The 57,671-nt window shown below is 62.7% G+C and carries 30 protein-coding genes (2 of these 30 only partly in view); 5 read left to right on the forward strand and 25 right to left on the reverse strand.

Annotated elements, in window-relative coordinates:
- The 3 genes in view from CR152_RS24560 to CR152_RS24570 are tightly spaced (at most 21 nt apart) and all read right to left on the reverse strand, a layout consistent with a single transcriptional unit that may run on beyond the window.
- Nucleotides 1-207 carry the 5' portion of a hypothetical protein gene (locus CR152_RS24560; protein WP_099879382.1) on the reverse strand. It extends 150 nt beyond the left edge of the window, so the window shows 207 of its 357 coding nt (coding positions 1-207); the start codon lies at nt 205-207; its stop codon lies off the left edge, out of view.
- Between the two features lie 21 nt (nt 208-228).
- On the reverse strand, nt 229-882 hold the full coding sequence (locus tag CR152_RS24565; RefSeq protein WP_099879384.1) for a 3'-5' exonuclease: 654 nt from the start codon (nt 880-882) through the stop codon (nt 229-231).
- 8 nt (nt 883-890) lie between these two features.
- Nucleotides 891-2,141, reverse strand: a complete 1,251-nt coding sequence (locus tag CR152_RS24570) for an Hsp70 family protein (protein WP_099879386.1) — start codon at nt 2,139-2,141, stop codon at nt 891-893.
- A 196-nt stretch (nt 2,142-2,337) separates the two neighbouring features.
- On the opposite strand from CR152_RS24570, the gene CR152_RS24575 reads away from it, so the two are divergent.
- From CR152_RS24575 to CR152_RS24585, 3 genes are all read left to right on the forward strand, one after another.
- Nucleotides 2,338-3,411, forward strand: a complete 1,074-nt coding sequence (locus CR152_RS24575; protein ID WP_099879388.1) for a LacI family DNA-binding transcriptional regulator — start codon at nt 2,338-2,340, stop codon at nt 3,409-3,411.
- Between the two features lie 126 nt (nt 3,412-3,537).
- Nucleotides 3,538-5,145: a cytochrome c oxidase subunit I gene (ctaD, locus tag CR152_RS24580; RefSeq protein WP_099879390.1), complete on the forward strand. Its 1,608-nt coding sequence runs from the start codon at nt 3,538-3,540 to the stop codon at nt 5,143-5,145.
- Between the two features lie 5 nt (nt 5,146-5,150).
- Nucleotides 5,151-5,600, forward strand: coding sequence for a DUF2244 domain-containing protein (locus CR152_RS24585; protein WP_157778716.1), 450 nt, complete (start codon nt 5,151-5,153; stop codon nt 5,598-5,600).
- A gap of 126 nt (nt 5,601-5,726) precedes the next feature.
- Here CR152_RS24585 and CR152_RS24590 read toward each other — a convergent pair whose 3' ends face one another.
- The 5 genes from CR152_RS24590 to CR152_RS24610 all read right to left on the reverse strand — a co-directional run bounded on the left by CR152_RS24590 (nt 5,727) and on the right by CR152_RS24610 (nt 11,080).
- Complete coding sequence (locus CR152_RS24590) at nt 5,727-7,826, reverse strand: methyl-accepting chemotaxis protein (protein ID WP_099879394.1); 2,100 nt, start codon at nt 7,824-7,826, stop codon at nt 5,727-5,729.
- A complete protein-coding gene (locus CR152_RS24595) occupies nt 7,826-8,638 on the reverse strand; it encodes a TorF family putative porin (protein ID WP_099879396.1) in 813 nt (270 codons plus the stop codon). Before CR152_RS24595 ends, CR152_RS24590 begins: the two co-directional genes overlap by 1 nt.
- A gap of 440 nt (nt 8,639-9,078) precedes the next feature.
- Nucleotides 9,079-9,897: an alpha/beta hydrolase gene (locus tag CR152_RS24600; protein ID WP_167399947.1), complete on the reverse strand. Its 819-nt coding sequence runs from the start codon at nt 9,895-9,897 to the stop codon at nt 9,079-9,081.
- 254 nt (nt 9,898-10,151) lie between these two features.
- The gene (locus CR152_RS24605) at nt 10,152-10,736 is read right to left on the reverse strand and encodes a TetR/AcrR family transcriptional regulator (protein WP_099879398.1); all 585 of its coding nucleotides are present in this window, start codon (nt 10,734-10,736) and stop codon (nt 10,152-10,154) included.
- A gap of 2 nt (nt 10,737-10,738) precedes the next feature.
- Nucleotides 10,739-11,080 carry a DMT family transporter gene (locus tag CR152_RS24610; RefSeq protein WP_099879400.1) on the reverse strand — a complete coding sequence of 114 codons (342 nt, stop codon included), beginning with the start codon at nt 11,078-11,080 and terminating at the stop codon, nt 10,739-10,741.
- Between the two features lie 157 nt (nt 11,081-11,237).
- On the opposite strand from CR152_RS24610, the gene CR152_RS24615 reads away from it, so the two are divergent.
- Entirely contained in the window at nt 11,238-12,728 is a 1,491-nt protein-coding gene (locus CR152_RS24615) for a serine hydrolase (protein WP_167399948.1), read from the forward strand.
- 13 nt (nt 12,729-12,741) lie between these two features.
- Here the strand turns inward: CR152_RS24615 and CR152_RS24620 are convergent, their stop codons facing one another.
- The 13 genes from CR152_RS24620 to CR152_RS24765 form a co-directional block, all read right to left on the reverse strand.
- Nucleotides 12,742-12,939 carry a hypothetical protein gene (locus CR152_RS24620; protein ID WP_099879404.1) on the reverse strand — a complete coding sequence of 66 codons (198 nt, stop codon included), beginning with the start codon at nt 12,937-12,939 and terminating at the stop codon, nt 12,742-12,744.
- A gap of 163 nt (nt 12,940-13,102) precedes the next feature.
- Nucleotides 13,103-13,297 carry a hypothetical protein gene (locus CR152_RS24625; protein ID WP_157778717.1) on the reverse strand — a complete coding sequence of 65 codons (195 nt, stop codon included), beginning with the start codon at nt 13,295-13,297 and terminating at the stop codon, nt 13,103-13,105.
- A gap of 11 nt (nt 13,298-13,308) precedes the next feature.
- Nucleotides 13,309-13,551, reverse strand: a complete 243-nt coding sequence (locus CR152_RS24630; protein ID WP_099879408.1) for a hypothetical protein — start codon at nt 13,549-13,551, stop codon at nt 13,309-13,311.
- A 20-nt stretch (nt 13,552-13,571) separates the two neighbouring features.
- Nucleotides 13,572-14,945, reverse strand: coding sequence for an ethanolamine permease (gene eat / locus CR152_RS24635; RefSeq protein WP_099879410.1), 1,374 nt, complete (start codon nt 14,943-14,945; stop codon nt 13,572-13,574).
- Between the two features lie 162 nt (nt 14,946-15,107).
- Nucleotides 15,108-15,695: a hypothetical protein gene (locus tag CR152_RS24640; RefSeq protein ID WP_099879412.1), complete on the reverse strand. Its 588-nt coding sequence runs from the start codon at nt 15,693-15,695 to the stop codon at nt 15,108-15,110.
- A 180-nt stretch (nt 15,696-15,875) separates the two neighbouring features.
- Entirely contained in the window at nt 15,876-17,471 is a 1,596-nt protein-coding gene (locus tag CR152_RS24645; RefSeq protein WP_157778718.1) for a hypothetical protein, read from the reverse strand.
- Between the two features lie 111 nt (nt 17,472-17,582).
- Nucleotides 17,583-19,127, reverse strand: coding sequence for an IS66 family transposase (tnpC, locus tag CR152_RS24650; protein WP_099879416.1), 1,545 nt, complete (start codon nt 19,125-19,127; stop codon nt 17,583-17,585).
- Nucleotides 19,128-19,156: 29 nt separating this feature from the next.
- On the reverse strand, nt 19,157-19,504 hold the full coding sequence (gene tnpB / locus CR152_RS24655; protein WP_099878438.1) for an IS66 family insertion sequence element accessory protein TnpB: 348 nt from the start codon (nt 19,502-19,504) through the stop codon (nt 19,157-19,159).
- Nucleotides 19,501-19,881 (reverse strand): IS66-like element accessory protein TnpA, encoded by a 381-nt coding sequence (gene tnpA, locus CR152_RS24660; protein WP_099879418.1) that lies wholly within the window; start codon nt 19,879-19,881, stop codon nt 19,501-19,503. The genes tnpB and tnpA overlap by 4 nt, the downstream gene beginning before the upstream one ends.
- Before the next feature lie 616 nt (nt 19,882-20,497).
- Nucleotides 20,498-21,031, reverse strand: coding sequence for an SEL1-like repeat protein (locus CR152_RS24665; RefSeq protein WP_099879420.1), 534 nt, complete (start codon nt 21,029-21,031; stop codon nt 20,498-20,500).
- On the reverse strand, nt 21,028-44,457 hold the full coding sequence (locus CR152_RS33250; protein ID WP_157778719.1) for a calcium-binding protein: 23,430 nt from the start codon (nt 44,455-44,457) through the stop codon (nt 21,028-21,030). The genes CR152_RS24665 and CR152_RS33250 overlap by 4 nt, the downstream gene beginning before the upstream one ends.
- A gap of 443 nt (nt 44,458-44,900) precedes the next feature.
- Nucleotides 44,901-45,599 (reverse strand): DUF4386 family protein, encoded by a 699-nt coding sequence (locus tag CR152_RS24755; RefSeq protein ID WP_099879422.1) that lies wholly within the window; start codon nt 45,597-45,599, stop codon nt 44,901-44,903.
- A gap of 1,072 nt (nt 45,600-46,671) precedes the next feature.
- A complete protein-coding gene (locus CR152_RS24765) occupies nt 46,672-47,982 on the reverse strand; it encodes an IS1380 family transposase (protein WP_099875410.1) in 1,311 nt (436 codons plus the stop codon).
- Here CR152_RS24765 and CR152_RS24770 point away from each other — a divergent pair.
- Nucleotides 47,976-48,581, forward strand: coding sequence for a diguanylate cyclase (locus tag CR152_RS24770; protein WP_099882739.1), 606 nt, complete (start codon nt 47,976-47,978; stop codon nt 48,579-48,581). The two genes, CR152_RS24765 and CR152_RS24770, sit on opposite strands and share 7 nt — an antisense overlap.
- Nucleotides 48,582-48,686: 105 nt before the next feature.
- Here CR152_RS24770 and CR152_RS24775 read toward each other — a convergent pair whose 3' ends face one another.
- From CR152_RS24775 to CR152_RS24790, 4 genes are all read right to left on the reverse strand, one after another.
- Complete coding sequence (locus CR152_RS24775) at nt 48,687-49,025, reverse strand: hypothetical protein (protein ID WP_099879425.1); 339 nt, start codon at nt 49,023-49,025, stop codon at nt 48,687-48,689.
- A gap of 290 nt (nt 49,026-49,315) precedes the next feature.
- Nucleotides 49,316-51,079 carry an ABC transporter ATP-binding protein gene (locus tag CR152_RS24780; protein ID WP_099879427.1) on the reverse strand — a complete coding sequence of 588 codons (1,764 nt, stop codon included), beginning with the start codon at nt 51,077-51,079 and terminating at the stop codon, nt 49,316-49,318.
- Nucleotides 51,076-52,668: an MBL fold metallo-hydrolase gene (locus tag CR152_RS24785; RefSeq protein WP_099879429.1), complete on the reverse strand. Its 1,593-nt coding sequence runs from the start codon at nt 52,666-52,668 to the stop codon at nt 51,076-51,078. The genes CR152_RS24780 and CR152_RS24785 overlap by 4 nt, the downstream gene beginning before the upstream one ends.
- Nucleotides 52,665-57,671, reverse strand: partial view of a non-ribosomal peptide synthetase gene (locus CR152_RS24790; RefSeq protein WP_099879431.1) — the 3' end only. The gene runs 16,023 nt beyond the window's last position; the window shows 5,007 of its 21,030 coding nt (coding positions 16,024-21,030); its start codon lies off the right edge, out of view; it ends in the stop codon at nt 52,665-52,667. Before CR152_RS24790 ends, CR152_RS24785 begins: the two co-directional genes overlap by 4 nt.

A 57,671-nucleotide genomic window follows, 5' to 3' on the forward strand; every position in this document is an offset into this window, starting at 1 on the left:
GGCCAGACACTGGTCGCAGCTCTGGTCGCGGGCGATGGCGCGCGAGAGCGCACTGCCCTCCCCGTCAGGCTGCGGCTGCGCCTCGGCCTGGGCCTGGCCGCCGGCGGAGGCCGTGCTCCAATGCGACATCACGTGCATGGTCGCCATCTGCTGCGACATCAGCAGCAGAAGCGACAACAGGATGCGAATGGAGAACTGGCGGGTCATGGTGCCAATATTGTAAAGCGATCAGGCGCTTTGCGGCACTTTTTTTGCCAGCAGTGCGGCGTCGGCCATCTGGCGCAGGTAATCGGGCACCTTGGCCGCGCTCAGTTTGTTCATCGACACAAGCAACTGGGGCGCGAGCGAACCGAATCCATAAGTGTCGCCCAGATGGCGCGCGATGTGGATCAGCACCTCGGCCGCCACCTCGGCATCGGACTCGGCGCGGTGGGCGGCGCTGCGAAAGCGGATGCCCAATTGGCCAGACAACAGGCCCAGCTTGTAACTCGACAAGCCCGGAAACACCCGGCGCGACAGCTTGAGCGAACACACCAGCCCCTCGTGCGCCGTCGCCAGTCCCAGCCGCTCCGCCTCGGCCTTGAGGAATTTTTCGTCGAAGCTGGCGTTATGGGCCGACAGGGCGTCGCAGCCGATAAAGTCGAGCAGTTGCGGCAGCACGTGCTCGACCGGCGGCGCCGAATCGACCATGGCCTGCGAAATGCCGGTCAGCTGGGAAATAAAGTAGGGAATGCGCGCGCCGCAATTGACCAGCGACACATAGCGCTCGGTCACGCGGCCGTCGACGATGCGCAGCGCGGCCACTTCGGTGATGCGGTCGCCGCTGGCCGGCGACAAACCCGTGGTCTCGAAATCGAGCATGACGATCGGTTTCTCGAACACGGCGCGTCCTAACCGAACTTGCGCACGGCGTCGAGCGCGAGGCCGGCGCCGATGCTGCCGAACAGGTCGCCTTCGACCTTGAGCGCGTTCGGCACCAGCGCGCCTATGCGCTCGCGCAACATGCGCACGCCGCTCGAGCCGCCGGTGAAGAACACGGTGTCGACCGCATCCGGGGACACGCCGGCATCGGCCAGCAGTTTCAGAACGGTCTGGTCGATGCTGCCGACCAGGTGGCTGATGGCTTCGTCGAACTCGCTGCGCTGCAGCAGCAGGTCGACCGGCGGCGACAGGCGGTCCAGCGCGAGCGTGGCGCTGGCCGCGTCGGACAGGGCGATCTTGCCCTCTTCCACCTGCATCGCCAGCCAGTGGCCGGAGCGCTCCTCGATCAGGCGCTGCAGACGGCCCAGCTTGTCCGGCTCGCGGGCGTCGCGCGCCACGTCGGCCAGCTGCGCCGCGGCCTTCTTGGTGTAGGCCAGGTTGATGGTGTGCCAGGTCGCCAGGTTGAAGAAATAGCTCGACGGGATCGCGCTATTGTTATTGAGCAGGGTCTGGTAACCGAGCAGCGGCATCACCGACGCCAGGCTCAGGTATTTATCGAAGTCGGTGCCGCCGATGTGCACCCCGCCAGTGGCGAGGATATCGTCGCGCCGCTCGGCCTTGAGCGCCCGTTCGGGCGACAGGCGCACCAGCGAAAAGTCGGAGGTACCGCCGCCGATGTCGGCGATCAGCACCAGTTCCTCGCGCCGGATCTGCGACTCGTAGTCGAAGGCGGCCGCGATCGGCTCGTACTGGAAGGCCACGTGCTCGAAGCCGACCGAACGCGCCACCTCGGCCAGGGTATCCTCGGCCAGGCGGTCGGCGGCCGTGCTGTCGTCGATGAAGAACACGGGACGGCCGAACACGGCCGAGTTGAAGCTGCGCCCCGCTTCGCGTTCGGCACGGCGCTTGACCTCGCCGATGAAGTGCGAGAGCAGCATGCGGAACGGCAAGGCGCGCCCGCCGACCTCGGTCTGGCCGTCGATCAGGCTCGTGCCGAGCAAGCTCTTGAGCGAGCGCATGAGGCGCCCCTCGTAGCCGGCAAGATAGCCTGCCAGGGCCGCGCGGCCATAGCTGACCTCCTCGTCCTCGGCGTTAAAAAACACCACCGAGGGCAAGGTAGCCTTGCCATCCTCGAGGGCGAGCAGAGCCGACTGACCGGGGCGGACCCAGCCTACTGTTGAGTTTGACGTTCCGAAATCGACGCCGCAAGCATTCGCCATGGTACCCTTTAGATTAAGGGGCGATATTATACCAGAGTACGGCTGAAGCGGGCATCCCCTTGGATTGTCGCCGTGGAGCAACTGAAAAGCACCGATTCCCGCCTTGCCAAATTTCTCTACAGTAAAAGTATTGCCACATAGAAAGCCAGGGTCTACACTGGGCAGTCCAGCAAGGATTGTTATCCAGAAGAAATTAATGACCCACACCCCCGCGCCGCTGCATCCGAGCATTGCCGACCTCAAGGAGCTGATCCATAGCGAAGCGCGCCGGGTCACCTCGTATGACGTGGCCAGCGCGGCGGGCGTGTCGCAGTCGGCCGTGTCGCGCTGCTTCAAGCCGGGCGCGAGCGTGTCGAAAGCGACCTTCGCGCGGGTCATGCAGGCCGCGGCCGAGCTCGACTATACGCCGAACGCGGCCGCGCGCAGCCTGATCACGCGCCGCTCCAACCTGATCGCGGTGGTGCTGTCGGACATCGTGACCCTGCACTATCCCCAGATCCTGTCCGAGCTGAGCCGGCAATTCGGCCAGCACGGCATGCGCGTGCTGCTGTTTTCGCTGGCGCGCGAAGGCGATATCGGCGCCACCCTGGCCGATGTCTGGCAGCACCAGGTCGACGGCGCGGTGCTGGCCGCCACCCTGACCCACGAACAGGCCGCCGAATTCGAGCGGCGCCGCATTCCCTTCGTGCTGTTCAACCGCACCCTGCGCGACCGTACCGTCAACGCCGTCGTGTGCGACCAGGTGGAAGGAGCGCGCCTGCTGGTGTCGCGCCTGGCGGCGGGCGGGCACAAGCGTTTCGCCATGATCGACGGCCCGCACGATTCGGCCATCGCGCAGGACCGCAAGCGCGGCGTGGCCGGGCGCCTGGCCGAGCTGGGCCTGCCCGCGCCCCTGGTCGTCAGCGGCGACTACGACTACGCCAGCGGCGGGCGCGGCCTGCGCGAAATCATCGCCGGCCTGGGCCGGCTGCCGGACGCGGTCATGTGCGGCAACGACATCATGGCCATCGGCTGCCTGGACACGGCGCGCCACCACCTGGGGCTGGACGTGCCGGGCCAGTTGTCAGTGACTGGCTTCGACGGCATGGCGCCGGCGGGCTGGCTCAGCTACAACCTGACCACCCTGCGCCAACCGGTGCAGACCATGACCCTGGCCGCCAGCGCGATGCTGACCGGCCTCATCTGCACCAGCACGGGCTGCCCCGAGCGGCGCGTGTTTTCCGCCACCGTGGTCGAGGGCGCCACGGCGCGCCTGGGACCGGGCGCCTGAGACGAGGTCGTCACCCGCTTCAAAAAGTTCCCTCCAAAACGCACCCGCTTGACCCGCGCCAAAGCCCGCATGCCGGGGAATCGTGCGCCGGGGCGCGCTCGCTATAGTCATCCGTGACATCGATGCATGGAGAGCCTGATGAGCGTGACGATCCTACCCGGCCAGGGCGAGCTGGCCCATGACGAACAGCACACCCGCCCGCACGGCTGGCGGCGCTGGCTGTACGCAACCAATCACAAGGATATCGGCACGCTGTATCTGTGGTTTTCGCTCGGCATGTTCATGGCCGGCGGCGTGCTGGCCCTCTTCATCCGGCTCGAACTGTTCCAGCCCGGCCTGCAGTTTTTCTATCCGGAGCTGTACAACCAGTTCGTCACCGTGCACGGGCTGGTGATGGTGTTCGGGGCCATCATGCCGGCCTTCGTGGGCTTCGCCAACTGGATGATTCCCTTGCAGATCGGCGCGTCCGACATGGCGTTCGCGCGCATGAACAATTTTTCGTTCTGGCTGCTGCCGCCGGCCGCCGTGCTGCTGCTGGCGGCCTTCTCCACGGGCGGCGGCGCCAGCGCGTCGGGCTGGACCCTGTACCCGCCGCTGTCGCTGCAAATGGGCGCGGGGATGGACCTGACCATCTTTGCCATCCACCTGATGGGCGCCTCGTCGATCATGGGCGCCATCAACATCATCACCACCATCCTCAACATGCGCGCGCCCGGCATGGGCCTGATGAAGATGCCGATGTTCTGCTGGACCTGGCTGATCACCGCCTACCTCTTGATCGCCGTCATGCCGGTGCTGGCGTGCGCGGTGACCATGCTGCTCACCGACCGCCACTTCGGCACCACCTTCTTCAACGCGGCCGGCGGAGGCGATCCGATCATGTACCAGCACATTTTCTGGTTCTTCGGCCACCCGGAGGTGTACATCATGATCCTGCCCGGCTTCGGCATGATTTCGCACATCATTCCCGCCTTCGCGCGCAAGCCGCTGTTCGGCTACGCCTCGATGGTGTACGCCACGGCCGCCATCGCCATCGTGTCGTTCATCGTCTGGGCGCACCACATGTTCACCACCGGCATGCCGGTCACGGCCCAGCTGTTCTTCATGTACGCCACCATGCTGGTCGCCGTGCCGACCGGGGTCAAGGTATTCAACTGGATCGCGACCATGTGGAACGGTTCCCTGACCCTGGAAACGCCGATGCTGTTCGCCATCGGCTTCATCTGGGTGTTCACCATCGGCGGACTGTCCGGCCTGCTGCTGGCGGTCGTTCCCATCGATATCCAGGTGCACGACACCTACTATGTCGTGGCGCACTTTCACTACGTGCTGGTGGCCGGCTCGCTGTTCTGCCTGTTCGCCGGCTTTTACTACTGGGTGCCGAAATGGACCGGCCACATGTACAACGAATGGCGCGGCAAGTTCCATTTCTGGAACTCGCTCATCTGGGTGAATGTGACCTTCTTCCCGATGCACTTCCTGGGGCTGGCCGGCATGCCGCGCCGCTATGCCGACTATGCCACGCAGTTCACGGACTTCCACATGCTCACCTCGGTTGGCGCTTTTCTGTTCGGACTGACGCAGGCATACTGGCTGTTTGCCGTCGTGCTGCCCACCGTGCGCGGGGGCGAGAAGGCCGCGGCCAAGCCGTGGGATGGCGCGGAGGGACTCGAATGGACGGTCCCCAGTCCCGCCCCCTTCCACACCTTTGAAACGCCGCCGCTGGTCAAGTAATGCTCATGGAACGCGAATGGCTATTGAAGAAAAACTGTTCGATGTCGCCGCGCCAGGTGGGCGTGGCGTATGGCTTGCTGTGCCTGTTCCTGCTGGTGATCGGGCTGGGGTTTGCGCTGCATGGCGCGTGGTTCGTGCTGGTTTTTGCGCTGCTCGACATCGGCGTGCTGGCGGCGGCGCTGCTGTGCTATGCGCGCCACGCGGGCGACCGCGAACGCATCGCGCTCAATGACGGCTGCCTGCTCGTCGAGCGGGTCGAGGCGGGCCAGCTGAGGAGCATCAGGCTGGAGGCGTGCTGGACCCGCATCGCCATGCCGGACCGCCAGCGCAGCCTGATCGCGCTGGAGTCGCGCGGGGTGCGGGTCGAGATCGGCGGGTTTGTCGGGGAGGAATTGCGTGAACAGGTGGCGCAGGAATTGCGCAGCGAACTGCGCAAGACAGCGTTTTTGCGTTAAGAAAATGCGCGCGTGGGCGCGCTGGGTCGCGCTCGGCGACGGTCAGCCGTGGGTGGGTCGGGTCGCGGCTGACGCGGCAAGCACCAAGGCACGGCGCGCGCATTGCGCACGCGCCGTGAACCTGCGTCAGAACTCGTCCCACTCCTCGGCTGCCGGCGCTTTCGTCAGCGCCGGCTTGGCCTTCATGACCGCCAGGTGCGACGACGGGGTCGACCGCGCCACTGGCGCCGCACTGCGTGGGGCGGCGCCGTTATGCCGGTCGTCGAGCTTGAAGACATTCACCGCGCGCGCCAGTTGCGTCGCCTGGAACTGCAGGCTTTCCGCCGCCGCGGCCGCTTCTTCCACCAGCGCCGCATTTTGCTGGGTCACGCCATCCATTTCGGCAATCGCCTGGTTGACCTGGGAAATGCCCTGGCTTTGCTCGCCCGTGGCCACCGTGATCTCGGCGATGATCGCATTGACCCGGCTGACACTGGCCACCACCTGCTCCATGGTACTGCCGGCTTCGTCGACCTGGCGGCTGCCGATGGCCACCTTGCCCACCGAATCGTCGATCAGGGCCTTGATTTCCTTGGCCGCCGCCGCGCTGCGCTGGGCCAGGTTGCGCACTTCCGAGGCCACGACCGCAAAGCCACGTCCCTGTTCACCCGCGCGCGCCGCTTCCACCGCGGCGTTCAGGGCCAGGATATTGGTCTGGAAGGCAATCCCATCGATGACGCTGATAATGTCGACGATCTTGTTGGACGACTCGTTAATCGACGTCATCGTTGCAATCACCTGCGACACCGCCGCCCCGCTCTTGCGCGCCACGTCCGAGGCCGATGCCGCCAGCTGGTTGGCCTGCTTGGCGTTTTCGGCATTGTCCCTGACGGTCGCGGTCAGCTCTTCGATCGAGGCTGCCGTTTCCTCCAGCGAACTGGCCTGCTGCTCGGTGCGCGCCGACAGGTCGTTGTTGCCCTGCGCGATTTCGGAACTGGACTGGGCCACGTTGTCGGCGCTTTCGTGCACCTGCACCAGCACGGTATGGATCTTGGCCACGAAGGCATTGAAGCCGGCGCCGATGACGGCCAGTTCATCCTTGCCGTGCACGTCGAGCCGCACCCGCAGGTCGGCCTCGCCCGAGGACAGGTTGGTCATCGTCTTACCCAGGGTGCGCAGCGGACGGGTCAGGCGCGATACCACCAGCACCAGGATGCCGGCCGTGGCCAGCGCGCAGACCAGCGCGACGATCAGGGTGTACAGCAGCAACTCGCGCGCCGGCGCCGTTGCCACACTCTTCGGAAAACTCAGCTCCACGCTCCAGGGCGCAATCTCCGGGTGAATCGAGAGCGGCTGCAGCAGCCGGATGTTGCCGCGACCATCGTCAAATTCGTAGGCCTGGCCCTGGCGGATGCGTTCGAGCGCGGCCGGCGGCAGGTCGTCGGCCGGTTTGCCCAGGCGCGCCGGCACCGGATTGCTGGCATACAAGCCACCGTTGGAGATCAACGACAATTTGCCGCCCTCGATGACCTTCAGTTCGGCCAGGATGGTGGTCAGGCGCGGCAGCATGAAGTCGGCGCTGGCCGTGCCGATGAACTTGCCCTCGATCATGATCGGCGCCACCAGGGACGCCATCAACACATCCTTGCCCGCCACCGGATACACGTACGGCTCGGTGAAAAATACCTTGCCGCTGCGCTTGGGAATGTCGTACCAGTCATTGGCGCCGGCATCGGTGCCGAAGACGATCGGTTCGACATTCACTTCATTCTTGGCATTGCGGGTGAAATACGGCATGAAGCGGCCGCTGGCGTCGTAATGCGGCTTCTTGTCGGCGAATTCGGCATCCTTGGCGTCGAGTGCGTTCGCCTCGAAGGTCACCGCCGCGCCGATCAGGTCCTCGCTCCCCAGCAGGGTCGCCTTGGTCAGCTCATAGATCTGCTCGCGCTGCAAGGGCTGGCCCAAGGCCTTGGTCGAGCGCATCGCCGAGCCGAGGCTGATGATGCTGGCCAGATTGGTCGACAGCCGGCTCTGCAGCGCGCCAACGACCTCGCGCGAGGAAGTGCGCGCCAGTTCCATGGCGGCCGCTTCCGCACTGGCGCTGCTCTTGAAGCCGATCACGGCCGCCGTGACGCCCAGGCTCAACACCACCAGCGCGGTGGCGGCGATACAAATCTTGCTGTTCAGCGAAAGACCCGATCCGAATGCTGCCATGGTTTTCTTATCCTCTTCGGTATTATTGGTCATTAAAATGTCTTGGTCAGCGCCACCACAAAGGTTCCGACGGCTGGATTCGATACCGCCACCTTGCCGGACGAATCGGGAATGCCGAGCGTATAGGCGTCGTAGGCATTGGTGGCGCCGCGCGCCTTGGTGTACGCGCCCGACACGGTCCAGCCGCCGTCGAAAGCCTTGCTCACGCCCACCTTCACATCGCGCCAGTTCCAGATATCGTTGCCAGCGCCATCGACCCGGCCATCGCCCGCATGCAGGTTCAGGGTGTAGCCCGAGCCGAGGTCGACATTGGCGCCCACGTCCAGGTAACCGGTGCCGCGCGCATTGGTGATGCCGAAGAAGTCCTTGGTATAGGTGCTGTTGTACTTGGCGTAGAAAAACTTGTACGTCATGCCCAGCGACAGTTCGCCGTAGTCGTACGACACGCCGGTGGCGTGGTACTCGGCGCCGGGATATTTGTAGTAATACACGAGCGCGCTGTAGCCGATGGGACCGGCCGTGCCTGTGTAGCCGCCGTACATGTCGACTTCGAGCGTGCCGTCTTCGACGAAGCGGTTGCTGACGGTCGACATCCAGATCCCCGCCGAGAGCCCGCTGGGGTGGCCGATATCGAAGCCGCCCTGCAGCGCAGGCTTGCCCCAGGTCTGGCGGAAGCCCCGCGAAATGTACTGCGATGCGAGGGTGACGTTGGCGGTCATGGTGGTCGTGGGCGCCGCGGCGGCCGGTTTGGCATCGGCCGGGGTGCTCTGGGCAGATGCCTGGGAAGCGAGCGCGAGCAAGGTGACGATAGAAAGCGCGTAATGCTGTTTGACGATAGATGGCATCTTGAATTTTCCGTAAGGTTACTGGACACGCAAGGGCATGCGCACCAGGTACATCTTGAGCGAAGAGTCAGACGAGGGTCAGGTCAAACATGCGGCTGTATCTGCCGGCGGAGTTGGGGCCGGCAACGGCACCCGGTCATGCTGGGGCTCGGAACAAAGTGGACTTGCGCATGCGCAGGCCATGCGCCAAGGATAGGCGCGAGCGCGCGCCAATGTCAAACGTGTTGCACTCAGAGAAGGAAATCCGTTGTATAACGGAGAGTGGAGCGCCGCCAGACACCTCTGCTGGCCAACTGCGCGCGCTGCATTGCCCGGCACGCGGATGGTGAACGGCACCGTTTCACCTTGCCGCAGCGATATTCCGGCAACGCGGCTCGCACTGCGGCGATGCCGTTGCGACATCCCCTCAGGGGTTGGGCGTGGCCCGCGCGCTGTCCTGCTTACGGTGCCGCGCCCGGCGCCTTGCCCGTGCCGTACACCGTTTCCAGCGCCAGCGCTTCGCTCGCGCGGTAGATCGTGTCGTGGCGCTCTGTCGGCATCGGCTGATAGGTCCAGCTGACGCTGGCCGGCGCGTGCGCGCGCAGCGATGCCGCCAGGCGCGCCATGCCGAGCACGATGTTCTCCTCATCGGCCGAGGTCAGGAAAATCTTCGTCGGCTTGGCCGGCAGTGCCTTGATGCGCACATCCGCGGCGCGCACCAGCGCTTCATCATTCCACCAGACGCTCGGGCTGATCGCCACGTAGCGGTCGAACAGTTCCGGCTCGGCCAGCAAGGTCTCGACGATGAACAGACCCGCCAGCGACTCGCCCACGATGCCGCTGTCGGCCGTGGTGCGGTAGTGCGAGCGGATGTGCGGCATCAGCTCGGTGCGGATGAACTGGCGAAATGCCGCCGAGCCGCCCACACGGAGCGCGATTTTCTTGTCGTTCGCCACCGTAGTCGGCCCGGTGAGGTCGCGCCGCCGCTCCGTGTTTTCGATGCCCACCAACAGCACCGGCATCATGCGCCCGGCCGCCACCAGCGTCTGCACGGTCTCGGCCACGTGCGGGAAGTCTTCGGCCTTGCCGCCGTCCGGCATGTAGAGCACCGGCAAGGGGGCTCCCGTTTCTGCGCCGTGACCGCTCGGCACGAACACATTGATACGCCGTGTTTCCGACAACACCTTCGAATCGAGCGTGAACGTCTGCGACGCCACCGGCGCGGCAAACGACTGTACGGCGGCACAGCCAACCATCAAGGCAAGCAGAACATTTTTCATGGGAAGTCCAGAGTGGAAAGAGCAACATACTGCCACTGAAACATTGTCTATACAACACAGTTGCCACGTGAGCGGCGCCGGGATGCTCGGGCCCGTCATGCAGAGGCGCTGCATTCTCAGCTCGTTGCACGGATTTCCAGGGTACGGGCCATGGCGCTGCGCCCCTGCCCAGTTATAGTCCCAGGAACAGACCCTCTGAACAAAAGCGGGCAGCCATGCCGGAGGCACGTATTTTCAAGGGCGCCGGCGATGCTTCACGATGGCTTGTCCGGCGCCGCATGCGCGCCCGCCAGCAGAAGCAGCTGATCGCGCACGCGCGGAAAATACGCCGGCCGCTCGCCGCGCGCAAGCAGCCAGTCGAACCAGGCACCGTCGGCGGCCAGCCGCACCACTTCCAGTACCGGCGCGCCATCGGTGTCCGCATGCGCCGCCAGGCGGCGCGCCAGCCACGCATCCCAACGATGCTTGAGCGCGGGATCGGCGATCAGCGACACCGGCAGCGCAACGCTCCAGGCACTCGCAGGATCGGCCGGCACGTCGGCGAACACAATGCGCACGTAAGCGCGCGTAAAGCAGCCGTAGGAGCCTTCGTCACCGGCAAGGCACGCGTCCAGATCGGCGTCCAGGCGCGCGACCATGTCGTCGAACATGCTCTCGACCAGGGCCTGCTTGTTGGCGAAGTGGTGGAACAAGCCGCCCTTGCTTACCCCGGCCGCCTGCGCCACGGCCTGCACGGTGACCCCGGCCAGCCCTTCCTCGACTGCAATCTTCGCAGCGCAGCTGAGCAAGGCGCTCCTGACGCGCTCGGGCTGTTTCTTCCGCGTGGAACCGGTATCCATGGTCAATGCGCCGTCGAGGTCGAAAAGGCCTGGACCAGCACCACGCCCGTCACAATCAGGCCGATGCCGACGATGGCCACCGGATCGAGACGCTGCTTGAACACGATCACGCCGATCACCGCCGTCAGGACAATGCCCACGCCGCCCCAGATGGCATACGCCACGCCCAGCGGCACATGCTTCAATGCCAGCGACAGGAGATAGAACGAGCCCGCATAACACAGCGCCATCAGCCCGGTTGGCAGCATCTTGCTGAACTGCTCGGATTTGCCGAGGAACGTGGTGCCGATCACTTCGCACACGATGGCGCCTGCCAGTGCAAGATAGGAAAACCAGGCTGTCATGATCAACTCCGTCAATGTAATCAGCCCTGATTTTAACATACCGACCGCGCGGTATGTTTTGCAAAACATTGCAAGTTGTACTATTCCGCAGTCGACCTCTGCTGATAAACTGCAAGGCGCGCACCGCCTGTCCTGTGCACCTTACTCTCCGAAGACAATGACCCGACCATTTACCCTGCCCATCCTCGCAAGCTCCTGTCTTCTCGCCCTCGCCGCTACCAGCGCCAGCGCCCAATCCACCGTCCCGGTTCCCGCGACCGATGCCGAGATTCTCGCGATGATCAAGGCGCGCGTGGATATCGATAAAAAAGGCACGGGCATCGTGGTCGGCCTGATCGATCCGCGTGGCAGCCGGGTTATCTCGTACGGCTCGCTGAGCGTGGGTGGCGCACCGGTGGGCGCCGATTCGGTATTTGAAATCGGTTCGATCACCAAGGTATTTACCGCAACGCTGCTGAGCGACATGGTGCAGGGCGGCGACGTCAAGCTGGACGACCCGATCGGCGCTTACCTGCCCGCGGGCGTCAAAACACCGCTGTTCAAGGCCAAGCCGATTACCCTGCGCGAGCTGTCGGGGCACCTGTCGGGCTTACCGGGCATGCCGGCGAATCTGGCACCGGCCAATCCGGCCAACCCCTTTGCCGATTACACCGTGCCGCAAATGTACGCTGCCCTGAGCGCGTTCGAGCCCACGCGGGCCAGCGGCGAGATCTACGCCTATTCCAATTACGGCGTCGGCCTGCTTGGCCATATCCTCAGCCTGCGCGCCGGAAAGGATTTTGAAACCCTGGTACGCCAGCGCATCAACAAGCCGCTGGGCATGGACAGCACCGCCATTACCCTGAGCGCGGACATGAAAAAGCGTCTCGCGACCGGCTACGGAATGCCCGGCGTGCCGGCCCAGAATTGGGACATGCCAACACTGGCCGGCATGGGCGCGTTGCGCTCGACCACCGCCGACCTGCTCAAATTCGTCGGCGCCAATGCCGGCATTCTGCCCTCCCCGCTCTACCCTGCAATGCAGGCCGCGCACAAGCCGCAGCGCGCCATCGACAAGCGGCCGGGCGAATCGATCGCTCTGGGCTGGCATATTCTTGACGCCCACGGCTCGCGCATCGTCTGGCATACCGGCGGCACGGGCGGTTACCGTACCTATATCGGGTTCGACCAGGACACCCGGCGCGGCGTTGTCCTGATGTCGAACGCCCACAGCGGGTCCGAGGATATCGCGCGGCGCGCCCTCAACCGCGCCTTCCCCCTGACCGTGTACACCCCTCCTCCGGCAATGGTGGAGGCACTGGCAAAACGCGGTTACCAGCACATCGAAGCGATCTATCAGGAACTGCGCGCCGGCGACCCCCAGTTCAAACTTGGCGAACCGATGGTCAACCAGTGGGGCTACGAGATGCTCATGCAAGGCAAGCTGAAACAAAGCCTGGAGATCTTCAAGCTCAATGTCTCGCTTTACCCGGCCAGCAGCAATGTTTACGACAGCCTGGCCGAATCGTATGAAAAGAACGGACGCATGGAGGAAGCCATTGCCAGCTACCGGCGCGCGCTCGAGATCGATCCAGCGGCGAAGAACGCGCAGGACAACCTGAAAAGACTGGGCGTGCCGGCGCAAGGCGAACCGAAACAGTCCCAATAAGGGTACGGCGCGTTCAATCGCGCCGTCCGATCCAGCGCGCCAGCGTGTCGGTCAGGCTCGCGGAGGGCGGCGCGACACGCTGCTGGGCACTGGCGGTATTGGCGGGCGCCACACGCGCAAAGCCCGCGCGTTCAAGCTGCATGGCCAGTTCAGCGACAAGCTGCTCGAGCTCCACCCACAGCAGATCGCGCCCGCCGATATACACCTCCATCAGTTGTGACTCCCACAGCTGCAGCGCGCCGTTAGCGGCAAGCGCGCTGCGCCAGACCGAAAAACACTCCCCGGCGTCATAGCGTCCGTTTGACAGGCGCCTCCACGCCGGATGTCCTCCGATCGTTCGGTCCAGCAGCCAGTTGAAATGCTCAAGAGGTGTTTTATCGTGGCTGCAGTTCGGCCGCCACGCTTTTCTGCACCATGAACGGCGTGCCGAACCGGGGCCGGTACAACAAGGGCTGCGGCGGGGGCTCGAGCTTGATGCCGAAACTGACGTCCGTGTCGCGGATCTCGACCTCGTGTTCACCGATCCAACCGACGATGTCGGTATTGACCGTCGGGAAATCGTCGTCCATCGCGTACTCGATCATGCGCCAGAAGGCATTTTCGGAAAAACTGCGGAAACGAATGCCGTCATCGAGTTCGGTCCCGTCACCGCCGTGAGCCAGGCCGTGAGCGCGCCGGCATCCACGCCGTCCAGCCCGACCCAATCGTCGATCTGCTGGCTTGTGACGTAACTCCCCTTGAGCATGAATGGACCGTCCACCAGCGCGGCGCGCCTGAGAAAGGCTTCTTTCACCGCAATGCGCTGCGCGGTCGCTTCGGCCAAATCAGGCAGGTCGACAATGACTACGTGTGCGACGCCGCCAGCGTTGCGCGGCGCCCCGCCGTCGTCAGGAACACCACGTAGCCTGCCAGCAGCAAGCCGGCGAATACCATCGCCATCACAAAATTGTAGTAAACCATCGTTCCCAGGCACACCAGCGCTCCGAGCAGGGCGAACAGCGGAAAGAACGGGTACAGCGGCGCACTGAACGGCCGCACCATCTGCGGCTCGCTGCGGCGCAGCTTGAACAGCGCCAGCATGCTGACGATATACATCGTGATCGCCCCGAACACGGACATGGTGACAATATTGGCCGTCAAGGTCAGTCCGCCGATCTTGATCAGTTCATCGCTGTAGATCGCGGCGATGCCAACCACGCCGCCGGCCAGCACGGCGCGGTGCGGGGTCTGAAAGCGCGGATGAATCTTGGCAAAATAATGCGGCAGATAACCTTCGCGGGCGAGCGCGAAAATCTGGCGCGAATAGCCGAAGATAATGCCGTGGAAGGAGGCGACCAGGCCGAACAGGCCGAGCCAGACCAGCATGTGCAGCCAGCCGCTGCTGCCGCCGACGATCATTTTCATCGCCTGCGGCAGCGGATCGTTGATATTGGACAGCTTGGTCCAGTCGCCCGCCCCGCCGGCGAACAGCATCACGCCCAAGGCCAGCGCCACCAGGGTCAGGATGCCGCCGACGTAGGCGATGGGAATCGAGCGGCGCGGGTCTTTGGCCTCCTCCGCCGCCATTGCCACCCCTTCGATGGCCAGGAAAAACCAGATCGCAAACGGAATTGCCGCGAACATGCCTGGAATGGCCGCCATGCTGAAGCTGTCCTGGCCTGCCCATCCGCCCTTGGTGAAGTTGGCGAGCGAAAAGCCCGGAGCGACCACGCCCATGAATACCAGCAGCTCGAAAATTGCCACGATGGCCAGCAGCAGTTCCAGCGTGGCCGCCACCTGCACGCCGATGATGTTCATGGTCATGAAGATCAGGTAAGCGCCAAGCGCGACCAGCTTGGGATCGAGGGCGGGAAACTGCACGTTCATGTACGCGCCGATGGCCAGTGCGATGGCTGGCGGCGCGAACACGAACTCGATCAGCGTGGCGGCGCCGGCGATGTAGCCGCCGACCGGGCCGAAGGCGCGCTTGCTGTAGGCGAACGGGCCGCCCGCATGCGGGATCGAGGTGGTCAGTTCGGTAAAGCTGAAGATGAAGGTGGTGTACATGGCGGCGATGAAGAGCGCCGTCACGGCAAAGCCGAGGGTGCCGGCCGAGGCCCAGCCATAACTCCAGCCGAAATACTCGCCGGAAATGACCAGCCCGACGGCGATGCCCCACAATTGAAAGGTGCTTAGCGCCTGCTTGAGCGCGGGCGCGCCTGCGTTATTCGCGTTCATGAGTGACTCCAATCCGGGTAAGGTGGCGAAACTTGAGACGAAGATTGCTTGATGCGGTCAGCCCAATCGCAAGCGGGAAGGTGCTATCCGAAGAGGATAAACAGTGCCGACGAGTTAAGTATGCCGTTAAATCAACGGTTTTGGCGAAGAAAATTCAACACATCAGCGGTTAAAACCGACCCAGTAATACTCATCCTTGCCTTCACCCCTGAACAGGTAGCCGGTGCCCCAGAATGCGACGAAGTGCTGCTCGGTCATTCTGTTTGTCGGGTACCAGTCGGGCGCATGCTTTGCGGGATAAGCATGGCCCCAGACCGGCTTGAACCACAACGATGAGCCGGGATCCGGCACTGTTTTACCGGTTTTGAGGGTACCGTGATGAAATCCGGTAACGTCGTTGCGCCCGGCCAGCCACGCTTCGATGGCAGTGCTCAGTTGCGCCGAACGCATCTCGACATAGGAGATTCTGGAGGTGTCTTCCAGGGGACGTCTGCATTCGATCAGGAGGGAAGCGCGGGTGTACGCAATCTTCGCATGCGCGTTGCCTGGTGCAAGAACGCGCATCTCGATCGACATATCGGGCCTGCCGTCGCGCAGCGCGCTGTCGGCATGGCCAGCGGAAAACGTCCAGCTGAGCTGCTCGTAGTCGTTCGTCAGGCAAGCCGGCCTGCCCCAGCAATACATATAGGCTACGGCATACAACACGAAACCAATGACCACGGCATAGACGACGGTACTGATCTTTTTCAACTTGCTTCCCTTATATAGCGCATCGCCGCGGCCGTGGAGTGGGCATGCCTGCACGCCTCGCCCACATCGGCAGCCCGAAAATGATCGATAGCCGCGCCGGACCAGCCAGACAAAAAAGGCCTGCAACCTGGGTTGCAAGCCTGCGAATTCGGCACCAGTGGAGCCCGTTATGACATCATTTTACACGTGCATGGCGCTGGCCTTGTCGACCGACCAGCTGCCATCCATCGGGTCCGGATCGCCCTTGAGCAAAACCTGCTCGCTCAGGCTGCTCATCGATTGCTTGCGCTGGCTATCCCTTTCCTCTTCCGTCCGGCGTGGATCGCCGGTCAGGTAAGGCGCCAGCGCGGACAGCAGATCGCGCTGGAACGCTTGCTGGACTGGCGTGACCATATCGGACACCAGATTGCCCATCACATAACTCATCACGCGGGCCGACTGGGTGGCTGATTGATTAAGCGTGGCCTTGACCAGCCGCCCCTCGTTATACGCCAGATTTACGTCGCTGCTGGCGGCATCCTTGATCTGATGGAAATTGTAGTTTTGCGATTGCTCGGTGTAGTCCAGCTTCAGTTGCCCGCCAGGCGTGCCCGGCGTATGGAAGCTGGCGTTCAGCTCGGATTTCTGCTGCTGCGAAATCGAACGCTCGCCCTGGCTGCGCCCGCCGATGCTGGTGCTTTGCGACACGTCGTAGGTGAAGCTATCCTGTTCGCTCGGACGCATCGGATTGATCGACGTGGACGCCTGGCTCACCGATGCGCTGAAGTCGGCCAGCCCGGTGAGCGCGGCATGGTCCCCGGCCGCCAGCTCCCACTTGCCGCCCAGGGCGGCGCCGGCGCGCGGCTGTGCGGCGCCGACATTGGCGTTGAGGCCGGAAAAAGCGTCCTTGAACATCGTCATCAGCCCGCCGTCGGCACGGCCCCTGCTTGCCGCGTGGTCGAACTGCTTCAGGTGATTGGCCAGCGCCCTGGCCTGCTGTTCAGGGCTGCCCACGCCCGACAGGTTGCTGGTATCGACGCTGACCGACGCCGTGCCGGACGGGCCGCTCAGGCTTACCTTGCGGTGCGCGCCGTCGGCGCGAAAATCCAGCGCCTGCGTGCTGTCGGGATCGGTATCGAGTCTGATCACTGCGCGCAGGTCGACTGACGCCAGTGCGGACGGATCGAATTGGGTGAGGCCCGCCAGCCTGACCGAGGGCGGCTGTTCCGCCATGCCGTCGACGGCATCCTGGAAAGCGCCGGCCAGGCCGGCCAGCGCGCTGCGCTCCGCGTCGCTCAGTTCACCGCTGCTGCTCATCTGCACCGCCAGGCCATCGTCCTGGTTATCCAGCGCGAGCTTGACCTTGATGCCGCTTTTGGTGGTGATGCTGAGCGAGATCTTGTCGTCGCCCTGGCCATGCAAGGCGGGTGGTGCGGCCGAGATGCCGTAGGGCGACCACGGCGTTGCCGCAGGTGACAGCCGCACCGACTGCGAGACATGGCTGACGTCGCCCCTGAATTGCGTCAGCAGGGCCGCGCCCAGTCCGCTGAAACGGCCGGCCAGCGAGCGCGAAGCGACATTGGTGGCGATCAATGCGCTCACGCCGTCTTGCGCTGTCGATTCCCACGTCAGCGCGGAGGCGCCGTTCAGGGATGCCGAGACGCTCTGCGGGCTGAGATAGACGATGGTCGAGGGCGTCGCCCTCTGTACTGCTGGCGCTTCGCTCCGGCTAGTGGCGAGGGCCGGGCTACGCGCCGGTGAGGAGTTCCAGTTAGGGATGGACGTGATGGCGGTCATGGACACTGTGTGAAAATGGTGGTTACAACGTAAGCGTCGTCTCAGTGCCGTCTTGAGTCAGCCGTCGAATTCCCCGATGATGGCGTCACACCGCTGGGAAGTGGCGTGTTTTTAGGCAGGAGCCAACTGCCCGGCGCAATGCCAGGGCAGGAACTCGTCAACACGGTTGACGGGATGATCGGCGATGTGGGCTAGCACATGGCGCAACCAGGCTTCGGGGTCGACACCGTTCAGCTTGGCCGTCCCGATCAGCGAGTAGATGGCGGCAGCACGTTCGCCGCCCGTGTCGGCGCCAGCAAACAGGTAGTTGCGGCGACCGATGGCAACGCCACGCAGAGCGCGTTCTGCTGCGGAGTTGTCGATCTCGATCCGGCCGTCGTCGCAGTAGCGCCCCAGCGCGGGCCACAGATTGAGGGCGTACAGGATCGCTGCCGACGTATCGGACTTGCGTGAGAGCTTCTCAAGCATGCCACGCAGCCAAGGCTCCAGGTCCTCGATCAGCGGTTTGGCCTCAGCTTGTCGTACTTGCTGTCGCTCATTCGGTGGCTTGCCGCGGATCTTCGCTTCGATCGCGTACAGTTCACCGATGCGGCGCAGGGCTTCGGTCGTCAGTTCGGAAGGTCTGGCTTCGTGCAAGTCGTAGAATTTACGCCGCGCATGCGCCCAGCAGGCGGCCTCCTGGATCGCGCCGTCCTCGTAAAGTGCGTTGAAGCCGGCGTAGGCATCAGCTTGGAGCACGCCCTTGTAGTTGGCGAGGTGGGTCTGAGGATGGATGCCTTTGCGATCCGGCGTATAGGCAAACCACACGGCCGGCGCAGCGTTGTCGCCGCTCGGCCTGTCATCACGTACGTAGGTCCACAACCGCGCCGTCTTTGTCTTCCCATTGCCCGGTGCCAGCACTGGAATCGGGGTGTCGTCCGCGTGCAATTTGGCACCGGCCAACACATGACGCCGGATCGCGTCGACCAAGGGGCGCAGCAGCGCGCTGGCAGCACCGACCCAACTGGCGAGCAGCGCGCGATCCAGATCGACACCCTCGCGAGCATACATGACTGCCTGCCGATACAGCGGCAGGTGATCGGCGAACTTGGCCACCAGCACGTGTGCCAGCAAGCCAGGCCCGGCGATGCCGCGCTCGATGGGCCGGCTGGGCGCTGGCGCCTGCACGATGGCATCGCAGCAGCGGCATGCCAGCTTTGGCCGCACATGGCGGATCACACGGAAACTGGCCGGCACGTACTCCAATTGTTCCGCCACATCCTCGCCCAAGGGGCGCATTCGACCGCCGCAGGCCGAACACGCTTCAGTGCCAGGCGCATAAATCTTTTCGTCGCGCGGCAGATGGTCCGGCAGCGGCCTGCGCACCGATTTCTTGCGTGGCGCCCGATCCGCTTCGGGCATTTCCCGTTCTGCCTCGGCTTCATCAGCTTGCAGGTCTTCCAGCTGCAATTGAAGCTGCTTGATCTGGTGGTCGAGTTTCTCGGACTTGCGGCCGAACTGCATACGCCGCAGTTTGGCGATCGTCAATTTGAGGTGCTCAATTTCCGCAGCGCGCGTGTTCAGCTGCGCTTCCAGGCCCAGGATCTTTTCATCGCGCGCCAACAGCAAGGCCTTCAGGGCATTGATGTCGTTGGGCAGGTCGGTGGCGTTGATCATGCGCCAAGTTTACGCGAGCCCAACGACGTTTACAAGGCTGATGTCGGCACCCAGGTACGCTCCGGCCGGCGCCAGTCAATCCCCTCCAGCAGCATCGACAGCTGCGCCTGGCTTAGCGCTACGCTGCCGCTGTTTGCCTGCGGCCAGACGAAGCGGCCTTTCTCCAGGCGCTTGGCCAGCAGGCACAGGCCATCGCCAGTCCACCAGAGCACTTTAATCATGTCACCGCGCCGACCGCGGAACACGAACACGTGGCCGCTGTAGGGATTTTCGGTTAGCGCGTTCTCCACTCGTGCCGCGAGACCGTTCATGCCGGCACGCATGTCAGTGATGCCCGCTGCCAGCCAGATCCGCGTACCCGCAGGCAGCCCGATCATGGCAGCAGACGCGTCAACACTTGCGCTAGCGTTGTCGCGTCGACGCCGCCTTCCAGCCGCAATTGCACCGGTCCTACCGTCAGCAATATCACCCCTGATGACGGTGACGCACACTCGACATCCGCGCCCGCTGATTCGAGCACGGTGACCGGCAACAGCTGACCGGCCTTTTCGGCCCCGCCCTCCCGCATGTCGGCGAACTGCTTTCGCCAAGTGAAGACTTGGTTGGCATCGATATTGAACTCGCGGGCCAGGCGCGATACCGACGTCCCGGCAACGAGGGACCGGGCCACGACAGCACGTTTGAATTCGGTACTGTGCTGTCTGTAGGGCCCACGCTTGGCCGGCGGAATGACTGGTTGAATTTTTGTGTCCATAATTGAAGTTGTGGGCACAATTCATTTTGTACCCGCACTCAATCATGCCCCCAGCAGCTCAGGCGGTACAGACGTTGCTGGGAAGACGCTTACGTTACAACTCACTGAATGATTGTTTATCAACTGGACACTTAAAAACGGTCGGACCGTCGAAGCAACATTGTCATAAGGTTATAACGACCGCCGGCGGCGAATCATGAGGCCTCGCCGAAAATTCATATGATGAACGAGATGCGGATACGCCATGCAATCTAAACAACGCCATGTGGGCCAGGCACACGAGCTCACTACGGCCGCCGGCTTCGCATCACGGAACCTGACCATGTGCCGCGCGATGCCGAGCTCTGGTCCTCTCGGATCAAGTAGCTTTCGCGCTGCCATCCAAGCAGCTAAAAAAGAGCCGCACCTGACACCCCGTTCAGTGAACAGGGATTGGGAGCGGCTTTTTTCATTCAGGTACAGATGCTGATGACGCCATGTCCACATGTCAGACCGGGCACCGATTCAGGCACTCTCGAGCATCGGGCGCTTTTGTATGCGGATTTTCTAACTCACCACACTAGCTTCGAAGAGTGGCCAGCTACGGATGTGTACCTGACCCCACGAGTCTTCACACCTACTTGCCCATCGTTTTTCTACCTATTTCCAACTCTCTGACTTTATTTGCAGCCGGGTAACTTCCATTTTTTGCAGCCGCTTCATACCACTTGAGAGCCTCTTCCTTATTCTGTTGAAAACCGAATTGTCCGTTTTCATAATAGAAAGCAAGGAAAAACTGAGAGGTGGCATGTCCCTCATTTGCAGCAGTCATCAGTTGCTCAACAGCTTCACTCCTTCGGAGCTCAAAAAGTCGAAGATCGTTAGCGATAGTAGAAAAATATAGATACCTTGCTTCTCCCACCCGGAATTCAACCCCCAACTTTCGCAAATAAAATAGCGATTCTTCTACATCGCCACGATTAGAGGCGTCGTCCTGTAGTTTCCAAATCGATTTTACATCTCCACGCCCTGCTGATTCCTTAAGCGAAACAACCTCATCATTTGAAAGCTGCTTACCGCAACAGGATGAAGAAAAAAAATTACCCGAAAAAAACAGAACAGCTAGCCCCAAAATTACAAAAATTGATCCTAATTTCACCAAGCGTTTCATGGCCCTTTAATCTCCTTACCATCCTTGAAATATCGCCAATTTCCGGCCGTATCGAAATCCGGCGTATACCCAAAGACACTCTTCACCTCCTTGTGGTACGGCACATTTTCCTGAATTGGCCCATAAGCAAACAGTTTACCATCCGGTGCTTTTATCGTTACACCTGGATGCGATGCAGAATACTGCATCGCAATTGGATTCGTACCGTGCCCTGCATTGCAAACCCACCAAACAAAATTTTTAATATTTGGTCCAATTTTAGTTGTCGCATCAATATGTTTACTCAATTCGCCTGCGGACATGCTCGCCACCGTCTGTCCATCCGGGGTACCGTGCGCCCAGAGTTCCGCAGTATGCGTTGGCCCGTCACGCAGTCCCGATCCATGTGTAGTGAAAAAATCAGGCAAGCCGGCGAAATCTCTATCAGAAATATACCTAATAACTCTCGCATGTCCTGAGTAATCCTTGCGGATACCCGCGCCGCCATTTTGGCTCTCCACGTTACCCATATTTAGAACAATATTCGCTTGGCTATTTCGAATATTATTGAGGCGAGCATATTCCATCTGCTGATTGATATTCAGGTTAAATCCGTGCCGCTCCAACCTGCCCATTTTCGCTTCCGTATCCTCCAGGTTCAACTGCGCCGAAATTCGACTCGGCCGACCTATAGATGAATTATCGAAATGTCCGGAAGCGTGCTGCCCGTCGGAAGTTGATTTTCCGTCATTACTTAGCCACTTCTGCAGGGGGTACACGATATTTCGATTGACCCATGAGGGCCTTTTACCATTTGTTCCAAAGACCATGCCAGATTCAGTCCGCATTCCTTCTACATATCCGGTTGTATCTGTAGCCGCTTGCGTCTCGTTATTCAACGTTAGGCTACCGTAATCAAGAGATTTCCGCGTGCCGCCTCCGCTCCCGCCGCCAACATCCGCTTGCGGAGCTGCGCTCGGAGAAGAAATACCATTATTAAAAGAAAAATTCTCCGCATCATCAACACCGTGCACATTCAAGAAAGGCAGATCTTGCAGCGCTGGCGGGATTCCCGGAATTGGCGAGCGCATCTGGGAATCAGACAATCCAATCGTTGGGCGCTCCTCAGCCTGCGGCAGCATTACTTCCCGTGATCTTTGCCCCAGCGCATTGCCGAACGAATCCAACGCAATCTGCCCATACTCAACACGGCCTCCGCGTAATGCCGCCGTCGTCACACCGCCCAGAAAACTGCTCAGTGTCCTACTCGCAAGTACACCAATTGGGCTGGAACCCAGATTAATTCCACCAAAGACTTGACCGATGACGGGCCCCATGCCCGCCACGGCAACATTCCGCCACTCAAAGTGCTCCTGCACGTTCGCCTTGACAGCAATAGCTTGGATCGTCGCATTTGCAAGTGCGCTGTTGAACATCCCGTTCGCAAGCGGTTGCGCGGCGCCAAATGGCTGGAAGGCCATTCCCGCGCCAACCGCGCCACCGACAGCGGCCATTCCGACGGCTTTCCAGCTAAATTTCTCCTGCTCGCCAGCCAGCATGCCCGCTACCTGTCCAGCGGCAGAGGCGACCCCTGCGGAAATCGCCGCGATCGCCATTTTCGCCCAAATGGAGGCGCCGGCTGGCATCACATACATCATTACCACCGCCACGATAACGGTGACAATGGCCCCTACCGGCCCGCATTTGGGCGGTGCGCCCGCTGCCGCAGGCATCGTCGGCATGGTCGTACCGATGGCCTCGCTGGCGCTGTACGGCGCAAATGTATCATAGGCGTTGTGCACCGTGTTCACGCGCGCCGGCAATTTCAGCAACTGGTTGGCACTGAGCTTCTCGCCGCCACTCAAACCATTGGCGTCGGCAATCAGGTACCACAGATTCGCATCTCCCCAGACCGTCCTGGCAATCGCCTGCAGGCTTTCACCGTCAACGCGCACGGTGAAGATCGTCGGCGCCGCGATATTCGCGCCCGACGTCGCCGACTCGTACGGATTGGCGAAGCCGTCCGTGCCCACGTTGCGGCCTGTCGTTCCCATCACTTCACCATTGACGATCATCGTGCGCGTGATGCCGCTCGCATCCGTCTTGTACAACACGCGCCCGAGGGCGTCGTTGATGAAGGTACGCGTCAGCGGTTTGTCAGGATCGCTGTTGTCGATGATCTTCTTGACGTTGCCGTTCTGATCGAAGTAACTGACCACGTCTCTGCTGGTGCCGTTGACATACCCCGTCACCAGCGCTTCCTTGTAAGTCTCGAACAATTCGAAGCGCGAGCTGTAATCGGTGTGATTGGCAAACTTCGGCGGAACAACGCTATAGCCGACCAGGTTGCCGGCGCCGTCATAGCCGCCGGCCCCTCCCGAGCGCGGCATGTAATACAGGTCGTCCTTGAACACGCCATCGACCTGACGCGACTTCATGCGGATCACCTGGCCCGACGAGTCGTAGGCGTAGGTGCGCGTTTCCGCCACCAGGCCGAACTGACGCAGCGCTTTTTCGTCCACGCCATTCATCTGGCCGCTGCGAACGATACGCCCGGCACCGTCATAGGTACGGATGTCCGTCATGACGTGATCGCGCTCGACCTCCGATAAGCGCCCGGCTTCATCGTAGGAGAATGTCTCCATCGTCAGCTTCGGGTCGTAGCGATCAGGACCCGAATACATATAGCTGTCGGTGAGACGCCAGCCAGCCAGGTTATACGTCATCACGTGGCCGTTCGGACCCATCAGGGGGTTATTCGGATCGCTTTCGTTGAACTTTCCGTTGGCGACCGTCATCCGGTTCATCACGTCGAACTTGTTGTTGGCATCCACCCGATGGGAATTGCCATAGCCATCAATGGACTTGGTCACCACCCGTGTACGATTGCCGTTCTTGTCATAGGTGATCTCCACGTCGGACTGGCCGTCGGCCACATGGGTCATGCGCCCTTGCTGGTCGTACTCGATGAAGTTGTTCTGCGCCGTGACCGCCACATTCTCGACAATGGCAACCGTGTTCTCGCGCACGTGCTGGCCGACCAGGTTGTAGGCATAGGTGGTCGTCGTTTTCGTGGCCTCGTCGCTAATTTTGGTCAGCAGCCCGCCCTCGTACGTGTAGCGGATATCCTGGCTGCCCAGGCTGGTGGGTGTGCCTACCGTCGTGAAGCGTTCCGTCGACGTTTGCCTGACCAGGCGATTCATGCCGTCGTAGGCGTACGATATGGTCGCCTTGCCCAGGTCGACATGGCTGAGTACCTTGCCGAAGGCGTCAACTTTCCATGTCATCGAGTCGAAATTGCCGTTGTATTCGGCCGTTTTGTGATGGAACGCGTCGTACGCCATGCGCATGATACGCCCCGCCGCACCCGTGACCGGATTGCCGTTGGCATCGGCCAGGTAGCCCTGGCGAGTCCAGACAACGTTGCCTTCCAGATCATACCCGGCCGTGGAGCGCTCGCCAGCCCCGTTCACGCTGGTCACCTTACGACCCAACTCGTCGTAATAATAGGTGTCGACCAGCTTCCTGGTGGTCACCGCGAGATTCATTCCACCGCCGTCCGCGTGATGAAACGCCACGCCAACTTCCACTTCCGCCGTCGAGGTCGACGTCAGGCGGCCCATGCGGTCATACGCATAGGCAGTGGTCGCGCCCTCGGTCTGGGCCATCGACACGCGCTCGCCGAACAGGTTGAATTTGTTGTGCACGCCGCCGTTGTCGGCATGGATCACTTCACCCAGGAAGCCGTTGGTGTCGTACACCATGCGCGTCAAAGCGCGTCTGGCGTCGCGGCTGCCGACGTCGCGGCCGAGCTGGTCGTAATAGCTGCTGACCGTGCCCACGACCTTCAGCGTGCCCCCCACCTCCGTGATGGTGTGCTTGTCGAGCACCTGATTGTTGGCGTTGTAGATGTATTGCATGCTCCAGCGGGTATCGCGCGGGTCGGTAACCGAGACGACATTGCCCCAGCGGTCGACCCGCTGGTAACTGGTCGGGCGCACCACGGTGGCCGCCTTGCCCGTGCTCGACACGCTGACCCGGCCGTTGGCGTCCACGGTAAACGTGCCGCTCTCGTACGGGTGCTGCACCGCGCTATCGATGGCGTCCGAATACAGCGCACGGAAACTGTACGTTCCCGGCGCAATGCCTTTGGTGTCGAACAGGAAGAAGTCGCCCAGCGATGCGGTCTGCGCAAGCACCGTTTCCGTCTCCGCTGCCACCGGCGCTTCCATCTTGTACAGCAGGCGGGTGCTGGCCATGGCCGTCGGCGGCGTCGCCACGCGCAGGAACTGCTGGGTCGTGCCTCGCTCCTGTCCGCTAACCAGGATCCACTCGCCATTGAGCGAACGGGTAAAGATGCGGATATTTTCGACGGGGCCCAGGACGTGACCAGTCCATTTCAGATCGGCCACGCCATCGGCCATCGACTCAGCCGTCACGATCTGTGTGTACGTATGCGGTTGCAGCGCCTCGGCCTTGGTCTCGGCGGCCCGGGTCACTTCCAGATAGTCGACGACGATCATGTAATCCGCCGCCGGGGAACCGGCGGGAAGCGACACGCTGACCTGAAGTTCATTGTGGTAGAGGACCGTGGTGCCATGGGAACCGGTGCCATCATCAGGCCAGTCGGCAAATTCGGCAACCGCTTTGACCGTGTAATCGAGATACTTGACCCCCTCCAGCACCGTCGCCGTGGCCGCACCCGGCACGGTTTGCGCCGAGCCGACTTGTCCGATCACGTGACCCATCATGTCGTAGCGCGTTTCAGCGCGGACGAAGTCGCCGATCGCATCGACCGGATAATACCCGTCGAGCAGCGTCTGCAGGCTTTGCGCGGACGAGAAATTGGCCAGTCTGGTGGCGCCATTCGGCGCCGTGGCGGCGCTCATGATTTGCGCCGTGACCTGCCCCGCAATATTGTGATGGATGACCTTGTCGACCCCATCGCCCGCATTGGTGCGCCATACCTGGCCGCTGGCGTCATAGTCGGCATATTCGAACATCGTTCCGTTATGGCTGCGCGCAGTGAGCTCGCCGAACCCGTTATAGGTGTTCTGCTGATGATTCGCGACCATGGCCTCGTCGGCGACGTCGACCACGGCGGGGTGCGTGACCAGCTGCGTCTGATTAAGCTCGTACTTGAACACCTTGTTGCCCGCGCCATCGACCAGATACACCTTGGCGCTCAGGATATCTCCGATACCGCTCGGATTTTGCCCCGGCGGGTCGGTCCACGTCAGCACGTTGGCGGCGCTGGCATCGGCGATCGAAAAACCCGTACGCCGCACGACTGCGGGATCGGTGATGCCGTCCCTGGTCACGTGCAATTCGGGTTCGAACTCGTCACGCAGGATGCCTTGCCTGGTCCGGTATTCCAGGTCCACGTAAATGGCCACCTTGCCCAGATCGGCAAAGCTCAGCTTGACCTTGTTCTCCCCCGCCCACTCTACCCTGGCCGACTCGGTCGGCGTCATCGACCCCAGCACCTCGGCTTTGGCCGGGTACTCAGGCGACGTTGTCATCGTCCCCGGCGTGACCACGTCAATGACCCGTCCAAGCTTGTCGTAGCTGGTGATCTTGAAGCTGGTCATGACACGGCGCTCGCCCGTCTTGGCCAGGTCGGCCATGGTCGTCACGCCGCGCCACTCCTTGGCCACCCTTCCCGCCAGATCGTAAGAGGTATAGGCGAGCTTGTCCTCCGCATCGCGCGTTTCGATCGCCATGCCGTTGCGGTTGTACTTCGTCACGGTCGTGCGATCACGGTCGGCACCGGTCGCTGGCGGCGGCGGCAAGCCCGTGTCGCCGCTGGCGCCATTGGCGTAATCCGTGCGCACCACCACGTTGCCGTACACATCGCGCTGGAAGCCGACCATCACGATGCTGCCGTTCGGAGTAGCCTTGCGCGTGACAGCAGTCACCCGGCCAACCGTGTCGTAGAAGCTGCGCACTTCGCCGCCAAGCGCATCCGTGCTCAAAATCTGGTTGCCGACCGCATCATACTTAAACGTCGTAACCACGTCCTCGCGCAGGCGCGCACTGTCGGTCAGTACCGGCACCGCGCTGTCGACGATCACGCCGATCCGCTCTTCCGCGATTTTTTGTCCGTTATCGTCGAACTTGATACCGCTGACACGGTCGTTCGCATTCGTACCGACTGCATCGTAGCCATCGTCGCGCCAGCCGTTCTTTTCATCGAGCAAGGTGGCGTATTCGCGAATGCCGACCACGCGCCCTGCGTCGTCATACTGCATTTCGGTCAGGTAACCGCCCACGTCACCGGCCACGCCGCTGACGCCGGCGCGCGAGGCGGCCAGCGACGCTGCCGTATTTGCCGTTGCAAACATGGCCGATTTATTGCCGCGCAGATCGTAGTAATAACGCGTGTCGCTTCCCACCGTGCGCTGCGTCGTCCGGTCGCCGCCATACACGCGCTGACGAATCACTTCACCAAACCGGTTGTAATCGCTGCGCGTGACTTTGCTCATCTCGGCGCCACCGAGCGCGGCGGCCGTGCCCGTGCCCGTGCCCAGCACATCGTAGACAAAGCTGGCCGACTCGACCACGTGCGTGGCATGGCCCAGCGCGTCATACACGGTGCTGATCGCGCGATCGGCCGCGTGCTCGCGCAGGGCGAGCTGTTTCTCGACGCCGGCAATCGTGAAGTCGGCGGCCGGCCGCGTGCCGTTCGGATATAAACCGGCCCCGACCTTGTCCTCGAAGCGCGCAAGGTCCGGTTGGGAGCGGATTCCGTCGATGAAGCTGACAATCACGTCGCCACGGGTGACAGTCTTGTCCTGCATCATCTTCAGATAGAACGTGGTGCCCTCTTCGCCCGGCAGGCGGCCCAGCGTCACCAGATACAGTTGCTTGATGAATTCGCTGTCCGACATCGTGGCGGGATAGAAGCCCTGCGTGCCCAGCGTGTCAAACATCGCCTGCGCTACCGCCGCTTTATTGCCGGCCGGCATTGCCGCGATCCAGTCGGCGAGTTCCGCCGGCTGCGGGGCGCGGCCAAGCATCGTCACCAACAGCTGCGACAGCATGCGTTCCCTTGCCGATGCCGGCTCGGCGAAGCGGGTCAGCCTGGTCACATTGCCGAAGGCATCGAACTCGCGCCCGGTGATGTAGCCGAGCGCGTCGATGTCGTAGCGCACACGGCCGAGTTTGTCGTACACCTTGCGCGTGACGTTGCCCAGGACATCTTCGTTCTTGACCGCATTGCCCAGCGCGTCATAGGTTACCGTGATGGTCGGCGCCGTCGCCGGCGTCGTCTCGACCGGGGCCAGGGACGACACGGAAGGACGCACATCGTTCGCCGCATCGTAGACCGCCACGATCGGCAGGCGGGTTTTCACCTGGCGGCCCACCAGGTCGTACTCGTACGAGGTGGTACGGGCGTAAGCCGGCACATTGGCAGCCTCGGTGCGCGACTTGACCCGGCCAAGGGCATCGTAGGCGATCCGGGTTTCCAGCCGCACGGTCGACGCCGACTGATTATTGTCGACCACGTTAATCGGCGGCGTGCGTTCGACCGCCAGTTGGCCCGCCGCATTGTATTCGTAGTCAGTCACACGGCCGAGCTTGTTCGTATGCTCGATCTTATGACCGAGCGCGTCGTAACGGAAATACTCGGTTTGCTTGAGTCCATCGGTACGCGCAACGGCGTTGCCCTGCGCATCGTACTCGACGCTGTTGATGCGGGCCTCGCCTTGCTGTGCCGCCATCTGCGTGGCCAGTTCCTGTTCCACGCTACTGGCCGGCAAGGTCACCGGCTTCTTGTATTCGATGGTCGTCTTCACGCGTCCCATGGCATCGTAGCGCGATTCGGTAACATAACCGCCGGCATCGATCGCAAAGCGCAATCGCCCTGCCCGGTCGTAGACGAACTGGGCACTGCGATCGAGCACAGGTTCGAGCTTCGGCTCGGCGCCAGGGTCGAGCTTCGGCGTCAGCAGGTCCTGCACATATTTTACCGATGCCCCCACCGGCAAGGTGGCGGCCAGCGGCTTCGCGTAGGCCACCGTGGCAACCAGGTTGCCGAGCGTGTCGTAGCGGTTTTCCGTCACGCCGCCCATCACGTCGATGCCGTACACCACGCGATTGTTCAGGTCATACACCAAGCTGCTGGTATGAATCACCCGCTGCTGGTCGACGAAGGCCGTGGTCTGCTTTTGCACCACATTGCCTTTGGTGTCGTACACGACCTTGCTGACCGCGCCCTCGGCGTTGGTGGTGCTGACCAGACGGTGCAGCGCATCGTAGCCGAACGTGGTGCGGCGGTCGGCCGCGACGTCGAGTTGCGCCTCGTTGAGCCACGTCGCGATCGGCGTGCCCGGCACGCTCTCGGTACGCAGGAAGCTCGCCAGGTCGGTACGCGTCTCCAGCCTTCCCACTTTGTCGTACGTGTTGCGGCTGACCGACCACTGGACGACGCCATCGGCCGCCGGCCCCTGGGCCGTCGCCGTGGCAACGACCCGGTTGGCCTCGTCGTACGCAGAACGCACCACGGCGTCGGCGCGCGTGTGATTGGCCTGCTGGACGGCGGCCAGCAAGGCTTGCGCGGACGGTTCCAGGGCCGTGAGCTGGGTTGCCAGCGCGCGCTCGACGACCACATTGCCGTTGACGTCGTATTCGCGGCTGCTGAGCGACCATACCGGCATGCCGCCGCTGCGCTGCTGGGCGCTGGCGGTCACCGCCAGGCGTCCGGCGGCATCGTAGGCGAAACGGCTTTCCACATCGGCGTCGCTGACCGGCACGCTGTCGATGCTGGCGCCGCTCGCGATCGTGGCCGCGTAGGCCCGGCTCGCGATGACCCGTCCGGCGCTGTCGTACTTCTGGGTAGTGAGCGCCCATTGCTGACTGCTGCCCTTGCCCTTGACCGCGGTGAGCGTCGCGGTAACCAGGCCGCGGCCGTCATAGATAAAGCGCTGCTGCTGGTCGGCGCCGGCCGGATCGGCCACGCTTCCGTTCGCGATGGCCTCGCGGATCTGCGCCGCGCTCCATGCGGTATTGACCGGATTGGCATACTTGATGCGCTCGCTGACATTGCCGTTCGCATCGTAGCTGACGGCGGTCAGGGCACCGATGCCATTGACTTGCGCCACCACCCGTCCGTTCTTGTCGTACACCGTGCGCACCACGCTGTCGCGGCCGGCGTCGATAGCGGTCGACCCGGCCGTGGCCAGAACGTCCTGTTCACGCACCGCGCCAAATTCATCGTAGGCGGTCACGGTGTGGTTGCCCAGCGCATCGGTCTGGTCGACCACCTGGCCGCGCCCGTCGTAGTCGAAGCGCTGGACGCTGTCGGCGGCGCTGCGCAGGCTGTTGAACAGCTTGATGAAGGAGGCAATGTTCTGCCCACCCTGGAGCGACGACAGTTTGTACGGATCGATGGCGAGTGCCAGCTGGAACGATTCGCGCAGCTGGTTCAAGCCGTTGAACAGCTGGCCGCGCACTTCGCCCAGCGCGTTGACGGTGTGGCTGAGACGGCCATCGGCGTCGTAATAGAACAGCGTGCGTCCGCCCAGCGGATCGGTGCTGCTGATCCGGTTGCCCGCGGCATCGTAGCGATGCCTGACGCTGTTCGCGGCCCAGAACGCGTCGAGTTCGGCTGCGCTTTCCTTGCCCGTCAGTTTGGCTACCTGATCGGACGCCAATTCCGCCACCAGCCTGCCGGCGGCGTCGTAACGGCTTTGCGCGGTGCGCCCGGCGGCGTTGCCGGTGGTGCTGGTCGTCGAGATCACGTTGCCGAGACGATCGTACTGGTAGCGCATCACCGTGCCGCCCGGACCGGTAGCCACCTCGACCTGGTTTTTCGGGGTATAGGTATAGCTCCACACGCGGTCGGCCTCGCTCGGGCCTGGCCGCAGGCTGGCCAGTGTCGCGCCGGGCACCAGCTTGACCGCCGTGGCGTAGCGCAAGGTCGTGGCGACATTGCCGTTGTTGTCGTAGCGCGTCTCGGTCAGATATCCTTCGCCGTCGATGGCGCCGGCCAGCTGGCCGCGCGCGTTGTACAGGTAGGCCGTGCCCGATACAAGGCGCAGGCCGGCCGGACGCAAGTCGCTCAGGCTTCCGGCGGCGCGTTTGTCGGCCGGGCTCGGATCCTTGTAGACCAGGGTCTCGCGCAATTGCCCGCCGGCGCTGTAGCGCATTTCGGTCAGGTAGCCTTCGGGGTCGAGCTGGCCGGTCTTGTTGCCGTCGGCATCGTAGAAGAAGCGCGTGATGCGGTCGTCCGCCGAGCTGGTGTCGGTCACGCTGGCCAGTGCGTTGACGCCGGCCAGCTGGCCGACATCGACCGGCGTGCGGCGCGCCACCGCGGCGATCAGGCGTCCGGCGCCGTCGTACGCATTGTGCGTGACGTGGCCGAAGGCGTCGACGGTGTCGAGCAGACGCCCAGCCTTGTCATACACGAGCCAGCTGCTGCGGTCGTACTTGGCGTCGGCTGCCGGAAGTGCGGCATCGCTGCCCGTCGCGCTGCGTTGCAGCGGCAGCTCGCGCACGTCGCCGTTGGCGTCGACTAGGCTGGCCGGATCGATGCGGTTGGCATAGCGCTTGATGCGCGATACCTGGTCGCCGGCATTGTAGAAGAACTCGGTAACACTGCCGTCGGCATCGATCTCGGCCAGCTTGCGCCCGGCAGCATCGTACTGGATGAAGTTGCGCTGGCCTGTCGGGCTCTGCACCATGCGCAGGCGCCCATTGCCGTCATAGGTGTACGATGAGGTTCCGGCAACGCCAGGTCCGTTCATGCTCGACTGGACCAGCTGGCCGCCACGGTCATACACCGACGTGGTGGTGCCGAGGTAATTGGTCACGGTCGTGATGTGGCCGCTGTCGTTATAGGTGCTGAGGGTTTCGTCGCCGGTCCTGGTGTCGCTGGTGCGCAGCAGGCGGCCCAGGCCATCGTAGCTGCGGTTGATCGCGCGGCCATGCGCATCGATCGTCTGCAGCAGCAATCCGGTCTGGTCGTAGGTGGAGTACTCCACGGCTCCTGAGCCGATGCCGGCGCCGGAGGCGTCGAGCGTCTCGTACGTGACCGTCGCCGCCAGCAAGCCGCGGGCGTCGTAGCGGTAGTCGCTCAGCACGGCAGCGGACTGGTCCACCGTGCCGGCCCATTCCTGCATCTGGGCCAGGCCAGGAATGCTCGCTTCGGCCAGTCCAGCCACGTTGTAGGTGGCGCCGGTGTAGACCCGGCGTGAGGCCGGCTCGTCCTTGGCCTTGTTGTCCGCAGCCGTGTTGTAGCGGTACTCGGTGACCCTGCCTTCGGGGCTGAGCTGGAAGCGCACCCTGCCGCTGGCATCGTAGACGTTGCGCGCGGTCAGGGCGCCACCCGGCGCCTGGTTGCCGCTGGCCGGTGTGGTGTAGGTGGTCTCGCTGAGCAACTGGCCGGGCACCGCGCCGAAGGTGCGCACCGTGGTTTGCACGCCGTCCACCTTGCGCGCGGTCTGGTTGCCGTTGCCGTCGTACAGGAACTCGGTCGTCACGCCGCGCGAATCGATGGTCTGGCTGACATTGCCCAGCGCATCGTAAAACACGCGCGTGGTCTGATTGGTGGCCAGATCGGTCACGCTCTCGACCTGGGCGAAGCTGTTGTAGGCGTACTTGACCTTGTGACCGAACGGGTCTTCCGTGATGTTGCCGTCGGCGTTACGGGTGAAGCGCATGGTCCGGTTCAAGCCGTCCGTGGTTGATGCCACCGCATAGCGCCCGCTGACAGGGTCGCGCTTGTAGGTCAGGCTCAGCTTGCTGCCATCTTTCTGGGCAATGCTGGAGATCCGATTGCTGTTGAGCTCGTACTGGTACACCGTCCAGTAGGTGTTGCTGTCGGCGATCATGTTGTCGTCCGGCGTCAGGTCGGTGGTGACCCGGGTCAGGCGATGCAATTCGTCGTAGGCATAGCGCATCCTGGTGCTGGTGCGGGAGGCGCCGTTCAGGGTGTAGTTGCTGCTCGCTTCGACCAGGTCGCCCGCCAGGTAGGTCAATCGCATGTTGTCGCCGTTGGTGGCGCTGATGCGCTCGAGCTGACCGAGCGTGTTGTATGCATAGGTGGTCACGTTACCCTGGAGGTCGCGCGCGGTCATCAGCCTGCCGCCATTGGCCCCGGAGTAGGTTTCCACGATACCGCTGGCGCCATCGGTCCAGGTCCATACCTTGGCGGTGGCGTCGTAGGCGAGCGTGTCGTAGCCGCCCTGGCCGTCGACGCTGCGGTAGAGCGATCCGCCGACCAATACATAGACGCTTTCGGAGCCGTCGCCGTTCAGGCGCACCGGTACCCCGCCCGGGGTGGCGGTGCGCACGCTGCGGCCGACGCCGAATTCCCATGGATTGGCGTTGGTGCTGTAGGAATTGTAGGTGCGCACCAGGCCCATATCGAGGCCGGTCGATTTCAGGCTGTCGTCGATGTCTTGCACGACCACGTTGCCGTTGATTGTGTTCAGACTGATCCGCTCACCGGACGCGCCGATGGCGCTGCCGCCTACCGTGATCTGGCCCAGGTTGGCTGCGTCGGTATTTTCCAGTCCCACCTGGCCCTGCTGGCGCATCGCGAGCTGATGGACCTGTTCCATGCTCAGCGTCGGACTGCCCGAGCCGAACGCAAAGAATTCGATTCTGCAATTCGGATTGCTGAACCAATTCTCAATCGTGATCTGGTCCGTCGTCCTTACGCCGTTCGCGTCACGCAAGGTGATGCGCAGGTGCTCGCCCACCTTCTCGGCGATCAGATCAGCCGCGCTGATCTTGGCGCCAAAGCTGATCGTGTCCTTCCGGATCCCGTCGGCGTTGCCGTAGTCGAGGATCGTATCGTGCCCGTCGCCGCGCTCGAACAGGTACCTGTCCTGGCTGCCGCCGCTGACGATGCGGTCGTTGCCGGTGCCGGCCCGGATCACATTGCCCCAGGACAGCGGGCTGACCTCGATAGTGTCGTTGCCCGCGCCACCAATCAGGGTGTTGCCGCCCGTACCCTGGTCGATGATGGTGTCGTCGCCCGCGCCGCCATCGATCGTGTCGCTGCCGCCGGCATCGGTGATGGTGTCGGCGCCGCTGGAACCGAAGGTTGCGTTGTCGGTGTTGTCGTTCGTATACGGGCCTGACAGGGCGAACTGGGCCTTGCCGATCATGCTGCCGTCATCGAACCAGAACTGTTCGATCTGGCAGCGCGACGAACCGTTCGTTTCAGCCGGGAACCAGTTGGAAATGACGATCTGATCGTTACGACTGGCGTTCAGGGGGTCGAGAATGGCAATCACGAGATCATAGCCGCTGCGCGTCACGTTCAGATTGGCGCGGGTGATCCCCGGGCCGAAGATGACGCGGTCGGTCGTTCCGTAGCCGTTGTCATTGTCGTAGATGGTGTCAACCCCATCGCCGCGGTTGAAACGATAGGTGTCGCTGCTGGCGCCTGCGTAGATGTAGTCCTGGCCAATGCCGCCAGCGAAAGTGTTGACAGCCCCCAACGCCCCGGAACCGCCGGTCTGCCCCTGGATCACATCGCTCCCGGCCCCGCCGTCGATCGTGTTGTTCGCGGTGTCCGTGTAGCGCACGAGATCGTCGCCAGCGCCGGCACTGACGTTGCCACCGGTGCTCGGCAGGATGATGGTATCGGCGCCAATGCCGCCGCTGATGAGGTTACCCATGCGCGTGATCTGGGCGGCGCTGGTGCTGCTGCCGTCCATGAAGTCGAAGCTCTCGATCTGGTTCTTGCCGTTGGCCAGCGAGACAAACCAGTCTTCCACGACGAGCTGGTCGTTCGCCGCCGCATTGGCCGGATCGGTGACCAGGACCACCAGGTCGTTGCCGGAACGGCTGAACTTCAGATGGCTGAGTGTGATGCCGGCACCGAACACCACACGATCGGCTGCGCCGCTGGCCACGTCCGCATCGATAATCCGGTCCTGGCCGTCGCCCCGGTTGAACAGATAGCTGTCGGCGCTGCCGCCGCCGATCAGGCGGTCGTTGCCCTTGCCGCCGGCGAGCGTGTTCGCTGCCGCCGAGGTGGCGGCCCTGGCATCGATCACGTCGCTGCCAGTGCCAGCGTCGACAAGATGGTTCTCGCCGCCTTTGATCGTGATGACGTCATTGCCCGCCCTGGCAATGATATGGTTGTCGAAGCCGGCCGGCACCAGCGCGGTGTCGTCGCCGTCGGAGCCGTAGGTGATGCGGCTGAGCCGATCGAGATCGTCCCTGTCCCAGATAATGCCGTTGCTGAAGTGGACTTCCTCAATCTTGTTGTCGCTTGAGGAACTGTAGTGGCTGGCGATGGTCAGTACGTCGGACGCCCCGTATTGCAGCACCAGATCGGTACCCACGCGCTTGATGGACATCACATCGGCCGGCGTGACGTCGGCGAAGCGGATCTTGTCTGTCGTGCCCAGCGCACCGCCATCGATGACGCGGTCCATGCCGTCGCCCTTCGAGAAAATATAGGTATCGCTGCCGGCGCCGCCGTTCAGGCTATCGTTGCCGATACCGCCGATGAGGGTGTCATTGCCCTGGTTGCCATCGATAACGTCGTCGTCCTCCATGCCGTACAGCTCGTCGTTGCCGACCATGCCTTGCACGGTGTCGTTGCCGCCACCGCCATAGATCACATCGTCCTCACCGCCGCCCGCCACGCTATCGTCACCGGCGCCGGAGAGGATGCGGTTGGCTTCATCGCTGACACCGGTGATCGCATCCTTGCCGTCCGTGCCGTAGGTCATGACGCGCTTGCTGATCTCGGCGCTGTCCCAGGTCACGCCATCGCTGAACCTGATCTGGTCGAGCTTCTGCGTGTTTGCATAGGAGGTAACGGAATGGAAATGGTTGAGCACGATCGCTTCGTCGTTGACGCCATATTTCAGCACCAGGTCATAACCGACGCGCTGGATCGAGCGCAGTTCGTTGGACTTGACGTCGGTAAACGCAATCGTCTCGCTCTCGTTTTCGGACCAGTGGTTGGCCGTGATCCGGTCGATCCCGTCGCCCCTGGACAAGACGTAGGTATCGCTGTTGATCCCGCCGTCCAGGCTATCGTTGCCGGTGCCGCCGATGAGCGTGTCATTGCCCGCTCCGCCCGCCACGGTATCGTTGCCGGCGCCGCTACTGATCTCGTCGCTGCGCGCGCCTCCCTGGAGCGCATCGTTACCGTCTCCGGTAACGATGCGGTTTGTCGCGTTGTCGTAACCGGCGATCGTATCGTTGCCCAGGGTGCCCGGGGTGACCGCCTTGTTGTCGATCATGTCGCGGTTCCAGGTCACGCCATCACTGAACCTGATCTGATCGAGCTTCTGGGCATTTGCGTACGAGACGACGGAATGGAAATGGTTCAGCACGACCGCTTCGTCGCTGACGCCATATTTCAGTACCAGATCGTAGCCGATGCGTTCGATCGCCCGCAGCTCGCTTGACTTGACGTCCAGGAACTCGATGGTATCGATCTCGTTGCTCGACCAATGCTCGGCCGTGATGCGATCGACGCCATCGCCTTTGGACAGGACGAAGGTATCGCTGCCCCGGCCACCGAGCAGGCTATCGTTGCCGATGCCGCCGATCAGGGTGTCGTTGCCTTCGTCGCCGCCGACGGTATCGTCACCGGCGCCGCCCATGACCCGGTCGTCGCCGGCATTGGCCGATAAGGCATCGTTATCGAGGCCGCCGTCGAGCACGTCGTTACGGATGCCGCCACCGACCGTGTCGTTTCCGGCACCGCTATCGACGTGATTGCTGGCGTCGTCGTACCCGCTGATCGCATCGGCTTTATCGGAGCCATGGTTGATCGCCATCGCGCCCATCTTGGCAATGTCCCAGATCACGTCGTCGCTGAACATGATCCGGTCGATCTTGGAGGTTGCCGCCGCGCTGGCCACCGAGTGGTAATGGTCGGCGATAAGCACTTCGTCGCTGATCCCGTACTTCAGCACCAGGTCGTATCCGACGCGCTCGATGGCGCGCAATTGGGTCGATCCGACGTCGGAAAAGCGGATCGTGTCCATGGCGGCGGTGTTATCGACCGCATCGATGCGGTCGATGCCGTCCCCGATGGCAAAGACATAGGTATCGTTACCGGCTCCGCCCTTCAGAGTATCGTTGCCGATACCCCCGGCCAGGGTGTCATTTCCATCACCACCGGCGATGCTGTCATTGCCGCTTCCACCCAGCACGCTATCGTTCCCGCCGGCGCCGGACAGCGTGTCGTTACCCTCGCCTCCCTGGATCACATCGTTCAATGCGCCGCCGGTGACATTGTCATCGCCGCCGAGCGCGTCGATACGGTTGCCGCCATCGTCATAGCCGGTAATCGTATTATTTTCGGCTGTGCCATACGTCATGACCAGATCGCGGATCATCGATGTATCCCACGTCACGCCGTCGCTGAATTTGATCTGGTCGATTGCGTAACTACGGCTGGTGCCATAGAAGTGCTCGAGGATGGTCACCTGGTCGCTGATGCCGTACTTCACTACCAGATCATTGCCGTTGCGCTCTAGCGAGCGCAGACCGGTCGATTTCACATCGGTAAATTCAATCGCATCGATTTCCTGCGCAGTCGAGTTGGCAAGATAGATCTGGTCGACGCCATCGCCTGTCGTCAGCCTGAAGATCTCGTTGCCGCCGTCGCCATTGAGCCGGTCGTTTCCAAGCCCGCCAATCAGCAAATCGTTGCCGCGCCCGCCTTGCAGTGTATCGTTGCCTTCGCCGCCTTTGAGTACATCGTTCAGTGCGCCGCCCGTGACGTTGTCGTCCCCGCCGAGCGCATCGATACGGTTGCGTCCATCGTCATATCCGGTGATCGAATTATTCGCGGCGGTGCCATACGTCATGACCACATCGCGAATCATCGCTCTATCCCACGTTACGCCGTCACTGAATTTGATCAGGTCGATTTCGTAGGTGCCGCTGCCATAGAAGTATTCGTACACCGTCAGCTGGTCGCTAATGCCGTAGTTCAATATCAGGTCGCTGCCGATTCGCACGATCGAGCGCAGTTCGGTGGACTTGACGTCGGTAAATTCAATCGTATCCGTTTCATCTTTACCAGAACCGCTGAGATTGATCCAGTCGATGCCATCCCCTTTGGACAGCCTGAAGATTTCCTTTCCCGCGTCGCCGTGGAGCGTGTCGTTGCCGGTTCCACCAATCAACAGATCGTCGCCGTCTGCCCCCTTCAGCGTGTCATTGCCGGCGCCGCCTTTGAGTTCATCGTTGAACGCTGCGCCTGTAATGTTATCGTTGCCGCCGAATCCATCGATCCGGTTGCGGCCGTGGACGTGCCCGTTCAGCACATCGTCACCCTCCGTCCCGGGTGTCCATACAACATCGAGGATTTTCTCCCGGTCCCACATGACCCCATCGCTGAATTTGATCTGATCGATCGCGTAGGAGCCGGTGCTGCCATAGAAGAATTCGTACACCGTCACCTGGTCGCTAATGCCATAGTTCAACACCAGGTTGCCGCCGATTCGCAAAACCGAGCGCAGTTCGGTGGAGTTGACGTCGGTAAATTCAATCGTATCCGTTTCCTTTTCACCAGAACCGCTGAGATTGATCCAGTCGATGCCATCCCCTTTTGACAGCCTGAAGATTTCCTTTCCCGCATCGCCGTTGAGCGTGTCGTTGCCAGTTCCACCAATCAACAGATCGTCGCCGTCCGAACCCTTCAGCGTGTCATTGCCGGAGCCGCCTTTGAGTTCATCGTTGAACGCTGCGCCTGTCAGGTTATCGTTGCCGCCGAATCCATCGATCCGGTTGCGGCCGTGGACGTGCCCGTTCAGCACATCGTCACCCTCCGTCCCGGGTGTCCATACAACATCGAGGATTTTCTCCCGGTCCCACATGACCCCATCGCTGAATTTGATCTGGTCGATCGCGTAGGAGCCGGTGTCGCCATAGAAGAATTCGTACACCGTCAGCTGGTCGCTAATGCCGTATTTCAGCACCAAGTTGTTGCCGATTCGCACGAACGAGTGCAGTTCGGTGAACTTGACGTCGGTAAATTCAATCGTGTCCGTTTCCACCGCACTGGTACCGGCAAGATTGATCCAATCGACGCCATCCCCCTTGGACAGCCTGAAGACTTCCTTTCCAGCGTCGCCTGTCAGGGTGTCGTTGCCGGTTCCCCCGATCAGCAAATCGTCGCCGCCCAAACCTTGCAGGGTGTCATCGCCGGCGCTGCCTTTGAGTTCATCGCCCAGCGCGCCGCCGGAGATGTTATCGTTGCCGCCGAGTCCATCGATCCGGTTGCGGCCATCGTTATAGCCAGTCAGCGAGTCGGCAAGCTCCGTGCCGGGGGTTGCCACGACAGCGAGAATTTTCTCCCTGTCCCACGTGATGCCATCGCTGAATTTGATCTGGTCGATCGCATAGGAGCGGGTGTTGCCGTAGAAGAATTCGTACACCGTCAGCTGGTCGCTAATGCCGTAGTTCAACACCAAGTTCTTACCAATGCGTTCAATCGAGCGCAGTTCGGTGGACGTGACGTCGGTAAATTCAATCGTATCCGTTTCCACCTCACTGGTGCCGGCAAGATTCATCCAATCGACGCCATCCCCCTTGGACAGTCTGAAGACTTCCTTTCCAGCGTCGCCGGTCAGGGTGTCGTTGCCGGTTCCCCCGATCAACAGATCGTCGCCGTCCCCACCCTCCAGCACGTCATTGCCGGTTCCGCCAATCAACAGATCGACGCCGCCCGCACCTCGCAGCGTGTCATCGCCGACGCTGCCGTTGAGTTCATCGTCGAGCGCACCGCCCGTGATGTTATCGTTGCCCCCGAGCCCATCGATCCGGTTGCGCCCGTCGTTATATCCGGTGATCGAATCGCCGCCCGCGGTGCCGAGGGTCGCCACGGCAGCAAGAATTTTTGCCTTGTCCCAGATGACGCCATCGCTGAATTTGATCTGGTCGATCGCGTAAGTGCCGGTGCTGCCATAGAAGAATTCGTACACCGTCAGTTGATCGCTAATGCCGTAGTTCAACACTAGGTCGCCGCCGATTCGCACAATCGAGCGCAGTTCGGTCGACGTGACGTCGGTAAATTCAATCGTCTCCGTTTCAGTCGCGCCAGTGCCGCCGAGATTGACCCAGTCGATGCCATCCCCTTTGGAGAGCCTGAAGATTTCCTTTCCCGCGTCGCCGTAGAGCGTGTCGTTGCCGGTTCCACCAATCAACAGATCATCGCCGCCCGAACCCTGGAGCGTGTCATTGCCAGCGCTACCTTTGAGTTCATCGTCGAGCGCGCCACCCGTGATGTTATCGTTCCCGCCGAGCCCATCGATCCGGTTGCGCCCGTCGTTGTATCCGGTGATCGAATCGCCGCCCGCTGTGCCGCGGGTCGCCACGACAGCAAGAATTTGCGCCTTGTCCCAGATCACGCCATCGCTGAATTTGATCTGGTCGATCGCGTAAGTGGCGCTGGTGCCATAGAAGTGGTCGTACACCGTCAGTTGATCGCTGATGCCATAGTTCAACACCAAGTTGTTACCGATTCGTTCGATCGAGCGCAGTTCGGTCGACGTGACGTCGGTAAATTCAATGGTCTCCGTTTCATCGGTGCCGCTGAGCGTGATCTGGTCGATGCCGTCCCCCTTGGACAGCCTGTAGATGTCATTGCCGACACCGCCGTAGAGGAAATCGTTGCCGATCCCGCCAATTAACAGATCACTGCCCGCACCACCCTGCAGCGTGTCGTTACCGGCGCTACCTTTGAGTTCATCATCGAGTGCGCCGCCTGTGACGTTATCGTTGCCCTCGAGCGCATCGATCCGGTTGCGTCCATCGCTGTAGCCAGTGAGGGAATCGGCACCCGCCGTGCCGCGAGTTGCCACAACAGCAAGAATTTTCGCCTTGTCCCAGATCACGCCATCGCTGAATTTGATCTGGTCGATCGCGTACGTGGCGCTGGTGCCACTGAAGTGGTCGTTCACCGTCAGCTGATCGCTGATGCCATAGCTCAACACCAGGTTGTTACCGATGCGTTCAATCGAGCGCAGCTCCGTCGACATGACGTCGGTAAATTCAATCGTCTCCGTTTCATCAGTGCCGCTGAGAGTGATCTGGTCGATGCCGTCCCCCTTGGACAGCCTGTAGATGTCATTGCCGGCACCGCCGTAGAGGAAATCGTTGCCGATCCCGCCAATTAACAGATCGCTGCCCGTCCCACCGGACAGCGTGTCGTTACCGGCGCTACCTTTGAGTTCATCATCGAGTGCGCCGCCTGTGACGTTATCGTTGCCCTCGAGCGCATCGATCCGGTTGCGTCCATCGCTGTAGCCAGTCAGGGAATCGGCACCCGCCGTGCCGCGGGTCGCCACAACAGCAAGAATTTTCGCCTTGTCCCAGATGACGCCATCGTTGAATTTGATCTGGTCGATCGCGTAAGTGGCGCTGGTGCCACTGAAGTGGTCGTACACCGTCAGCTGATCGCTGATGCCATAGCTCAACACCAGGTTGTTACCGATGCGTTCAATCGAGCGCAGCTCCGTCGACGTGACGTCGGTAAATTCAATCGTCTCCGTTTCATCAGTGCCGCTGAGAGTGATCTGGTCGATGCCGTCCCCCTTGGACAGCCTGTAGATGTCATTGCCGGCACCGCCGTAGAGAGAATCGTTGCCGATCCCGCCAATCAGCAGATCGCTGCCCGCCCCACCCAGCAGCGTGTCGTTACCGGCGCTACCTTTGAGTTCATCATCGAGTGCGCCGCCTGTGACGTTATCGTTGCCCTCGAGCGCATCGATACGGTTACGCCCATCGTTATATCCCGTCAGCGAATCGGCGAGCGCCGTGCCGAGCGTCGCTACGACATCAAGAATGGCTGCCTTTTCCCATACGACGCCGTCGCTGAACTCGATCTGCTCCATCATGTAGGAGCCGGAGCTCCCGGAAAAGTGCTCGATAACAGTAATTTGATCGCTGACGCCGTAGTTGACGACCAGATTGAGTCCGCGTCGTTCGATCGATCGCACTTCGGTGGCGGTGACATCGGTAAATTTGATCTTGTTGATTACCGATGAATGACTTGCAAGCTGAATCTGGTCGATCCCGTCGCCCTTGGAAAACACATAGACATCGCTGCCGCCCAGCCCGCTCATAGTATCGTTACCCAAACCACCGACCAGCGTGTCGTTGCCGGCAGTACCCTTGAGCGTGTCATTGCTTGCCGCTGACGCCGTCGCGTTTGCCGTGGTCACCGTCATCATGCGGCGCTGCGCAGATTCCCGGACCACGACTTCAGGTTCCATCGCGCTGGCCTGCGCGATGACCATGACGCTATCGCTCCCTTCCGCGTCGTGAAGGAACAGCGCCGTTTGCTCGCCATCGGCCGATGCCAGCATGCGTCCCTTGTCGTCGTACGTCATGTCGGTCGCACCGGTTGCCGCATCGATGGCCTGAACCAGTTGCCCGGCCTGATCATGCACATAGTGCACGCGCTGGCTCTCGACGACCGCACCGGATGCCTGCGGCGCGCCGGTCATCGATGCCAGCAAGCCGCGCTGGTCATAGCCGAGCGTCGTGACCGCGACCGGCTCGCCATCGCTGCCGGAACTGGCCAGCCATGCCAGCATCTCCGCTTCCTGCACGGTCTTGCGGATACTGAAATGATCGATCTCGATGGTGTTGGTCGATCCCGGCGTGCCGGCCGCTGCGCCTGGTCCCCAGTAGGTGGCGGCGCTCAAGCGCACCGCGTCGACAAGGCCGAACTGCTGGCTCACCATGAAGGCGTCCGCGCGCGCGCTGCCCTTCTGGTACACGGCCAGCTGCGCCGCGCCGTCGGCGCTGGTATCGAATTCGAGAACGTAGGTCGTTTCCGGCAAGGCACGGCCCAGCACTTGAAAACGCATGGCGGCGCCAGTGCCGACCTGGCAAGTGATGCGGTCACCATCGAAACTCACGCGCAGGCGGCGCGCATCGGCCGCACCCCAGGTGCCGGCATCGATACCGGTGTTGAGCATGTCCTGGCTCAGCAAGGCTGGCGTGGTCACTTCGAAGCGCCAGCTGGTTCCCATCGGGCGCGCGATATCCTCAATCACCGGGCTGGCCTGGTCGGCCTGGCTGCCGGAGGTCAGGCGCAACGTGCCATCCTTGACGTCGGCCTGCGGCGGGAGCGTCAACCCATGTGCGCCTTGCGTGAAGTCCAGCATGGAAAACGGCAGCGCGAATCGCGCGCCATCGTAGCGCAGCGCCGCCTCGCGCCGTTCTGCGCTGTCGTAGCGATACTGCTCGACAACACCCTGCGAATCAACCGCAAAACGCAGTTGCTTCGCCCGGTTGTAGACAAACAAGCTGGTCGCGGCCTGCGCACTATCCGGCGTGATCTTGGTTTCAGCCACAAGCTCGTTACTACCCGATGCAAAGTCGCGCAATACGCGCAACGATCCCTGCGCGTCGCGCTCGCGCACGCAATTGCCGTTGGCGTCGTAGTCGTAATAGGTCGCGACACCGGCGGCGTCGTCGCTACGCGCCAGGCGGCCGGCGGCATCGTACGCATAGCGCGTTTGCGCGCCCAGGGAATCGGTGACGATGGTCGTCCCGGCCACAGCATAGTCGAACGCGGTGACGCCGCCATGCTGGTCGGTGAAGGTCGCCAGTTTCCAGCCGCCGTCGTGCAGGCTATATGTAAACGACAGCACGCTGCCATCCGAGCGGGTAGTGCTTGCCACGCGCGCGCTGGCGCCGTCATGGGTGTAGCTGGTGGTATAAACATTGCCATCGGTGGCGCCAGCGGACGTTGGCGCAACCGTGGTGGCGACCTGCACCAACCGCTGCTGGGTGTCATAGGCGTAGTGGACCGATAGCGCATCGTGCGTTGCGCCGGCTGGCACGGAGCGCAGGGTTTCCACATTGCCGTGTACGTCGTATGCAAGATGGGTCGCATCGCCGCCGGCACTGGCGATCTGGTCGACCAGTCCGGCTGCATTGTAGCTGTAGCGCAATTGCGCGCCACTGGCGTCGCCCGCTTCCGCGATGCGGCCATAGGCCGCGCTGTCGTACAGTTCGTAGACACCGCCGTCCGCGCGACGCTCATCGCGCCAGAGCCACTGACCGCTGCTGTTCATGGACAGCGACTGGGCCGGATTGGCGGAATCGGTGGAGACGTACCGGCCGAGTTCGCTATCGAACTGGAACACGGTGACGTTCGCGTGCTCGTCGACCCGGCCGAGGGTCGCCGGACGGCCGTCCGGTGCGGTGGCGAGGAGACGAACTTGCTTTACCAGGCCAAGCTTCCACTGCTGACCAGGGGTAGCATCGCTCAAGTCGCCTTGGGAGTTGTATGTACGGTAAAGACTTGCATCGATCATGCTCGCAGTAACCAAATCGTCGCGACGGTCCAGCAACAAGCCGCCTTTGGACAGATTCAGGAGCGCCGTCTCCTTGCCGCTGGCGGCAGCCAGTTTACCATCGGTGCCGCTGCGGGCCGCAGCCATTGCCGACAGATTTAACAAACCAAAACCACTACCGCTTACATTCGTAACCATTCGATTCCTTGAAATTCATGTTGGACGTGCCAATACCGTTTAGTGCAGTGCGTCGGGACATGGTCCCTGCGCTCTTGCTTCCTTAAACAAGGTATCCAACGATTTCCGGAAAAGTTTAGTAATTTCCAAACTATTTTTTATTGCAATCTTTTTAGGCAAATCACGGCCGAGACTGCCGACAAAATTGCCAATTTGTAAATTTTTAGCGCAATGAATGGGTGAGGGAATTGCCGAGCAACGGCGTGTCGGTCATAACCGGGCCAAGCAATGCCTACGGATGTGATGAAATTAACAGGCTAAAAAACGATATGGCCCGCATTGCGCAGCTTCAGCGCCCCCGCGCCAAACGGTGGGCAAGCGCCATGAGTGGTAACACAGCGCTTGCAATAGCCTGAGCTAAAACGCGCGATGCGCCGGCTGTAGCCGCTTCAAAAATAGCTTCGTCAGGGCACCGTTCCAATGGCAGCTCCTTCACGGCCCGGCCCAAGGGCTGCCGGAGGCGATATCAACACAATCCCGAGCCAGACGAACCAGACAATCTGACCGATGCCGAAGACCGCGCCCAGTTCGCCAAGGGGTGGAATCAAGGTGAGCACACCGGCCGTCCCGGTGGCAATACCAACATAGTTGAGCGATCGCGGAAGGGCCGACAGGCGCAGCGCAACCACGCTCACCAGTATCACCCACAGCCCGCCAACCAATTCCACACCGCCGCCCAGCCCCTCCTGCACCGCGTTCAAGGTTCGCCACGCCACCGTGGCGGAGCGCGGGTCTTCCACGTACAGTTTGGCGACGGTGCTCAGGCCGACGTTAGCGATCATTCCCGTCGCAATCACCAGACCGGACCAGATCAGGCCAAACGCGCTGGCCACCCGCATCAGCATCTCCGCACCGCTGGCAAGCCTTGCATGAAGAGCGATCACCAGCACGGCAAGCACGGCGCCGAACACGACATAGATGACGATATTCCACGCTTTGAACAGCGCCGACATGCTCAGGACATGGCCCAGTTGTTGCTCGGGCGTGGCACTGGCACCACCTGCTGGCTGCAGCACGGTCAGCATGACGCTGAAGCCGACAATGTAGGCGAACGCTTCAAAGAAAGCGGCAATGCCCCCGATTTTCTGCCATTGTGTCTGCATTTGAGCTCCTTATCGTTGTGGCCTCAGACAGTAGCATCGACCGCGAGCACGCCGCCCAACGACGCGATGGACGAACCATTCAGATGGACAGAGCGCAAAAATCGCGGACGGATGAAAGCGCTTCCACCCTGATGGTTTTCCGATTCCCTTGTCGACAAGCTCGTCACCTCATCCGGCTAACCGAACGGCTCGCCTGCAGGAGTTCGTGGATAATTGATCTGGGTAACGATACTCACGAAATTACGAAGGTCCGATGAAGAGTGTAATGGCTGCCAGAAACGAAATTGACGCTAGCGCACCCCCAAGCCGGATGCAACGCTTAGCCAGCCTGGTCCTTACCAACGACCGCGACCAACGACGGGCCATCACGATGGTGTTGACCACCACCGCCCTGTACGCGGTCTGTCTTGCTCTATTGAGCTTTGGCGTCCTCTATGACGTGTTTCCCATAGAGAACATCGTCATTCTCGCCCTGCTGCTGACACTGGCCGGTCCGGTTTTTTACTTCATCATACGCAGCGGCCTCAATCTCCATTTCAGCGAGCCCAAGCTTGCTTTCCCGCAGGCGCTGGTGGCGCAGTCCATGGTTGCGTTCGCCTATGCGGTGTGCGGCCCGATTCATTCCGCCACGATCGTTTTCCTGGCCGTGGTCACCGTGTATGGCATGTTCGACATGAGCATGCGCCGGGTTCGCCTTGTCTTACTATATACCCTGACCGTGATGGGTCTTGTCATGGCATGGAAAGTGCGCACCGACCCGCACGTCTACCAGGGCCCGCTGGAACTCATGTATTTCGCCATGATGGCGACGTCCCTCACGGCCATCTCCATGCTATCGATGCTGGTATCTAAAATGCGCAAACGTCTGCGCAGCCAGAAGGACGAGCTGGCCCGGGCGCTAGCCCGGATATTTCATGAGTCTGCCAATCTGAGGGCCGGGGTGCGCCGAACATGGCTGCGGCATGTTGATTGCTCGCTTCCTGGTGTCGGTTCTGCCGCGCGGCCTGATTGCAGACGTAACTCCCCCTACCCCCGTTGCTTTATAGCGTGCCGGGGACAGCACTTGGCGGGCTTATGGTGCCAGCGCGCGGGCGGCAGTGAGGAAGACGTGCTTGAGTGGATGTTGGGATGCGAGCATGACGCGCACGCGCCGCGTGTTGCGCACGACGGCCGCGCCGATCTTGAGCAGTTTGATGCGGATCGTCGCCGTGCAGGCGCGTGCCAGTTCCGTGCCAACCAAAGCCAGGCGGCGCAAATTGATCATCAGGGTATAGGCGAACGCTGCCAGTAGCAGCCGCAGTTGGTTGGCCTGGAATTTATGGCAGCTCGCACGGCGTCCGAACAAATCGAGCTGCGCCTCCTTGATACGGTTCTCTGCTTCGCCACGGGCGCAATACACGCGTTCGTACAGTGCCTTGGGACCCCCAGTCAGGTTGGTGACGATGAAACGCGGGTTGGCGCCGCGCGCATCGTGTTCCAGCCGCGCGATGACGCGCCGTTGCCGATCCCACGTCCCCGCCGCATAAGTGAATTCTCCAATCATGCGCTGCTTGGAACCGGCCTTCTGATACATCTCGGCCAGTGCCAGTTCGGCCAACTCTACTCGTTGCAGCAACGCTGAGTTCTTTTGCAAGCCGACGATATAGTGCAGCCCCCATTTCTCGAAGCGGCGCAGAGCTTGATGACGGCAGAACCCGGAATCGCCGCGCACGATGATGCGGATGCGTGGCCAAGCCTGGCGCAAGCGCCGGGAGATCAATTTGATTAATGCGCTGAGGATACCGGCCGGATCGCGGCTGCTGGGCCGCAAGACGCAGGCGAGGATATCCTGGCCACAAAAGACGTACAGCGGCAAGTAACAGTAATTGTCGTAGTAGCGGTGGAAGTGGGACTTCTCTTGCTCTCCATGCAGCGGCATGTGGGTGGCATCGATGTCGAGCACCAGTTCCTTGGGCCGCTTAGCTTTGCTGGCGATGAACTGATCGAGCAGAACGCCATGCAGGGCGGCCGCCTGCGCGCGCGTGGAGGACGTTTCAAGCCGGCTCAGCGTCGGCGCCGAGGCCAAGTCATCGGCCCGGCCCACTGCCGTTTGCATGGCCAAGTCGCGGCGCAGCACATTGTGGTCACAGACGTCCTCCCAGCCACAGCACAGGCCGTACACGCGCTGCGCGAGCAAGTCGCGCATGCTGTGCGAAACGCTGGCACGACGGCGTCGATCCTCGAATACGCGCGCAATCGCTTTGCTTAAGCCGATGCGCTGATCCACTTGGCGCAGCAGCAGAACCCCGCCGTCGCTGACGATGTCGCCGCCGTCGAATGACGCCTCAACGACGCGCCGTCCAACCCTCCCCAACTTGATCGGTTCATTGGTACAATTTGGCATCGGCGGTCCCCGGTTGTGATTGGCGTCAGATACCAGTAACAACGCGCTTCGGCACGGGATCGCCGACCTCTACTCACGAAATATCCGGGCTAGAGCGCATACAGGTCGCAGCAACCCACGATGAACTGACCGGGCTGGACAACCGGCGCCACATGATCACCCTGCTGGGGGAGCACATCACCAGGCGCTCGCGTGGCGGACCCGGCTTTGCGGTAGCGCTCGCCGATATCGACTTTTTTAAAAACGTTAACGATACCCATGGCCACCGTGTCGGTGACGAGGCACTGATGACATTCGCTCACCTGGCGCGCGCCCAGCTGCGCAGTACCGACATCGTCGCACGCTGGGGAGGCGAGGAATTCTTGCTGTTGCTGCCGGAAACTAACCCTCCGGGCGACCCGCACACCGCAATCGAGCGGCTGCGCGGGGCGCTTGCGGCGGCATCGGCCAGCGCCCATGTTCCAGAGCTGCGGATTGCTTTCTCGACCGGCTTGACACGCTACATCGACGGTGAACCGATCGATGACATGATAGAACGGGCCGACCGCGCGCTGTACGCAGCGAAGGACGCCGGGCGCAACCGGACTGTGGCGGCATAAGATGGCGGCCGGGGATGCGGCCAACTAGCCGCTCGACGTGCTCGAGGGATCTTGGTGTGGATCGGCTTCCGCGCTACTCCTTGAAGTTTCATGATTTCCCCGGAGCTATTTAGAGCGGTTGAGCAAACCTACCTCGAATCCCTTCGGCCAATCCTCGGGTTTGCCAAGAGCGGCCTCTAGTATCCATTCCGGCGCTAAATTCTTATATTCTGGGTCAGCCGCAGAAATCATTACTAAGGCGAAATTTCCACCTCGCACGCCGGCAATTAAATCGGATAGCCGCCTAAGCTCGGCTATCCACTCGACCATTTGCTTATCGAGAATTATTTCTACTTCATCAAGTAGTGGCGTCAGAGGCTCGACTACCGGATCGATGGAACGATTATCCACCGGGTTCTCATTGACTTGTTGAATTAACGTATGCGTCTTCTTCCCCTGCTCCATTATTCCCCCTTAATTCATGAAGATAACGCCAGCCTTTCTAGCGTAACACACGCCCAGATACATTCGTCGGCAAAGCCATCTGGTCCCGCAGGTATGCCTAAATCAATCATCACGCGTTTGGCCGGGCTTACGGCGGTAATCTGTGCGGATTGACGACCTTGCTCCCGCGGTCGACGTCATGCAGCAGCAAGCACAACTCGCGCAGCCATTTTTTCGCACCCCGGATCGGGAGCGAGGCCCTGGCCCGGCCAGCGCTGTAGTGCGTGCAACGCTCAGCGCGCACCTTGCCGTCAGCCGTGCATCGCCGGGCGCTCCGGCACGTTCTGGAACTGGCGCGCCACCAGCCTCGCATAATAAGGATGAGAGCCTATCAATTCATGATGGTTTCCGGCGCCCGATATTCTTCCTCCCTCCAGAAAGTAAATGCAGTCCGCATGCATGACAGTGGCCAAACGATGCGCAACGACGATGTTGGTACGCCCCTGCATCAGCGATTCGAGCGCTGTTTTCACCTGGTGCTCGGTTTCGCTGTCCAGGTTCGAGGTCGCCTCATCCAGGATCAGGATGGCCGGGTTGCGCAAGAACATGCGGGCGATGGCGATCCGTTGCCGCTGGCCGCCAGAGAGGTTGTTGCCCTGCTCGATCAGCAGCGTGTCCAGTCCCTGCGGCATCTGGTCGATGAACGCCAGCGCACCGGCTTTTTCGGCGGCCGCCAGCACCATCGCGTCGGTGTACCGGCCATCCAGGCCGTAGGTGATGTTCTCGCGCACGCTGCCGGGCATGATCGGCGCCCCTTGGGCCACATAGCCGATCTTGCTGCGCCAGTCGGCCAGCCCAAGCTGCCCTATCGGCACGCCGCCGTAAAGCAGCTCGCCTTCCGACGGCTGGTAAAAGCGCTCGATCAGAGACAGGATCGTGGTCTTGCCATTGCCGCTCGCCCCAACCAGCGCCGTCGTCGTCCCGGGCCGGAACACCAGATCGAGCCCTTCGAGGACCTTGCGCTCCTGGCCAGGGTAGGCAAACGACACGCCCCTGAACACCAGCGTGCCATCCCCGCTATCGCAGGTGGCGCGCGCGGCGCCCTGCTCTTCTTCGCGCTCGTCGAGCAGCGCGCCGATACGGCTGGACGCGCCCTTGGCCTTTTGCAGCTCCGCGGCGAAATTGGTGAGCTGGATCAGCGGCGCGGCCACGTTGAAGATGTAGAGGATGAAGGCGGTCAGGGTGCCGATGGTGATCGCCCCGCTGCTCACCCGGCCAGTCCCGTAGACCAGGATGATGATGATCGCCGCCGTCAGCGCCAGGCCGATGACCGGTTCGAGCGCGGCGTTAATTTTCGAGGTCTTCAAGCCGAGGCGCCGCAGCTCCGCGATTTCCTCCCCGCTGCGTGCGCGCTCGCGCCCTTCCGCGGTGAACGCCTTGACCAGACGTATTTCGGAAAACACGTGGGTCAGGATGCCGCCCAGCTTGGCCGTGCGATCCTGCGTGCTGCGCGCCAGCCCTTCGAGCAGCAAGGCCAGGGGGACGACCACGCCGAAGGCGCCCGCCACGCAGCCGAGCAAGGTCAGAGTCAGGCGCACGTCGAGCATCAGCAGTACGCCAACCGACCCACCCAGCAGCAGCACGCCGGTGAGCAGGTTCACCGCCTGCTTGGTGGCCAGGTCGGAAATGGCATCGCAGTCGCTCAACACGCGGCTGACACGCTCGCCCGTGCTGTCCTGGTCGAAGGCCGCCACCGGCAGCTTGAGCATCTTATCGACCAGCATGGCGCGCAGGCTCGCCACCAGCCCATGGCCGACGCGCGCCAGCAGGTAGGCCGACAGCGCCGACGCCAGCGCGGCGCCAACCAGAATCGCAGCCAGCAAGCCGATACTGAGCGGATCGGTCTTGCCTGCCGCCAGTTCGTCCACCACGCGCCGCGCCAGCAAAGGAAAGCACAAGGTGCCGGCTGCCGACACCAGTGCAATGGCCGCGGCGGCGCCCAGCTGGCCCGCGGACGGCCGGGCGACGCGCAGCAGCCGCCATAAAAGGCCGTACGACGTTGCGGCCCCGCTCACAACATCAGTTCCATCTTGCCGAACAGGACATCGGCCTGCTTGCCCTGCCCGCGCACGGTCTTCTCGACGATGCGCGCTTCCTTGAACTGGGTCGACTCTTCGGAGTACATGATGCTGGTGATGTGCGTGAGCCAGGGTTCGGCCCCCATTGCGTAGATGAACAGGCGCTTCGGATCGAAGTATTCCTGCATCTTGAGGGCCTTGGCGGCGTCGCACCCATCGAGCCGGCGCGACTGGTCCTCGCCGCGGGTGAGCATTTTTTGCAGCAGGGGGCCGTACAGCCAGGTCGCCGGCGCGCCGACGCACTCCATGCCGAGGAACAGGCAGTCGATCCGCGGCATCATTTTCTTGAGCGGCTCGTAGAATTCCGGCGCCGGTGGATTCGAATCGGCGAAGAACAGGCACGCCGCGCCCTGCATCTCGATGCCGAAGGCGAGCTTGGTGCGAATATCGAGATCGGCGTGTTCGCCGTAGAACGGCGCGCCGATGATGCGTCCACCCTCGAACTCCAGCGTTTCGTACTCGCCCAATTCCACCACGCGCCCGAAACCGCAGCGCAGCAGCATCAGCTTGAGCGATATATCCTGCAGGTTGCCGCCGCCGGCACGCCCCACCACCACGCAATCGACCTTGCTGCGCAGGCGCAGCAGCGTTTCGAAGACGATGTGATCCTGGTGCGGGTGCGTGATGAGCACATAATCGAGCCGCTCGGGCAGGTCGTCGAACGTGAAATGGTCGATGCGCGACTCGTCCGGGTAGCTGATCAAGGGATCGATCAGGATGCTCACGCCGCCGCACTCCATCAGCACGCAGGCATGGCCCAGGTAGCGGATGCGCACCGTGTCGGCCGGTCCGCCCCGATGGCCCTCGGCCACGCGGCGCTCGATGAACATGGTTTCCAGCAGCGGCATGTCGCGCGCCGGGTCATCCACGCGCGGGCGCAGCATTTCCATCAGTTCGGCCGCATCGTGGGCGCCGCCGTGCAAGTGGTTCCACAGCGGGTCGCCGAACGGCAGGCGCAGTTCGACCGAGCTGTCGCGGCGCTTGATCTGCGGTGTACTGAGGACGAAAGTGCGCGGCTCGTAGGTCGCTTTTTCGAGCACGCAGGTTTGCAGCGAGGTGTCGTACAGCGGGCTGTCGTAAAACACCGATTCGATGAAGCGCACATTGGGCTGTTTGCACAAATCGTACGACAGCTCGACGCCGTTGCGGATCTGCGGATCGATCTGGGCGTACAGGCCGGGCACGCCCGCGCCCTTGGCCTGGTTTTGCAGCATCTGGTACATCGCGCCGATGGCGTCGGCGCAGCGCAGTTGCGGCGCGCAGCGCTCCAGGGTGCGGTCGCGAAAGCGCGCCATGTCGGCCGGGTCGTCCGCGTAGTTGATGAACGGGCCGCCGAGCAGCTCCGGAATCAGCGCCGATTCCAGGTGCTGGGCCGGGTCTTCGATGAACGACTCGAGCATGGCCAGGTGCGCGTGCTTGGTGTACAGGCTGAAAGTGAGGGGCGACACCAGATACGGATGCGCGAACCACGAATTGACCAGTGGGACGCTGCGAACATTCGGTGCGAGGGATTTCAGGGTTTTCATTGGCGTTTCGCTTTGGAAGAAGAGTTGATGAATGGGTTGAGCGGCATCACGTCGGCATCGACCGCCCATGCGTCGGCCGCGGCGCCGGCCAGCAGGTCGACGAACGGTTGCTTCAGGATGTTCATGTGATTGCTGCCTGCGAGCGTTTGCACATCGACCCGGTCGGCCAGGCGCTGCCAGCGCGCCAGCTTCTCGGGAGCCGACATGGCCGCCCTGCGCGCCGAGCCGGCCGTCTCGGCCACCTCGGCGTTGACAAGCAGGATCGCGCCCGCATATGGGCCAGCCGGCTCGTAGCTGGTATTAAGGTGGCTGCCGAACACCCGCAGCAAGCCTTGCAGCTTGTCCACCGGCGTGCGCGGTGGCAGAACCCCGGCCGCGGTCAGCCGTTCCATCAGGTGCGCCAGTTGTCCCGCTTCGTCCAGGCCAGCCAGCCTGGCGCGGTCCACGCCGAGCGCCTGTCCGCGATCCATCTCCAGCAGATCGATGAACAGGGTCAGGGTTTGCAGGCGGTCCGAATGGCGTACCGGCCCGGGTGGCTCGCAATCGACCAGTACCACCTGCGCCACCGTTTCGCCAGCCTGCACCAGCAGGCGCGCCAATTCCAGCGCGATCCAGCCGCCGAACGAGTGACCCAGCAGGCGGTACGGCCCGCGCCCTGCGTGCGCGCGCACTTCGGGCAGATAGGCGCGCGCGGCCGCCTCCACGGTGGCATGCGGCACGCAGCTGCCGTCGTGGCCCCGTGCCTGCAAACCGATCACCGGTTCCGCGTCGCCGAGGGCGTGCACCAGCGGCAGGAAGGCGGTGACGTTGGCGCCCGCGCCTGGTATGCAGAACACCGGGGAGTGTCCCTTGCGGCCCGACTGCAGGGTGATGGCCGCCTTGTCGGGCGCCACCGCCTCCAGCGTCGGCAGCGCTTCGGCGTCGGCAAGCACGCGCTTGATGCGCGCCGCCAGCGTTTCGATGTACGGCTCCTCCATGATGGTCTTGTGGTCGCCCCCGATGACGCTCAGGTGCAGGTGGCGGCGCAGCAGCGCGTGCCAGCCGATCGAGGGATCGGCGCCTTCGGCCGGCTCGCCCGCGAACAGGTGCACGGAGATCGGCAGCGGCTGCGGAACATAGTTGGCGCAGGCCAGGATCAGCTGCGCGAAGCGCGCCGAGCGCCACGTCAGCTCCTCGGTAGTGAAGGCGGCAGGCAGCCATCCGCGTTCGCGGCAAGTGGCGACGGCCGCATCGATGCTGCCCAATGCCTGCAAGTCGCGCACCCGCATCATGTCCAGGCTCGTGTCGAGGTAACTGGCGTACACCTCCAGGAACACCCAGCGCATCGCCGCTTCATCCGGCATCGATTCGGCAGCCTTGTAGCCAGGCCGGCCGCTATCGATCAGGCCGAGGAATTCGACGGTTTCATCCTCGCCCAGCAGCTGGTGCGCCATTTCGTAGGCGATCAGCCCCCCGCCGGACCAGCCGGCGAGGCGGTACGGGCCGTGCGGCTGCACCGTGCGGATCACGTCCAGGTAACGGCGCGCCAGCGTCTCCATCCGCACTGGCTGGCCGGCGTCGGCGCGGCCGGCCTGCACGCCGTAGACCGGCATGTCGTCGCCAAAATGGCGCGACAGCCTTTCGTACGACAGCACCTCGCCCGTGGGTTCGTGCAGGAAGAACAGCGGCCGGCGCGCACCGCCCAGGCGCAGCGGCACCAGATGGTGCGACAGCGACAGTGCCGCCGAACGCTGGATGCGCGCGGCGACATCCTTGAGCACGGGGCTGTCGAAAATGCTGCGCATCTCGACTTGCATTCCCTGCTGGCGCAAGCGTTCGACCATCTGGATGGTCAGCAGCGAGTGGCCGCCCAGCGCAAAGAAGTTATCCTCGCGGCCCACCAGATCGACGTCGAGCAGCTCCGCCCAGATGCCCGCCAACACGGTTTCCACCTCGCCCTGCGGCGCGGCGTACTGATTGCGGGCGTAGGCCGCGCCTTCCGGTGCCGGCAAGGCCTGGCGATCGAGCTTGCCGTTGGGCGTGAGCGGCAAGGCATCGAGCACCATGATCGCGGCCGGCACCATGAATTCGGGCAGCACCTGCGCCAGGGCCGCACGCATCCGCTGCGCATCGACCTCGCCGGTACCGGCAACCACATAGGCCACCAGGCGCTTGTCGCCCGGCCGGTCTTCGCGTACCGCCACGACCGCATCGTGCACGCCATCCTGGCGCCGCAGTTGCGCTTCGATCTCGCCGAGTTCGATGCGCAGGCCGCGCAGCTTGACTTGATGGTCATTGCGACCCAGGTAGTCGAGGGTGCCGTCGGCAGTCCAGCGTCCCAGGTCGCCGCTCTTGTACATACGCGCCCCGTCATGGCCAGCGAATGGATCTGGCACGAAGCGTTCCTGCGTCAGCTGCGGCAAATTGAGGTAACCGCGCGCCACGCCCACGCCGCCGATATGGATCTCGCCCGCGACACCGGTGGGCACCGGCTGGCCGTGGCGGTCCAGCAGGTAGATCGCGGTATTGGCGATCGGCCGCCCGATAGGTGGCGCCCCTGCCGGGCCGCCCGCCACGCACGGCTGGAAGGTGGCCCAGATCGTCGCTTCGGTCGGGCCGTAGGCATTGACGAACGCCCTGCCCGCCGCCCAGCGCTCGACCAGCTCCTGGCTGCACGCCTCCCCCGCCACGACCAGGGTGCGCACCCCCGCCAGGCCGGTGCCCGGATCGAGTCCGTTCAACACCGCCGGCGTCAGAGTGACGTGGGTGATGTCGTGCGCGGCCAGTGCCTCGGTCAGTACCGGGCCGGCGAGCAGCGCGCCGGGCGCCGGCACGTGCAGGGCCGCGCCGTGGCACAGCGCCATGACCAGCTCGAACACGCAGGCGTCGAAACTCGGCGAGGCGCATTGCAGCACGCGGCTGGCCGGGTCGATCGCCAGCGTGCGGGCCTGTGCCTGCGCCACATTGCACAAGCCGCGGTGCTCGACCATCACGCCTTTCGGCTGCCCGGTCGATCCCGACGTGTAGATCACGTACGCCAGGCTGGCCGGAGTCAGCCCGACCGCTGCCGGATCGGGATCGGTGAGCGGCTGGCGCAGCCATGGCTGCGACTCGCCATCGAGGACCAGGACCGGCACCGTGGCCGCCGCCGGCATGCCCGCCACGGTCAGCAAGGCCACCGGCGCGCTGTCGCGCAGCATGTAGTCGAGCCGTTCGCGCGGATAGGCCGGGTCCAGCGGAACGTAGGCCGCGCCAGCCTTGAGCACGGCCAGGATCGCGACGACCAGCTCCACGCCGCGCGGTGCGCAAATGGCGACGCGCGCGTCAGGCTGCACGCCCAGACTGCGCAAATGATGCGCAAGCTGGTTGGCGCGTTCGTTGAGCTGCCCGTAGTCCAGGCAGCGGCCCTGGTGCTCCAGCGCCGCTGCCCGTGGCGCGCGCGCCACCTGCTGCTCGAACAGCTGGTGGATGCACAGGCTGTCCGGGAACGGCTGCGCGGTGTCGTTCCAGCGCACCAGCAATCTTTCGCGTTCGGCCGCGTCAAGGACGTTAATTCCCCATGCCGGCAGGTGCGGCGCCGTCTCGAGCGCCCCGACCAGTCCATTCAGCGCCTGCGCCATGTACTCGCATACCCGCTGCGGATCGACCGGTTCGGCAATCTGCGCACTCAGGCCGAAACCATCGCCCAGATCGTCCACCGACAGGCTGAATGGATAGTTGCTGCGTTCTTCCGCGGCCAGCACCGTGATGCCCTGCGCCCAGGTGCCGGTGACGCTGTCGCTGGCCTGCTGCCCGCTATGGCGGTAGTTAAGCAGTGCCGAGAACAAGGGTGTGCCGGCTGCCAGTGCGCTGCTGCGCTGCGCCAGGGCGAGCGACGCGTGCTCGTGCTGCATCAGCTGCGCCAGCAGCGCGTGCGTTTCACGGATGCCCTGTTCCACGCTCACCTCACCGAGGGGCACGCGCAGCGGCAGGGTGTTGATGAACAGGCCCATGGTGCGTTCGGCACCGGCGCCCGGCTGCATGCGGCCGAACAGCACGGTGCCAAACACCACGTCCTCGCGGCCGGTCGCCTGCCCCAGTACCTGGGCCCAGGCCCAGTGGAACAGGCTGGCCGCACTGACGCCGAAGCTGCGGGCCTGGCGCCTGATGCGTTCCGACAGCGCTGGCGCAAGCAGTTGCTGCGCCTCGTGCACGGTGCTGCCGTCGCCCTGCACGTTGGCCAGGCCAAACGGCGCCGTCGGCTCGTCGACATCGCCCAGCATGCTGCGGAAAAAGGCTTCGTGCTCCTCGCGGCTCACGCCCAGTCGCGCCTGGGCCACGAAATTGCGGAACGGGACAGGCGGCGGCAGCTCGTCGGCGCGTCCGGCTTCGATCATCGCCATTTCGTCGAACAGCAGGTCGAGCGTGGTGTGGTCGGTGACCAGGTGATGCTCGAGCAGCAGCAGCAACCAGCGTCCATTGTCCGGATCGGGCGCGGCAAAACCGCGCATCAGCGGGGCCTGACCGAGGTCGATGCGCATGCTGCGCGGATCGGCATGGGCGCGCAGCATGGCGGCTACGTCGCCGTTTGCGAGCGCCGGCGTCTCCAGCACGAACGGCGCTTCGCGCCACACCACCTGCACCGGCTCCGGCAAGCCTTCCCACTGCACTGAGGTGCGCAGGGCATCATGGCGCGCGATGACCTGCCCCAGTGCCTGCACGAAGCCGTCGAGCCGCTCGCGCGAATCGAACGCCAGCGTGGCTGCCGACAGATACAGGTCGCCTTCGGCCTGCAGCAGGTGGTGGAACAGGATTCCCTCCTGCAGCGGCGCTAGCGGGTAGATGTCCTGCACATTGGCGACACCGCCGGCGACCGTGCCCGCAATGCGCGCGATCTGTGCAGCGTCGAGCGCCACCAGCGGCAGCATGTCGGGCGTGATCGCAGTGCATGAGGACGGGATGCGGTTCGGCGGCACCACCACCTCGCGCGCCTCCTGCGTGCCGGCGACGCCGGCCAGACCGGCGACCGTCGGCCGCAGGAACAG

Source organism: Massilia violaceinigra, assembly GCF_002752675.1.
Classification (GTDB): Bacteria; Pseudomonadota; Gammaproteobacteria; order Burkholderiales; family Burkholderiaceae_D; genus Telluria_A; species Telluria_A violaceinigra.

Excerpts from the sequence above, each read along its gene's own strand:
- CR152_RS24570 (WP_099879386.1), bottom strand. The coding sequence starts at position 2,141 with ATGGCGAATGCTTGCGGCGTCGATTTCGGAACGTCAAACTCAACAGTA.
- CR152_RS24575 (WP_099879388.1), top strand. The coding sequence starts at position 2,338 with ATGACCCACACCCCCGCGCCGCTGCATCCGAGCATTGCCGACCTCAAG.
- ctaD (WP_099879390.1), top strand. The coding sequence starts at position 3,538 with ATGGAGAGCCTGATGAGCGTGACGATCCTACCCGGCCAGGGCGAGCTG.
- CR152_RS24585 (WP_157778716.1), top strand. The coding sequence starts at position 5,151 with ATGGAACGCGAATGGCTATTGAAGAAAAACTGTTCGATGTCGCCGCGC.
- CR152_RS24590 (WP_099879394.1), bottom strand. The coding sequence starts at position 7,826 with ATGACCAATAATACCGAAGAGGATAAGAAAACCATGGCAGCATTCGGA.
- CR152_RS24595 (WP_099879396.1), bottom strand. The coding sequence starts at position 8,638 with ATGCCATCTATCGTCAAACAGCATTACGCGCTTTCTATCGTCACCTTG.
- CR152_RS24600 (WP_167399947.1), bottom strand. The coding sequence starts at position 9,897 with ATGAAAAATGTTCTGCTTGCCTTGATGGTTGGCTGTGCCGCCGTACAG.
- CR152_RS24605 (WP_099879398.1), bottom strand. The coding sequence starts at position 10,736 with ATGGATACCGGTTCCACGCGGAAGAAACAGCCCGAGCGCGTCAGGAGC.
- CR152_RS24610 (WP_099879400.1), bottom strand. The coding sequence starts at position 11,080 with ATGACAGCCTGGTTTTCCTATCTTGCACTGGCAGGCGCCATCGTGTGC.
- CR152_RS24615 (WP_167399948.1), top strand. The coding sequence starts at position 11,238 with ATGACCCGACCATTTACCCTGCCCATCCTCGCAAGCTCCTGTCTTCTC.
- CR152_RS24620 (WP_099879404.1), bottom strand. The coding sequence starts at position 12,939 with ATGGAGGTGTATATCGGCGGGCGCGATCTGCTGTGGGTGGAGCTCGAG.
- CR152_RS24625 (WP_157778717.1), bottom strand. The coding sequence starts at position 13,297 with ATGGACGACGATTTCCCGACGGTCAATACCGACATCGTCGGTTGGATC.
- eat (WP_099879410.1), bottom strand. The coding sequence starts at position 14,945 with ATGAACGCGAATAACGCAGGCGCGCCCGCGCTCAAGCAGGCGCTAAGC.
- CR152_RS24645 (WP_157778718.1), bottom strand. The coding sequence starts at position 17,471 with ATGACCGCCATCACGTCCATCCCTAACTGGAACTCCTCACCGGCGCGT.
- tnpC (WP_099879416.1), bottom strand. The coding sequence starts at position 19,127 with ATGATCAACGCCACCGACCTGCCCAACGACATCAATGCCCTGAAGGCC.
- tnpB (WP_099878438.1), bottom strand. The coding sequence starts at position 19,504 with ATGATCGGGCTGCCTGCGGGTACGCGGATCTGGCTGGCAGCGGGCATC.
- tnpA (WP_099879418.1), bottom strand. The coding sequence starts at position 19,881 with ATGGACACAAAAATTCAACCAGTCATTCCGCCGGCCAAGCGTGGGCCC.
- CR152_RS24665 (WP_099879420.1), bottom strand. The coding sequence starts at position 21,031 with ATGAAACGCTTGGTGAAATTAGGATCAATTTTTGTAATTTTGGGGCTA.
- CR152_RS33250 (WP_157778719.1), bottom strand. The coding sequence starts at position 44,457 with ATGGTTACGAATGTAAGCGGTAGTGGTTTTGGTTTGTTAAATCTGTCG.
- CR152_RS24755 (WP_099879422.1), bottom strand. The coding sequence starts at position 45,599 with ATGCAGACACAATGGCAGAAAATCGGGGGCATTGCCGCTTTCTTTGAA.
- CR152_RS24765 (WP_099875410.1), bottom strand. The coding sequence starts at position 47,982 with ATGCCAAATTGTACCAATGAACCGATCAAGTTGGGGAGGGTTGGACGG.
- CR152_RS24775 (WP_099879425.1), bottom strand. The coding sequence starts at position 49,025 with ATGGAGCAGGGGAAGAAGACGCATACGTTAATTCAACAAGTCAATGAG.
- CR152_RS24785 (WP_099879429.1), bottom strand. The coding sequence starts at position 52,668 with ATGAAAACCCTGAAATCCCTCGCACCGAATGTTCGCAGCGTCCCACTG.